50 protein-coding genes, 2 pseudogenes and 1 other annotated feature (1 of these 53 cut by a window edge) are annotated in these 57671 nt (G+C 49.3%); of the genes and pseudogenes, 10 read left to right on the top strand and 42 right to left on the bottom strand.

Translation table 11 applies throughout. From position 1 onward, the window contains the following. From J2Z18_RS14160 to J2Z18_RS14090, 15 genes are all read right to left on the bottom strand, one after another. Positions 1-195, bottom strand: the 5' end (the start) of a protein-coding gene (locus J2Z18_RS14160; RefSeq protein ID WP_007128100.1) for a DUF5682 family protein. 2223 nt of this gene lie to the left of the window's left edge; the window shows 195 of its 2418 coding nt (coding positions 1-195); it begins with the start codon at positions 193-195; its stop codon lies off the left edge, out of view. Then, entirely contained in the window at positions 192-1295 is a 1104-nt protein-coding gene (locus tag J2Z18_RS14155) for an AAA family ATPase (RefSeq protein WP_007128101.1), read from the bottom strand. The genes J2Z18_RS14160 and J2Z18_RS14155 overlap by 4 nt, the downstream gene beginning before the upstream one ends. 127 nt (positions 1296-1422) lie before the next feature. Then, complete coding sequence (locus J2Z18_RS14150) at positions 1423-3258, bottom strand: HEAT repeat domain-containing protein (RefSeq protein ID WP_007128102.1); 1836 nt, start codon at positions 3256-3258, stop codon at positions 1423-1425. Positions 3259-3317: 59 nt separating this feature from the next. After that, on the bottom strand, positions 3318-4754 hold the full coding sequence (locus J2Z18_RS14145) for an SWIM zinc finger family protein (protein ID WP_007128103.1): 1437 nt from the start codon (positions 4752-4754) through the stop codon (positions 3318-3320). A gap of 973 nt (positions 4755-5727) precedes the next feature. Then, entirely contained in the window at positions 5728-6921 is a 1194-nt protein-coding gene (locus J2Z18_RS14140; protein ID WP_007128104.1) for a phosphopentomutase, read from the bottom strand. 1 nt (position 6922) lies between these two features. Further along, entirely contained in the window at positions 6923-8086 is a 1164-nt protein-coding gene (locus J2Z18_RS14135) for an alanine racemase (RefSeq protein WP_007128105.1), read from the bottom strand. Positions 8087-8090: 4 nt separating this feature from the next. Further along, entirely contained in the window at positions 8091-9197 is a 1107-nt protein-coding gene (locus J2Z18_RS14130; protein WP_007128106.1) for an aminotransferase class V-fold PLP-dependent enzyme, read from the bottom strand. Then, entirely contained in the window at positions 9194-10126 is a 933-nt protein-coding gene (locus tag J2Z18_RS14125) for a phosphotriesterase family protein (RefSeq protein ID WP_007128107.1), read from the bottom strand. Before J2Z18_RS14125 ends, J2Z18_RS14130 begins: the two co-directional genes overlap by 4 nt. Positions 10127-10138: 12 nt before the next feature. Then, the gene (locus J2Z18_RS14120; protein WP_210094847.1) at positions 10139-11434 is read right to left on the bottom strand and encodes a YhfT family protein; all 1296 of its coding nucleotides are present in this window, start codon (positions 11432-11434) and stop codon (positions 10139-10141) included. A gap of 31 nt (positions 11435-11465) precedes the next feature. Further along, positions 11466-11822: a DUF2620 domain-containing protein gene (locus J2Z18_RS14115; protein ID WP_007128109.1), complete on the bottom strand. Its 357-nt coding sequence runs from the start codon at positions 11820-11822 to the stop codon at positions 11466-11468. Between the two features lie 26 nt (positions 11823-11848). Then, the gene (locus J2Z18_RS14110) at positions 11849-12193 is read right to left on the bottom strand and encodes a PRD domain-containing protein (RefSeq protein ID WP_210094846.1); all 345 of its coding nucleotides are present in this window, start codon (positions 12191-12193) and stop codon (positions 11849-11851) included. An 18-nt stretch (positions 12194-12211) separates the two neighbouring features. Beyond that, entirely contained in the window at positions 12212-13129 is a 918-nt protein-coding gene (yhfZ, locus tag J2Z18_RS14105) for a GntR family transcriptional regulator YhfZ (protein ID WP_007128111.1), read from the bottom strand. A 416-nt stretch (positions 13130-13545) separates the two neighbouring features. Next, on the bottom strand, positions 13546-14448 hold the full coding sequence (locus J2Z18_RS14100; RefSeq protein WP_210094845.1) for an RCC1 domain-containing protein: 903 nt from the start codon (positions 14446-14448) through the stop codon (positions 13546-13548). Between the two features lie 88 nt (positions 14449-14536). Further along, positions 14537-15451 (bottom strand): class I SAM-dependent methyltransferase, encoded by a 915-nt coding sequence (locus J2Z18_RS14095; protein ID WP_210094844.1) that lies wholly within the window; start codon positions 15449-15451, stop codon positions 14537-14539. Positions 15452-15613: 162 nt separating this feature from the next. Then, positions 15614-16513, bottom strand: a complete 900-nt coding sequence (locus J2Z18_RS14090; protein WP_210094866.1) for a LysR family transcriptional regulator — start codon at positions 16511-16513, stop codon at positions 15614-15616. 144 nt (positions 16514-16657) lie between these two features. On the opposite strand from J2Z18_RS14090, the gene J2Z18_RS14085 reads away from it, so the two are divergent. Then, a complete protein-coding gene (locus tag J2Z18_RS14085; RefSeq protein ID WP_210094843.1) occupies positions 16658-17689 on the top strand; it encodes an alpha/beta fold hydrolase in 1032 nt (343 codons plus the stop codon). A gap of 179 nt (positions 17690-17868) precedes the next feature. Here J2Z18_RS14085 and J2Z18_RS14080 read toward each other — a convergent pair whose 3' ends face one another. From J2Z18_RS14080 to J2Z18_RS14070, 3 genes are all read right to left on the bottom strand, one after another. Continuing rightward, complete coding sequence (locus J2Z18_RS14080; protein ID WP_245255992.1) at positions 17869-18249, bottom strand: DUF6463 family protein; 381 nt, start codon at positions 18247-18249, stop codon at positions 17869-17871. A 74-nt stretch (positions 18250-18323) separates the two neighbouring features. After that, a complete protein-coding gene (locus tag J2Z18_RS14075; protein WP_210094842.1) occupies positions 18324-19112 on the bottom strand; it encodes a CPBP family intramembrane glutamic endopeptidase in 789 nt (262 codons plus the stop codon). A gap of 329 nt (positions 19113-19441) precedes the next feature. Then, on the bottom strand, positions 19442-19942 hold the full coding sequence (locus J2Z18_RS14070; RefSeq protein ID WP_210094841.1) for a DinB family protein: 501 nt from the start codon (positions 19940-19942) through the stop codon (positions 19442-19444). Between the two features lie 253 nt (positions 19943-20195). Here J2Z18_RS14070 and J2Z18_RS14065 point away from each other — a divergent pair, with 253 nt between their 5' ends. Continuing rightward, a complete protein-coding gene (locus J2Z18_RS14065; protein ID WP_210094840.1) occupies positions 20196-20702 on the top strand; it encodes a DUF3995 domain-containing protein in 507 nt (168 codons plus the stop codon). A gap of 77 nt (positions 20703-20779) precedes the next feature. On the opposite strand, the pseudogene J2Z18_RS14060 reads toward J2Z18_RS14065, so the two are convergent. After that, positions 20780-20901, bottom strand: a pseudogene (locus tag J2Z18_RS14060) (ABC transporter permease); the annotation flags it as partial. A 95-nt stretch (positions 20902-20996) separates the two neighbouring features. Here J2Z18_RS14060 and J2Z18_RS14055 point away from each other — a divergent pair. The 3 genes and pseudogenes from J2Z18_RS14055 to J2Z18_RS14045 form a co-directional block, all read left to right on the top strand. Beyond that, positions 20997-22730 carry a DUF7948 domain-containing protein gene (locus J2Z18_RS14055; RefSeq protein ID WP_210094839.1) on the top strand — a complete coding sequence of 578 codons (1734 nt, stop codon included), beginning with the start codon at positions 20997-20999 and terminating at the stop codon, positions 22728-22730. 16 nt (positions 22731-22746) lie between these two features. Further along, positions 22747-25551, top strand: a complete 2805-nt coding sequence (locus J2Z18_RS14050) for a CLIPPER-2 domain-containing protein (protein ID WP_210094838.1) — start codon at positions 22747-22749, stop codon at positions 25549-25551. 19 nt (positions 25552-25570) lie between these two features. After that, positions 25571-25726 (top strand): annotated as a pseudogene (locus tag J2Z18_RS14045) (alcohol dehydrogenase); the annotation flags it as partial. 192 nt (positions 25727-25918) lie between these two features. On the opposite strand, the gene J2Z18_RS14040 reads toward J2Z18_RS14045, so the two are convergent. After that, complete coding sequence (locus J2Z18_RS14040) at positions 25919-27193, bottom strand: histidine--tRNA ligase (protein ID WP_210094837.1); 1275 nt, start codon at positions 27191-27193, stop codon at positions 25919-25921. Between the two features lie 522 nt (positions 27194-27715). On the opposite strand from J2Z18_RS14040, the gene J2Z18_RS14035 reads away from it, so the two are divergent. Then, positions 27716-28597, top strand: coding sequence for an AraC family transcriptional regulator (locus J2Z18_RS14035; protein WP_028406865.1), 882 nt, complete (start codon positions 27716-27718; stop codon positions 28595-28597). Positions 28598-28705: 108 nt separating this feature from the next. Next, positions 28706-29992, top strand: coding sequence for a glycoside hydrolase family 27 protein (locus tag J2Z18_RS14030; RefSeq protein ID WP_210094836.1), 1287 nt, complete (start codon positions 28706-28708; stop codon positions 29990-29992). A gap of 159 nt (positions 29993-30151) precedes the next feature. On the opposite strand, the gene J2Z18_RS14025 is transcribed toward J2Z18_RS14030, so the two are convergent. After that, on the bottom strand, positions 30152-31099 hold the full coding sequence (locus J2Z18_RS14025) for an ArsR/SmtB family transcription factor (protein ID WP_144872945.1): 948 nt from the start codon (positions 31097-31099) through the stop codon (positions 30152-30154). 170 nt (positions 31100-31269) lie between these two features. Between J2Z18_RS14025 and J2Z18_RS14020 the strand changes: the two genes are divergently transcribed. Beyond that, on the top strand, positions 31270-32760 hold the full coding sequence (locus tag J2Z18_RS14020; RefSeq protein WP_210094835.1) for a glycoside hydrolase family 43 protein: 1491 nt from the start codon (positions 31270-31272) through the stop codon (positions 32758-32760). A gap of 198 nt (positions 32761-32958) precedes the next feature. On the opposite strand, the gene J2Z18_RS14015 is transcribed toward J2Z18_RS14020, so the two are convergent. Continuing rightward, on the bottom strand, positions 32959-33453 hold the full coding sequence (locus tag J2Z18_RS14015; RefSeq protein WP_210094834.1) for a hypothetical protein: 495 nt from the start codon (positions 33451-33453) through the stop codon (positions 32959-32961). Between the two features lie 156 nt (positions 33454-33609). Here J2Z18_RS14015 and J2Z18_RS14010 point away from each other — a divergent pair, with 156 nt between their 5' ends. Further along, complete coding sequence (locus tag J2Z18_RS14010; protein ID WP_210094833.1) at positions 33610-34203, top strand: TetR/AcrR family transcriptional regulator; 594 nt, start codon at positions 33610-33612, stop codon at positions 34201-34203. A 69-nt stretch (positions 34204-34272) separates the two neighbouring features. On the opposite strand, the gene gltX is transcribed toward J2Z18_RS14010, so the two are convergent. Both gltX and J2Z18_RS14000 read right to left on the bottom strand, forming a co-directional pair. Continuing rightward, positions 34273-35946: a glutamate--tRNA ligase gene (gltX, locus tag J2Z18_RS14005; protein WP_210094832.1), complete on the bottom strand. Its 1674-nt coding sequence runs from the start codon at positions 35944-35946 to the stop codon at positions 34273-34275. Positions 35947-35992: 46 nt separating this feature from the next. Further along, positions 35993-36234 (bottom strand) — a binding site (T-box leader). 80 nt (positions 36235-36314) lie between these two features. Beyond that, positions 36315-36767, bottom strand: a complete 453-nt coding sequence (locus tag J2Z18_RS14000; RefSeq protein WP_007128130.1) for a hypothetical protein — start codon at positions 36765-36767, stop codon at positions 36315-36317. A gap of 232 nt (positions 36768-36999) precedes the next feature. Between J2Z18_RS14000 and J2Z18_RS13995 the strand changes: the two genes are divergently transcribed. Beyond that, entirely contained in the window at positions 37000-37968 is a 969-nt protein-coding gene (locus J2Z18_RS13995; protein WP_040738107.1) for a bile acid:sodium symporter family protein, read from the top strand. Positions 37969-38001: 33 nt separating this feature from the next. Here J2Z18_RS13995 and J2Z18_RS13990 read toward each other — a convergent pair whose 3' ends face one another. The 18 genes from J2Z18_RS13990 to thrS form a co-directional block, all read right to left on the bottom strand. Continuing rightward, the gene (locus J2Z18_RS13990) at positions 38002-39117 is read right to left on the bottom strand and encodes a kanamycin nucleotidyltransferase C-terminal domain-containing protein (protein WP_007128132.1); all 1116 of its coding nucleotides are present in this window, start codon (positions 39115-39117) and stop codon (positions 38002-38004) included. A 47-nt stretch (positions 39118-39164) separates the two neighbouring features. Further along, the gene (gene vat(I), locus J2Z18_RS13985; RefSeq protein ID WP_007128133.1) at positions 39165-39794 is read right to left on the bottom strand and encodes a streptogramin A O-acetyltransferase Vat(I); all 630 of its coding nucleotides are present in this window, start codon (positions 39792-39794) and stop codon (positions 39165-39167) included. 405 nt (positions 39795-40199) lie between these two features. Further along, entirely contained in the window at positions 40200-41051 is an 852-nt protein-coding gene (locus J2Z18_RS13980; RefSeq protein ID WP_245255991.1) for a stalk domain-containing protein, read from the bottom strand. A gap of 217 nt (positions 41052-41268) precedes the next feature. Then, complete coding sequence (locus J2Z18_RS13975; protein WP_007128135.1) at positions 41269-41679, bottom strand: DoxX family protein; 411 nt, start codon at positions 41677-41679, stop codon at positions 41269-41271. A 436-nt stretch (positions 41680-42115) separates the two neighbouring features. Further along, positions 42116-42967: a sulfurtransferase gene (locus J2Z18_RS13970; RefSeq protein WP_007128136.1), complete on the bottom strand. Its 852-nt coding sequence runs from the start codon at positions 42965-42967 to the stop codon at positions 42116-42118. Positions 42968-43007: 40 nt separating this feature from the next. Further along, on the bottom strand, positions 43008-43781 hold the full coding sequence (locus tag J2Z18_RS13965; protein WP_007128137.1) for an ABC transporter ATP-binding protein: 774 nt from the start codon (positions 43779-43781) through the stop codon (positions 43008-43010). A 22-nt stretch (positions 43782-43803) separates the two neighbouring features. Beyond that, positions 43804-44820, bottom strand: coding sequence for an ABC transporter substrate-binding protein (locus J2Z18_RS13960; RefSeq protein WP_210094830.1), 1017 nt, complete (start codon positions 44818-44820; stop codon positions 43804-43806). A 40-nt stretch (positions 44821-44860) separates the two neighbouring features. Further along, complete coding sequence (locus J2Z18_RS13955) at positions 44861-45637, bottom strand: ABC transporter permease (protein ID WP_007128139.1); 777 nt, start codon at positions 45635-45637, stop codon at positions 44861-44863. A 5-nt stretch (positions 45638-45642) separates the two neighbouring features. After that, complete coding sequence (locus J2Z18_RS13950; protein ID WP_210094829.1) at positions 45643-46983, bottom strand: LLM class flavin-dependent oxidoreductase; 1341 nt, start codon at positions 46981-46983, stop codon at positions 45643-45645. 56 nt (positions 46984-47039) lie between these two features. Continuing rightward, a complete protein-coding gene (locus tag J2Z18_RS13945; RefSeq protein WP_007128141.1) occupies positions 47040-48020 on the bottom strand; it encodes an aldo/keto reductase in 981 nt (326 codons plus the stop codon). A 483-nt stretch (positions 48021-48503) separates the two neighbouring features. Next, complete coding sequence (locus tag J2Z18_RS13940; protein WP_007128142.1) at positions 48504-49139, bottom strand: hypothetical protein; 636 nt, start codon at positions 49137-49139, stop codon at positions 48504-48506. A 16-nt stretch (positions 49140-49155) separates the two neighbouring features. Next, on the bottom strand, positions 49156-49518 hold the full coding sequence (locus tag J2Z18_RS13935; RefSeq protein ID WP_007128143.1) for a hypothetical protein: 363 nt from the start codon (positions 49516-49518) through the stop codon (positions 49156-49158). 1012 nt (positions 49519-50530) lie between these two features. After that, a complete protein-coding gene (locus J2Z18_RS13930) occupies positions 50531-51508 on the bottom strand; it encodes a hypothetical protein (protein WP_210094828.1) in 978 nt (325 codons plus the stop codon). After that, positions 51498-52076, bottom strand: a complete 579-nt coding sequence (locus tag J2Z18_RS13925) for a sigma-70 family RNA polymerase sigma factor (protein ID WP_007128146.1) — start codon at positions 52074-52076, stop codon at positions 51498-51500. The genes J2Z18_RS13930 and J2Z18_RS13925 overlap by 11 nt, the downstream gene beginning before the upstream one ends. A 234-nt stretch (positions 52077-52310) precedes the next feature. Next, on the bottom strand, positions 52311-53654 hold the full coding sequence (locus J2Z18_RS13920; RefSeq protein WP_007128147.1) for an FAD-dependent oxidoreductase: 1344 nt from the start codon (positions 53652-53654) through the stop codon (positions 52311-52313). A gap of 192 nt (positions 53655-53846) precedes the next feature. After that, positions 53847-54650: an undecaprenyl-diphosphate phosphatase gene (locus J2Z18_RS13915; protein ID WP_007128148.1), complete on the bottom strand. Its 804-nt coding sequence runs from the start codon at positions 54648-54650 to the stop codon at positions 53847-53849. Between the two features lie 118 nt (positions 54651-54768). Beyond that, on the bottom strand, positions 54769-55545 hold the full coding sequence (locus tag J2Z18_RS13910) for an NAD-dependent epimerase/dehydratase family protein (RefSeq protein WP_007128149.1): 777 nt from the start codon (positions 55543-55545) through the stop codon (positions 54769-54771). A 181-nt stretch (positions 55546-55726) separates the two neighbouring features. Beyond that, positions 55727-57634, bottom strand: coding sequence for a threonine--tRNA ligase (gene thrS, locus J2Z18_RS13905; protein ID WP_007128150.1), 1908 nt, complete (start codon positions 57632-57634; stop codon positions 55727-55729). Between the last annotated feature and the right edge of the window lie 37 nt (positions 57635-57671).

The raw sequence follows: 57671 nt of genomic DNA, 5'->3' as shown, positions 1-57671 counted from the left end.
CAGCACCGCCACAGGCGGCACGGTCAACGGATGAATCAGGTCGCCAATCCGATCCGTCGCGTCCGATGGTCCTTCGATCAACACCGCCGTTGGGCGGACGCGATCGAGGTACTCCAGGAGATGGCGGGCACCTCCGGGGGAGAGGTGCCGGACGCCGAAGACGGAGACCCGGACGTCTTCCGCAGCGGTCTTCACTCGTTCAACTCCCTGCACGCCTGATACAGTCCGCGCCACTCCGATCCCCGTTTCTTCATGACGTTGTCAAGGTACTCCTTCCAGACCAATTTGTCCTTGTCGTCGTCTTTGACGATCGCGCCCTGCAGACCGGCAGCCAAATCTTCGTCCGTCAGTTCACCGCTACCGAAGCTTGCAGCCAGCGCCATGCTGTTGGTGAGCAGCGAAATGGCTTCGGCGGTAGAGATCACGCCCCCCGGAGATTTCAGTTTCTCCTTGCGGTCAAGCGTCATGCCGCTGCGCAGCTCGCGAAAGATGGTGACGACCTTCAGCAGTGCTTCGTCTGCCGGAGGAGCCGCCTGCAGCTGATACGAAGCGGCGATCTCGCCGACGCGCTTTTTGACGATTGAAAGTTCGGTCTCAAGATCGGAAGGCGACGGGAGCACAATGATGTTAAATCGGCGCTTGAGGGCGGCGGACATTTCGTTGACGCCGCGGTCGCGCGTATTCGCCGTGGCGATGATCGAGAAGCCTTTGCGGGCACTTGTCTCGCTGCCGAGCTCGGGAACCGAGACGGTCTTCTCGGACAAAATGGAGATCAGCGCGTCTTGAACCTCCGAGGCGCAGCGCGAAATTTCTTCAAAACGGGCGATGCTGCCATTTTCCATCGCGCGCATGATCGGGCTGCGCACCAGCGCCTCAGGCGTTGGGCCGTTCGCAAGCAGCATCGCATAGTTCCACGAATAACGGACCTGTTCTTCGGTCGTCCCGGCTGTTCCTTGCACAACAAGCCCTGAATTGCCGCACACCGCGGCCGACAGGTTCTCGGACAGCCAGGATTTGGCCGTGCCCGGCTCGCCGATCAGCAGCAGAGCCCGGTCGGTGACGAGCGTCGCGATTGCCATTTCAACCAGCCGCCGATTGCCAATGTACTTGGGTGTGATGTCCAATTTGCCGGCTTTGCCACCGGTAATATACTTCAACACGGCGCGGGGCGACATCTGCCACCCCGGAGGAACCGCTCCCTTATCTTCTTTAATAAGCGCTTCGATTTCATCTCGGTACAGCTGTTCCGCCGGAAGGCGCATGGCATCCTGCGCTTGCTTATTCGCTAACGTCATATCACGTTCTCCTCTCGCTAATGAATCTATTGGTTAAAGGACTTGCACTCCAATGCTGCCGTTTTCAATTCGGCAACGATCTTACGGGCCAGTCCGTAGCAGATCGGTCATGTCTCACATACGCCGGTTATACCGAAGCAGCCCTGCGGCGGAGCGCATGAATAATCTCTTCAAGCTTTTCCTTCAAGCTGTCGTACCGGACGTCCTTAATCAGAGCCTCTAAACGGTCCGCACTCTCCGAAGCGAGATGATCGGGGACGCGAAGCAGCCGCTCGCTCTCCTCCTCATACATGCTGTACGTGCGTTTCCAGTCTTTACGCTCCATCCATTTCATAAGGAGCTCATATTTCGTGTCCTCGTCCGCGTCGCATGCATCAAGCGAAGTGAAAATATAATGAGCGTCATGATGGTTTGCTTTCTCCATTGTACGCTCAATATACGGCAGCAGCCTCGAATTACCGGGAGCGGCCAGCGCGGATACCAGCTGCAGATCGTCGCGCTCGATGAGCCAATCGAGCCAGCGCGGATCCCATTCTGCCTCGATCTGATCCTGCGGCAGCCGGATGCGGACATACCCTTGGTAAGCATATAATTCATCTCTAAGCGTATCCAGCAGCGCTTTTTGGGCCCGCTGGGATTTTTTCGATACCACGGTCTTAAGTCGTCCCCAACCGGAACCAACGTACTGATCATACAGTTCAGCTGGCGTTAGCCTCCGCTTTGACGCATGGAAGGCGTAGGGCAAATAAATCGGGTCCTGTTCCTCCAGACGCTTAAGCACGTCAAGCGCCTCATCTGTATCCGTACTTTCAAGGTAGGCTGCAGCGTGCCTCAGGATGCGAATGCAGTCCCCACCATGGAGCCTTCCCAGCGCAGGGTAAGCCGACTGGTTTCCCGCCAGATCCAGGTACAGACGCTCAAGCTCGGGATGGCGCGCATATTCGAACGCGGTCAGGAACGGCTCCAGCGCGCTCCACTGCTTTTCTTTCGCCTTCTTATCCACCTCACCTGCGTCTCCCTTCCGAAGCAGCTCCTCGAACAGCGGCAACAGCATATCGATCATTTCGGCGGAGGGTGCATAGCCGATCGCTTCGGCTGCAAGCAAAGCATCCTTCCCTTTGAACGCATCGTACAGCCGCTCCCTAGCTGCTTCCGAGTTACGGACCGCCAGCGCCCTGTATGCGCCTTCCCGGACTGCCTTTTTCTTGTCTTGTGACCACTCCAGCAGCCGAGCTTCATAAGCCGGATGCGGGCCCAGGCAGGCGATGGCCGCAGAACGAACTTTATCAGCCCCTTCTTCGGCCGCATGGACAAGTCGTTCCAGTGACCGGGCGTCTTCCGGATCAACGCCAAGCTCCCTTACAACCTGCAAGCGCCGTTCTTCCTCACGCCCGCCCTGAATATCCATCTCAGACAGCAAGTATGGCACGATGGAGCGGCCGTAGCTCGGCAGAATGTTGCGTGCGGCGAAGTCCGCGATTTCCGAATACGAGTCGCTGAGTGCCTTCATGGCAAAAGGGAACAGCCGTAAATCTCGAAACAGCCCCTGCTCGTACGCCGACGTCACAATTTCATAGCGGCCTCCCCCTGATTCAGACAATGCGTTTTGTACCTCCGCTAACTGACGGTACGAATGCATTGTCGTCAGCTCAGGCAGCTCGTTATCCTTCTCCCGTTCTGTTACAACCTGTGCTTCTGCTGCCGTGGCTCCCTGCGTCGATAGCACTGAATTCAGCAACAGCGATACGTCTTGAAGGCGGACCGCTCTCGCTTCCGGGTCTGAAGGGCCCGTCAGTGCTGCCACGCCTTCGGCCAGCTTTTTGAATACAGGAGCCCGTTCTCCTAGCTGGGCCAGCTTCGGCTCCAGCCGTTTAAGGCGGAAATCCTCAGCCGCCAGGTCACTGCCTGCTATATATAGGCGGCGCAGCTCGCCTTGAAGTTCCTGCAATAAAGTCGTGCTCATTGGTTTCTCCTCCCGCTTTCCCCGATTTCCTATTGTTTCGAGATTCTGATCGCAGACGATTAGTACAGCAGCCGGGCAACCCGGTCCCCTTGCAGTATCGTCAGCGGCTGGGCGATAAGCCGGCCTGTGTCCATCCGGTGCTCAAACATCGCAAGCACACAGCAATCGACCAGCAGCGACGAATCGACCAGCGACAGAAGCTGCGTCGAGGCCTGAGGCAGCCGGTACACGTCGCCGAGCTGGAGCGTATTACCCGCGGAGTCCACCAGCGTGAATCCGCCGTCTTCCGTAGACGCTATCTGAGATACCTTCATCAGTACGACCGGCGATCGGTCGGCCAGCGGATCCTTGAGTTGGTTTTTAACGGCCTTGACCGCTTCGGGAATCGATGTCCAGGCCGCGGCGCATGCAGCTTCCAGGTCGGCGTTTTCCATCGTGCGAGGCAGAATCCCCTCAAAACGCACCCTTGCGTTCATGCCGCCGGGATAACGATAAAGCTCGGCGATTTTCGCAACGTCGAAGAAGCTGTCTTCCTCCTTCATGAACTTTACCGCTTTGAACGGCCGATACTGCACCGTACGGTGAATGCGATCGCTGCCGAGCTCCAGCCAGAAACCGGTGTCCACGAATTCTCGCCGCGCTTCATCCTTGTAGCTGTAGAAAGCGAGCTGAAGCAGCTCGACGTTTTCGCTCACCCTTCCGGCTTCCTTCAATTCGGCCAACTGCCAGGCGTGTCCCAGCCATTCCTCGATGGTTGACTCCGTATCCGGCTTCAGGTCCGGGTCCTCTTGTTTGGCCAGCAGGTATGCCCTGCCCTTCTTGATAAAAGCGTGCAGCAGCGTTAACTGCTCCGCCGCATATGTATAACTGATTTCGCGGTCGTTCTCTTCCAGCAGCAGGGCGAGCCGGCGCAGCTCATTCTCCGCTCCGGTCAAGTAGCTGCTGCCAAGCCGTTTGGCGTGCTCATTCAGGCTCTTGACCGTCCGGGCGTCCGTAGTTCCTAGACCTCCGCGCACCAGCGAGAGCACAAGCTTCTCCAATTCGCCCAACGCCTCAAGCTGCTTGGCGATCTTCTTCTTTAGCGCACTTTTGTTGACTTTCTTCGGCTTGTCGGTCAGTTCCCCGCTTTCTCGTTTAGCCTTGTTTTCCTCCCGCTTCTCCGCTTTTTCCCGCTTGGACGCAATGTCCTCCGGTACTGCTCCCTTCTCAAAGCTTATACCGTCTGCATAAGCGTACATTAAGCCAAGGGCATGCTTGCACGGAAATTGCCGGCTCGGGCAGCTGCATCGCGCGACTGGATTGTCCGGCGTGATAAAATCAACGGAGCATACGTAATTGGATTTCCCGCTGCCCAAGCACTCCCCGAATAGCAGGTCTTCATCCTCGGATACGTTGAGCTTTATAAACTTGCTCTTTTGTACAAGTCCCCGTCCGTTTTTGGCTGCGGCCGCATTCGGAGCGAGTGAATCGATATAAGATGTTGTCAATTGAAGCAAATGAAACGTCTCCTTCCCTCTGATTCCTCTTCAAAGAATATTGAGCTTTGCATAATTGTATGAACGCAAGAAATTCTCGTTAGCAATTAAAAAAGCTATCCGATTCTCCAATTTCATAGACAACGAAATAATGCAAATTCTGCTCCTGAACACGATTGCGTTATATAAACCAGCACTATGAAAAGAAGCTGTTTTCGCGAATATATGTAGTGCGCCCGTGCATCTTATGTACTTCCGTAGATATTCCTCTATTGAAGCAGTTGCGAGAATATAATCGTCCGCAAATAGCGGAATGGATTGATTAGCTTAAGAAAAATCTTGATCTCATTCATGCAGAACTAGCGCCGAGTTCCCAACCATACTAACGGTCAAATCTACAAAAAAACATGAGTTCGCGCTGGCTCTATCTATGCACATCTGTTTGTTCCGCATTCGATGGCTTGGTTTCTTATTTCAGTAACCCAAAATCCAAACGCTCAAATAAATCAATCATTCATTAATTTGCGGGATAGCCGCATCACGCAGCCAACCTGCTGCAATCACATCCCTTCTGCTTCATTGCCAGTATTAATCCATATTCATCCATTATATCAAATATTGATCTACTGCAGGTAACCGATCATTGAGGATGCCGAGCACTCCCAGATACTCTCTGCCGAACCCGGAATTAACCTCTTCCCTTCCCATCTAAAAGGCAGCTTCTCACGCACATATTTAAGGGAGCATCATAGCTTTTAACCTGACTAGGTGGTGCCCACAAAACACAAAAATGCTTCCGAGAGGAAGCATTTTGTGTAATAACTGAGCTTGGTGTTGTTATTGAAAAATTCCCACTGCTAATTTCGAGCTTTCAGATCGCTTCGCAGAAGGGTGGATCGGCGACGATGGCCTTCCTTACCGGGTGCCTCTACCGGCGCGCCGTGTTATGATTACTGCTGCACGATGCTCAGCGTCGACGCTCGCAGGACCAAGCTTACCGTTTAAGGATCAATGGCAAAAAGCTGGTCCCGTATTCGGGAGCTCCGATCCCGACATATTCCGCCATCGTGGCTGCAATATCCGCCATCGTACTCCGTTCACCGATGAATACCGGCTTAATTTGCTGGCCGACGATCAGAATCGGCGTCTGCTCCCGCGTATGGTTGGAGTGACCGATCGTCGGATCATTGCCGTGATCGGCCGTAATGATGAGCATATCATCCTCTCCCATCTCAGGTATGAAGGTATCCAGGAACCGGTCCGATGCTTCCAGCACTTCCTTATACCATTGGCAATCCTCTTTGTGACCGGCAAGATCGGTCTCCTGAACATTAACGAGGAAGATGGCATTTTCCTCGGCCTCCACATACTTCCGGCGATAGGTTGCCAGGACGTCTTTCGTCTCCACAACCGGATCGTTGAAACCGTTGGCCGAAATGACGTCCGCCGTTTTTCCGATGCGATAAACAGGCAGCCCGCTTCTCTCGGCCATATAAGCGAATTGTTTTTCAAACTCTACCCCATAGCCGAGATGCACCACTTGGTAACCTTCGCCGTAAACATTGGCCTTGGGCGCGTCCACCCCCCATTGGCCCGGGTGTTTTTCCCTCACGGCCGATAAAATCGTGTCGATATCTGTCTTTATATTACCAAATACGATCACCCGGCTTGTGTCCACATGGGCACGAACGACTTTTCCGATCTTCACGACCTCATCAAACGGCAGCTTATTCAAATCTCCAACAACATTGATAATGTTGCCGAGCTGGGATTCCAGGTTATCGCCCACAACGACCGCGCCTTCCACGAGCAGAACCGTTGCACCCGCAACGGGGAGCTCCACTCGATACCCGGCTGCCTCAAGAGCAGACCTGATTCTTGGTCCGATCTCTGACATTAGACGTTTGGCCGGCATTCCGGGCTTGCTGCCCATCAGCTCCTGATGCCCCATGAAGGTATCGGCCCCATAATGAGCCAGATTGCTCCGTCCATAGGCCCCGAGCGGCTCGCCGGTATCGTCAACCAGCTTGCCAAGCCCTAAACGGTACAGAACCGGAATCGCAAGCGGCACCGTTTCCCGAATATGGTTGTACGTATGGGCATCCACATCCTCCGGCTTAAGCGTCCGGCAATCCTTCATTGCGCCAATACCGAATCCATCGAGTACGAGTAAGGATATTTTTCCCATGTTACATCCCTCTTTTCTGGAAATGAACCAATTCCGGCTTAAGGCTGTTCACTCCTCTTACAAAAGCGACATGAGCTCTGGTTACGAAAATTTGCGTACGGAACGCATAGATCACGGTATCGCCGACCATCATCGGCTGCTCTCGCTCCAAGCATCCGTAGTAATCGATATTTTCCGCAGAGTACTGACTGACCTTCGCCTTCTGGGAAGTCACGTCGCGCGAGGTCGAACCGTAAAGAGCCTGATGCATATGCGACCGCGGATAAAATCCGCCGGCAATCGTATAGGCGTACTCATCGTCCATATGAGAAATCTCCGATACATATACAATGCTCGGTATTTCGACAAGCCGATCGTTGTATGCATGCAGCGGGGTCGTGCCTGTCAGTGCATGGCCGGGCTCGCCATGCGTGACGCCATGGCGTTTCAACAGCGGGATGGTGTGACAGCTGGTCGCACTTGGAGCATTCACTTGCTGAATCTCTATGCCGTGCATCCGAAGGGTCTCCACAGCGGTCAGCAGCGTCTCCAGATTCGGCGTAATGTCAAAATCCGTGTTCTCGGCGTTGATCTGAAGCACGGGAAAGCTGGTCGCCCCCACGATTCGGATTCCCCGCAGCTTCCTCAGCTCCGGCAGGAGCCGCTCAAGCTCATGGAGCAAAAATCCGCCGAACTGACCGGGGAATATTGCATCGCCGGGACGGATGACTCTCAGAATAACATCTTGTACATGTCCAAGTGCCACAGCGGCTTCCGACAATTGGACCGCCCGTTCCAGAGAAAACAAGGTTACCACTTCGGGCTTGATCTCACGCAGCACATCCGCCCATTGGCTTTTGCTCGGCTGTACGATATGCCCGATATTGCCAATGCAGCACCCGGCTTCGGCCAGGGCATAAGCCTCATCGATGTCCACCGCCACCGCTTGCCTGATTCCGCATTGCTCGATCAGCTTACCGGCATAACCGCTGCGGCCAATTTGTTTGGTCATGTAATAGAGCTTCATGTCATACTGTTCCGCCATTTCAGACAGAGCGCGGGCGTTATGCATGAGTCCATCCGCATCGATCACATACGTATTGGCCGGTATCTCCCCCCTCTGGTGAAGGATCGCCGCCGCACGGATCAACCCCTCATTCCGTTGTAAAGTCATATCTACAAACATGCAGTTACCCCCTAAATTCCTGCAGAACATTTTCTAAGATGCGGATAACCGTATCTGCCGATGCTTTCATCGGGTTGATGCGAAGACCGTATTCTTTGAGCTTGGGCTCACTCTCCAGAAAGCTTCCCGATACCCGGTATATCATCGGCACCAGCTCAAAGCGCGATTCCGCCCCTACCGGATAAGTGGCCGCTCCATAATAGGATGCGCGTTCGATAACCGCCGACGCAATCGGCTGCTCCAGTTCAACAATGACATTCTTGGACTGCGAATTCGTGATATACGCTTCCTTGATGCCTGACACTTCTCCTGAAGCCAAACGTCGGCACAGTTTCTCCACCTGCTCGTTTTGAATTGCCAGCATGACGGGGGCAAACACCATGCTGCGCAGCAGCTCATGCGCTTCGTAACCTTGTACTTGGCCTCCGCCGGAGTAGTTGCGCTCGTGCAGCTTCTCGATCCCTTCCCGCTTGCCGATGATCACGCCGATCCCTTGGGGACCCATCAGCTTAAATCCGGAGAATGTAGAATAGTCAGCCCCATATTCCGAACCGATTCCAAGCATTTTCATCGCGCAGTAGTTATCATCGACCACGATCGGCAAATCGGGACGCTTCCGTTTAACTAGCGCGATCAGGTCTTGGAGAAGATACGTATCCGTAGGCTGCTGCCGCGCATGCTGTACATAAAACACCTTGGAAGTCCGATCGTTCTCGAGCAGCTTCGCCACGGCATCCATGTCATTAAAGTCGGCTTGGGACTGCCGCAGTCCCATTAAACGAAAGGTTTCCTTGGTCGTGGTATACATCGGTGCGGTGTGTACGATAACCGAATCTCCTGGTTCGACCAGCACGCTTAAAATTCCCCGGATCGCTCCGGTACCGCTGCCCCGCACCAGCGCGCAATGCTCGCCTCCAAACGTACGGGCAAGCACCCTCTCGACGCGGGACGTAACAAGCGGCCTGTGGAACTCCGGATGCAGCCCCACATCGCCGACTTGGAAAAATTCGTTGTTCGCAAACTCTCTCGTAATTTCATCGATCAATGTAAACTGCAGCTGCTGAGCTTGCTCCATCGTGCGGTTTTTCAATACCGATTGTTCATATTTCATGCTGACATGTCACCCGCCTTTCGAATACTGAAAGCCCGCTGCGGATTGCCCACCAGCAATTTGTTGATCACTTCATCCGTGATTCCCCGCCCGCGCAAGGCAGGCACGAAAGACCTTAACACCACGTCATAGCCCTGTCCGCCGAACGCGCGCAGATGCGATTTACGCGTCAGATCCGTGGACAATAGGAGCTGGTCCTCATATCCGTGCTCGATAAACTTCAATAAGGATTCCAAGCGGGCGTTGTCACTCCGGTAGTTTTCCTTGCCGATCGTATCCATTGCAACGTAAACGCCTGCCTTCAGCACCTCGAGCACCACTTCATCCTGCTCGTTCAGATCCTGATGGCCAATAATTACTTGATCCAGCGGCATTTCTTCCGCAGAAAACAGCTCGATCTGCTCCAAAGCACAGGTCCCCAGCGTTGTATGCGTAGATAACGGAAGCCCTGTTTCCTTTGCCGCAGCGACCGCTCCGTGGAACAGCTCCGTCTCGATCGGTTTGAATTCGTTTAGGCTGCTGCCGATCTCGCCGATCACCCCTGGCTTAATTCCCGTATCCGCGATGCCGGATCGAATCTCTCGAATCATCCACTCGGCGAATTGATCCCGGTTCCAGCGCAGCTTATCATCAGGAATGAAAGGGTCTTTATAACAGCCCGTGCTCGCAACAATATGAATATTGGAGGCTTTACTGATCTCGGCAAGCTTTCGCGGATTTCGTCCCATTCCGTCATTGGTAACCTCGATGATGGCCCGGCCGCCATAGGCATAAAAGCTCTTCAGATCATCCAAGACAAGCCCCGTATCTTGCAGGCAGGTATCTTCATTCTTCTTAATACGGCTCAGATCCACGTATAGATGCTCGTGACAGGCGCATACGCCAAGCTTCTCCGGTTGTATGGGCCCAAGTACGGTCTGGATGTACATTTCTCTCTCTCCTTACTGTGGTGGTGTATACAATCCAAGCAGAACCAGTATGTTCCCTAGGATACCGACAGCGATAGCTCCCACAGGACCTACGGCCATCCGAACGATCGGACGTCCCGCCGCCTCATTCAACAGATAGAAGCCGGCAATCCCAAAGTAACCGAGCCCCGGCACGATGGCATTGGCTGCATTCGCTCCCCCGATCAGAAGCGCGACCTCAAGAACGCGGGTCATCGAAGTCCGGATGCTTTCACCCGAGGCGCGGATGCCCGGGTACCGATCCAGAAATTTGGCCATTTTGGACAATAACTGAATTTCCAGGAAGATGACAAGGGCGCCGAGCAGCGCTGCAACGAGCGGATTCGGAGAAAATATCCCCACTCCGAATACGAACGTAAACCCGACTGGGCCGAATACGCCGGTAGCGATCGCCGTACTGGCGATCAGCGGGACAAATCCAATGGCTTTGGCCAGGGAGGCAATGCCGCCTTCCGAGATTTTTCCGTCAGCCAGCAGGCTCAGCGAGATCGGATCGCCGGCAATTAACAGAAGATTGGTGGCTGCCGCGGCTAAACCGCCGCTGATCATGACGATCCACGAAAACTTTTTAATGCGCGTCACGCGATCCGTAAACATGGAGGCAAGTGTTGAAAGGCTCTGATCCTCGGATTTTTCCTTCATCGCAAACGTGATAAGAAACGCCATGCCCACGATCAACGCGATGCCTTCCGGACTCAAAACAACCGGCGTGCCGTCAATTTGAATAAGTCCTTTTGTGTTGCTGAAAACAACGAGCTGTCTGGCCAATGCCGCCACCAGAAAAGCAATGACGCCTTTTTTGATCGAAAATTGAAGCGCGATGGCCAGGGCGGGAAATACCATAAAGGATACAACGACGGGCTCGCCAATTTTGTTGAATCCGTCAATAAAATTAAGCGGAAGCATTTCAAACGCTTTCACAACTGCCTGAAGCCCGAAGTAGATACCCGCGCCATATACGCCGCCTAGCGCTCCGGCAGCAGCTGTGCTCAATTTGCCTCGTTTAAAAGACAACCCGATGATATCCGTTCCGAGTAGAATGCTATGGATAAGCAAAATGCTTCCTGATATCGAAATGGGGATCCCGTAACCGATCACAAGCCCGAAGCTCATGGCAAAAGCGGTGACGCCCAGCTCCTTCCGGCTCATCCGCCCTTCCAGATTCTCAGGGACGATCGGTCTAAGACCGTCATTAAATACGGCGATCCCCAAGTTGGCCATAGTTGCAGTCACGATCCCTAGCCCGATTAACAACAAAGCTTCCAGCATAAGATGTCCCCCTAATCATTTGACGTAACGCTTACTTGGTAAGTGCTTTCATAAGAAATTCTACTGCCTTCTCTTTGTGGTCTCCGGTAAAGCCGAATGCCTTAGCGCCTTGCGCGACGGCCTGATCGACTTTCTCTTGTGTCGGCGGCTGTCCCGGCATGGAAATCGTAGCACAATTCGACTTGCCTACCATCGCGATGGCCATGGCCAATGCTCCGCCCCCTCCGGTATAGCAAGCGCCCACGTAGTAATCGGCTTGTCCCATCTTCAGAGCCATTGCAGCTTCCAGATCCGATTTAACGGTTACTTCCACATCGGCTCCGCCATGCTGTTTGACCAAAGCTTCAATTTCTTTCTTTTCCACTTGCCCGCCAATCACGATTTTCATGACAATTCTCCTCTTTTCGTTTGTTTTTAGATTTCTGAAGCGTTAACGAAATGCATGATCAGGTACTGTCTTTCCTCATCCGGAAGCTTGCCGTCCATTTGGGACTCGATCCACTTTACGTTTTCTGCAGCTTGGGCAAAATGAGGAGAGCGTCTGATTTCCTGCATGATCTCCTCAGGCGGAGCGTTTAGCTCCTCGCTGCGCTCGATCCGGGTAACGGCCATCCCCAGATGAGTCACCAGCTTTTTGTATTTCTTCTCATTGTCCGGCTGTACGAATCTTTCAATCGTTGCCTCGCACAGCTTCATGGCGCCAGGTGTAATCGTGTTGGTAGAAAATAAAATATCCAGTCGTTCTCTCAAAGCACTCACGCTTCTCCACACTCCCTGTCAGTATTTAGGAATGAGCACGCCACGCTCCACCTGCTTCTGGATTTGCATGACATGATCGGTTGATATCTGATCGAACATAAACTCCATTTTCTTATTGTTTTTGTTTACGACGCATACAGCCTGACTCATTTCCTTGTCCATTTCCAACGCTTCCTTGGAGGACAGCTCGGACAAATAGAATGAACCGTTGTCGATTTCATCCACATTCCATACCATTGCGTCGATCGACTTGGCTTTTAAATGCTCCAGCAAATGCATATAGTTCAGGTTGATCAGCTCGACATCCTTGCCCTTAACTTCAAGATTCGTTAATACTTGTTGGTCAATAGAGTAACTGTCGATTCCGATTTTCATCCCGTCTTGGATCCCGCTTGTTTCCTCCGCAAAAACTACCGCATGACGCGAAACGTATGAACCGCTTCCGAATTCCTTTACAATCACGAGTTCTTCGGATTTGCGGATCGCCGTCATTGCGGCATATTTGGAAACAAGTGCGAAATCATATCGACCATCAATGACATTGTCCAGACGAACGGTCGCACCGCGCATAAAGGCACAGTGCAGAGGGATGCCGATTTTTTCGAAGCTTGCGTGCATTGCCGTTGCCAATCCCTCGTATTTACGGGAGTAAGGAAGCGGCATAACGCCGATGATACTGCTCACCCCGCAGCATTGAAGCAGCAGGTCCATGTTCTTATTTCGGAGAAAGGTGCCTAGATGCCCTCTGGACTCGAGCGAAATACATTGGCTTTCCTCCATTTTTTTCAAAACATTTTGAATCGTGCCGCGGCCAACGCCGTATTTACCCGACAGCTCCTCAATTCGGGGAATACGGGAATCCAGTTCAATAAAGAGAAGCTCTTCCGCTAGGTTTTTTAAAACCACGCTGCTTTTGGAGTTCAATCCTTGAATCACGTTACCCGGTTCACCTCCTCAATATACAATATTCTGTATTTTGTATTTGATGACATCATATCATCGTGCTACAGGGACTTCAATACTTTTTTCTGAATTTAAGTCAACTTATTTCACATCGTTATCGGTAAGTGTTGGATCAACATCGAATGTAATGCGTTTTCATGCGGGTTTTTGAACGTTCATCCGGGGAACAGGGGCTGTATCGACTCTTTTTTTTGTAATTATTTATGTTTTATTTTCAGAAAGTTTCACTTGTTGTCATTATATATAACATCATCAGATGTAGCTGACATCGCTGACAGTAGACAAACTGGATTCAACAAAAACCGGACAATGTAGATAAAAAAAAGCCGCATATTATGCGACTTTCAAATAAAAACCCCGACCCCTTTCTTCACCACGTAATGGATACCTCAGAACGATCTGCCAGGCAGTTGGATGCCCTGCCATTCGCCTACATCGCATTGGCCATTACTATTTCCACCCGCAGCAACCACCGAGCCGTCCGATTTAAGACCGAGCGTATGAGTGCAGCCCGCCGCAACGGCCACAATATCCCGCCAGCCGCTTACATTGCATTGGCCGTGCTCATTCATACCCACAGCCGTTACCGAGCCGTCCGATTTAAGGCCGAGCGTATGATAGCTTCCCGCCGCGATCGCCACAATACCGCGCCAATCGCTTACATTGCATTGGCCATGCCTATTCAAGCCCACGGCTACAACCGTGCCGTCCGATTTTAGGCCGACGGTATGAAGGTAACCCGCTGTTACCGCGACAATGTCGTGCCATTCATTTACATTACATTGGCCATAACGACTATTACCTACAGCCGTCACCGTGCCGTCCGATTGAAGACCGATGGTATGCCAGTCCCCCGCCGCTACTGCCACAATATCACGCCAGCTGCCAACATCGCATTGCCCCTCATCATTCCGACCCGCTGCCACCACCTTGCCATCCGATTGAAGCCCGACGGTACGACGCCAACCTGCTGCAACCGTCACAATATCACGCCAGCCGCTTACATTACATTGGTCATGCTTATTCCAACCCACTGCTACCACGGTGCCGTCCGATTTAAGCCCCACGGTATGAGCTCTGCCCGTGTTCGTCGCCATATGAACATTACCAACCGCAACCGCCACAATATCGCGCCAGCCGCTTACTTCACATTGACCATCATTATTGTCCCCCACAGCCGTCACCGTGCCGTCCGATTGAAGACCAACGGTATGACGACGCCCAGCGGCTATGGGATGTTTAGGCCACCATTTCACCTTTAGCACCGCTTCTTTCGGTGAAGTGTACTCCATGTTTTGCCTCCTTGAACACAAGAATTATTCTACTGTAATACGTCTCTTTACAGGCAAATGTCGCAATCGGGCTTCAGAGCTGCACATCTTATTTCTTTACGGCATGGATAAAATGAATGGTCTCGAAAGCAGATAAATAATCCGTCCGATCACGGAAGAAAAGCTCTTGGATCTTTGTTGGCGATAGATGTTCATAAATCAATAAACCGGATCTTTCCAGTAATTTTTCAATTTTTTGATAAGAAAAGCTTGATTTCATCGGCTCTCCACTTGCATAAGCCATTTTCACCATATTTTCAACTCTATTAAACTTTCCTTTTTCTATAAAGAAATTCTCATCCGCATAATCAAAAACAATAGAACTTCCAGATGGGACATTGGCAAATAATTGAAGAATCAAGGATGCATTTTCCTCTTCCGTTAGATAATAAGAGACACCCAAAAGGCTAAAGAACGTTTTTTGGTTTTTAAATCCATTGTCTAATAAGGATTCATAGGGAAACTTAGTAGTAAAGTCTATTGAAACAAAATGAAGATTACTCGGAATATGGAGTTCTGCGGCCTCCAGCTTCTTCCTTTTCATTTCCTGTGTAGCTGGGTGATCGATTTCAAATACACTTAAGCTGTGCTCCAGCTCCGGATATCGCAAACAAAATGTGTCTAGGCCAGCTCCAAGTATGACATACTGCTTTACACCAAGCATAATTTCGTTAAGTAATACTTTTTCACAATAGGCGGAGCGTGCTAAGGAAACTGGGGAAAGCTGGATCTGTGTGATCCATTTCAATATTTCCGCTGGACTATCTTTAAATTGTTGCCCAATCTCACTATTGAAAAACTGGATTCCATTAATCATGTTGTTACTGATTGCCGAGAATTCTTCTTCGGATATCAAACGGTTCGCGATAAAATCATCAAAAATTATCGGTGTGTCATATTTGCTATGATATGACCGGCCAAAAGCCGATATCAAGGACGTTATACTGGATTCATTTTGTTTCATGCTTTGTTCTCCCATAAAAAAATAAGATTCCCCTGGCCAGGAGAATCTTATTGTAAATCATATTATTAAGAATGTAAATTATAGCATAAATAAATTATTTTGTCAAGTATTTTACTCACGCCCCCGCTCCACGCCGGGTCTCAACACCCTAAGCTAAATGTATTAGTTCTCCTCCTCTACCGCAATAACCTCCCTTGCTGCCTCGATGAAGGATAATATGATCGGTGAAAGCCACTTGTCTTTATGCCATAGCATCTGTGTATACACGTGCAAGTCCGGAATTTGCCATGGAAGAGCAACAAGCTCGCCCCGCTCAACCTCGGCTTCTACGACGATTTCAGGAAGAAAGGCAATGCCGATTCCCGTAATTGCGCATTGTTTAATAGCTTCAGCACTTTGAAACTCTAAATACGTAATACTATCAATGCCCTCTTTCTCAAATGATCGGTCAAACATGGTTCGATAGGGACAGCCCTTTTCATTCGTCAGGAACACTTCTCCGTGAAAATCCTCCAGCTGCAGCACCGTACGTTGTGCGAGCGGATGGTCCGGAGCGGCGAATAAGCGGAACGTTTCTTCCAGCAACGGCTCCACCGCAAGTCCGCTTGAGCGGATGGGTTCGTCCAACATAAAGACGACATCCGCGGTTCCCTCAAAGAGCGATTGCTTGAGTTCCTGATTGGGAACGGAGCGGAAGATGAGGCGCACGCCCGGATGGCGCGAACGAAAAAGCTGAAAGACAACCGGTAGCCGATAGGCGCAAAGAACCTCGTTGGCACTAATCGTTAGGGTACCGCTTAAGTTTTCATTGTCATGAACGACACTGCGAGCCTCGTCCAATTGGTTTAGCACGCCTTCGACATGAGTCAAAAAGCGTTTACCCGCAGTTGTAAGAACGAGCTGCTTACCCAAGCGGTCAAAAAGACGAACCCCCAGCTCCTCCTCCAATGCTTTCATTTGCATCGTTACGTTGGAGGGGACGTAGTTCAACACTTCCGCAGCCCGGCTGAAATTTAAGGTGGATGCCACCGTGCGGAACGTGTTCAGTTGGCGCAATTCCATCATACGATCCCCCTTTTGCCTTCAATATGATTGAATATAGCTTTGAAATTCATTCACTTTTATTGAGAGTATCACGGAACTATACTAACAACAAGAATTACATTCTTAATATATGGTTTCATTTTGAAGGGAGCAAACAATACGATGGATTATGAAATTTTTGATTTGGGTGACGTTACCTTGCAGTCCGGCGTTACGTTACCGAACGCTTTTCTTGCTTATAAGACTTATGGACGATTGAATGAACAAAAAGATAATGTCATCGTCTATCCAACGGCATTTGGCGACCATCATGTTCAGAATGAATGGTTGATTGGAAACGGCATGGCACTAGATCCGCGAGAATATTTCATTATCGTACCCAATCTGCTCGGCAACGGGTTATCCTCGTCTCCCAGCAACACGCCTCCCCCATTCGACCGGGCTAATTTTCCGCAAGTAACCATCTATGATAACGTTCAATTTCAGCATCGGCTGGTGACCGAAAAATTCGGCATTCAAAAAATTGCGCTCGTCGTTGGATGGTCGATGGGAGGCATTCAAGCTTTCCAATGGGGAGCAAGTTATCCCGACATGGTGGAGCGAATTGCTCCCTTCGCCGGTGTTGCAAAGACTTGGCCTCAAACGTATGTCGTCTTGGAAGGAATGAAAGCCGCACTTATGGCCGCAGTTCGCTTCGATTTAAGTAAACTTAACCAGTTGACTGCTGCAGACATGCGTGCCGTTGGCCGTGTATATGCGGGATGGGGTTTATCGCAGGCGTTTTACAGAGAGGAACTTTATCGTGAGTTGGGATTTGATACATTAGCGGATTTTGTGGCTGACTTTTGGGAAGAGAGCTTTATGCAGATGGATCCGCACAATGTTCTGGCCATGTTATGGACAGGTCAGAATGCAGATATTAGTGCAAATCCATCCTATAACGGAGATTTCGATCAGGCGCTCAGAAGCATTCAAGCACTCGCCTGCGTCATGCCAGGGAGCACGGATCTCTTCTGCACGTCCGACGATAACGAATACGAGGCTAAGCGTATGCCTAATGCTGTTTTTAATCCGATCGTGTCGATCTGGGGACACTTTGCCGGTCGCGGCATCAACCGTGCCGATAATGAATGGATTGATGACAATCTTAAGCGCTTGTTGGCGCTTCGGACGAACGGGTCGTTCGGCAATTGATACTACTCTTCAGTCGTTTCCTTTAAGAGATAATGATCTTGCCCGAAGATCATAGGATGAGGTCACCAGATTTTCTGGTCGACCTCTTTTTTGTGTTTCGTACTAGTTGGACAGTTTTGCCGGTTAGCTGAATATGTCATCAATTTCCATCCGGACATAAACTTGATTCGCCCTTCACATCACTTTCGTAATAATAGCCATGCCTGAGGCAAGCCAAGCCAAAAACCCGAAGCCGGCATTACGATGGCGCCGAACAAACAGATAACCAGCAGGATCCAACCGAAAATTGCGGGAGGAGCGATTCCCTTCTTTTTAATCAGCCAATCTACCATATAGCCAAGCAACATTAGCAGGAAGCCGAACATCATGTACCAGAACGCGGTTCCACGATCCCACTGATCATCAGCCACCGTACTCCACAAGCCTTCGGTAACGATGGGCTGTAATTGACCTGTGTAAGCAAATAGTCCATAAATAACATGGAGCAACCCCGTCAACATAAGCATTATTCCGACATGGCGCTTTATCCCACTTATCATAGTGCCCCCTCCTTTCTTCATAACCCACTCGCCCTCCCTATTTCGCTCCAAGCAATCCTCAAACATGATTTTATCCTCAAACAGATTTCAAAGCATCAATGGGTGCGATAAGGATTTAAGGTCTTAGGATCCCAAAAAAACAATAGGCTTACAATCGTGATTACCAAAAAAACTGACGTTATGACCGGGTCATAATGTGAACCATTATCGGGGAATACCGTTATACTGACGTTTACGAAAGCATGGAACAAGATTATCGCAAAAATGCTTTTTCCGGTGTTGTTATAGAGCCATACCATGAGGATTCGAAGCAGGATTGCCGTGAAGCACTGCCATACGATCCACGTTACATTATGGTTTGTTTGAATATATGGAACCAAGTGCCATATCCCCCACAACGTCCCCATGATCATGCTGGTGGCAATTGCGTTCCAACGGTTTAGCAGGGGCTCTGCGGCATATCCCATCCAGCCCATTTCCTCGCAGGCAGCTGCAATGAAATACATTACCACAAGGATCGGTATCGATAGAAAAGGTATGTTCGGTTCGGGGAGCGATCGCCCGATCAAGCTCATGAACCAATATGACAGTAACATGATCATTGGCATCAAAAATAGTATGGGTAAATACCAGCTCTTCTGCTTGATTCGCTTATAATCGAATATTCGTTTCAATAACCTCCGTACGCCACTTACTCCCTCTTCTCGGTAAGTGAGTATCAATGCGGCTGCCATTGGACAGAAGAACATAAGTGCACTGACAGGAAGATTCATTGGAAGCCATTTAACCGGCATAGAACCAAATAGCCAAAATGGTATCGAAAGGGCGAAAACCAATACATAAAATGTTCGTGGCGACCTATTCAATGAACGTTCTACATTCATGACATGCAACCTCTTTTGATACGAATTCGTAGTATTTACAAATAATGATTAGCCCGCTGGGGGCAGTTACTCCTTAACTCTGATCTTCACCGGATGATTTGACGCGTTGCCGGTCATTGAACGATTTGGCGACTCTATCCTGATTGGCGGCCTTTTTATTACGATTTCGTAGTAAGCCTTGCACACAATTTAATACGTTTTCGTAGCATTGTCAAGATGCAATTAGCGTTGCTATGTTGTATGCAGAAGTTATTTTGTAAATATGCCCTCTTCGCCCGCTTCATTCGTTACCTTGAATAACCCGCTTCAACTCCCCCTTCACATTAATATCAAAGCTCCAGTTTTTGTTCCAGTTCGGCCTTCTGGCGTAAGTGATGGCGGAAATGCATACCGACCAAATCGAACCACTCCCGTGCGTTAAGCCACCCAAACCCTTCATGCCTCACTTTATAATTGGGGTTTATTGCATTTACCTTCTCCTCCCATTCATACATTCCCTTAAGCACCGTATCGAGTCCTTGAATGAGTTCATCCACGGTTTCGGAATTACTTGGGGTATTTTCAGGTCCATCCGGTAATCTGATTTTTATCGGAGGAAATGAACCGGCGCAGAACAATTGTGCGCCAGCCTCTGTCTTTCCTTGGGGTTGCACTTCACTCGAGGATGCGCATTTTTGGACTTGGACAAGGTAATCGAGAGCTGTGAGGATCATATGATCATACATTTGACCGAGAGACCATACTCCTGGTTCAGATATATGTCTTAATTGGTCGATGGAATACTGCTGCAGATTGATCTTGTAAAAATCGATTAGTTCCGAATAATTCAATGGCATCACCTTTCCAAAACGTCAAAACGTCAAGCTCAATTCATTTTAATGCTATTCCAGAAGTGGATTTGATATTTCTTTTCATTTGCTATGTTGATCAGTTCGTTTTTCGAAACCCTTATTGATTAACCTTTCATCATTGGATAGTATTTGTGTAAGTATGGACTTCGGAATTTTTAACATAGCTTTTTTTATATTCGCAGCACGACGAATCATGAATCACGAACGAACATCCTTGAAAGGCGGTGTCGATATGTCCATTCAACAAAAGCGATGGCCGATCACTTGGGGAATCGTCTGGTCTTTACTGTTCGCCTTGATGAGCTTTTATTGGGCGAGTGGCGGCAAACTTGGGGTCCATACGCTCGGGCCGGAAATTTCGCGTCAAGCCGATTTGCGCGATGGCGGCTTCATTCTCATTGTATGGTTAACGGGGGTGGTCAAGGTTGCAGGGGCTGTTCTATTACTCGCATTAAAAATCAAATGGAACAGCGTTCTTCTCCAAGCAGCCTTCCGAATCGCAGCCATGGTAGGCGGAGTACTTCTTGTCCTCTATGGGCTATTTAACTTCGTAGCAGTGCTGCTCGTGCTGGCCCAAGTTCTGGATTTGCCAGCAATTGACTCTTATTCGGCGTGGTGGCGACTCTTCTTCTGGGAGCCGTTCTGGATGCTGGGCGGGCTGTTATATTTTTTTGCCGGCCGGACGGCGGGAGCTGGTAACACTGCCAGCCGGAATGGGGCAAGTACGTTTCGCAAATGAATTAACGAATACTCCCTTTTTCAAGAATATAGTCTTCATTGGAATTCCTTATCTCCATCACTGAATTTTTCTCAACAGGCGCTTGAGCCATCCACCGATTTTCCGGATAGCCCGGCGATCGCCGCGACCCAAGTCAGGGCCAGCGCAAACCACAAGAGTATACCGGCTTCGTACGCCAAGTCAGAATCCCCGCAGACGAACAATAATCCCATACATATGGAAAGTCTTCAATTGAACCTTTCAGACAGGATGTTCATACCCTAATGATAAATGTCTTGAGAGGAGTTTATTTCGTTGAGCGTATTAGAATCCGGTTCAAGAAAAAGCATTCTTCCCTACGGAAAGCTGCCGCTCTTGTTCACGCAAAATGTCGGTCAATTCGACCCAAACACGCTTTATTTCGCGCAAGATTCGGGATTGCGCGGTTCATTCGAGGCGGATCGAATCTTGCTGACGCTCTACAAGTCCGATTCCACGGAAGCGGAGCGAACGATGAGCGGCGTCGTATTGGCGTGGCGTTTCGAATCCCCAGGGAAGACATCCAGGCTTGAAGGGATGTCAAAGGATGAGGGCAAGTTTCATTATTTTCGCGGCAATGATCCAAAGCGTCATATTACGCATGTCGATACGTATCGGGGAGTGGCATACCGGGAGCTATGGCCAGGTATCGACGCCGTGATCCAAGGAAGTGGCGGAAAGCTCAAATTTGACTGGCTGCTAAGTCCGGGTGCGCGGGTGGAGGATATTCAGCTGGTATGCAGCGGCTCAGACGAGGTTCAACTCGACGAGGAAGGCAATCTGCTCTTGATCACGCCTTATGGTACGCTTATTGATCAGAAACCCATCGCCTACCAGGAAGTAGACGGCGTACGTAAGGAATTGGGGTGCCGATATGTCGTGGAATCCGGACAGGAAGGCAGGAGTCGGATCGGGTTCGAAATGATCGAAGCGTATGACCGTGAACTTCCCTTGGTCATTGATCCGGTCATCTTGTATTCGACTTATCTTGGCGGATCGGACATTGACGATGGCATGGACATTGTGGTCGATGAATTCGAGCAGGCTTATGTGACTGGGACTACAGCCTCGGCCGATTTCCCCGTGACACCAGGGGCTTTCCAGGTGTCGTTTCAAGGAACGGATGACGTCTTTGTCAGCAAGATCGATGCTTCGGGAACATTTTTAATCTATTCTACCTTCATCGGAGGAAGTGCTTCGGATACGGGCAGAAGCATTGCCATTGACTTCGCCGGGAATGCTTACATTACCGGCACCACTTTTTCCAGCGATTATCCGACAACCCCCGGTGCTTTTCAAACCACGGCCGTATTCACTAGCAGTAATGCGTTTGTAACCAAATTAAGCCCTGATGGCGGATCGCTCGTATATTCCACCTATTTGGGAGGCTCCGCAGAAGATACAGGATTCGACATTGCCATCGATACTTCTGACAACGCGTATGTGACCGGTCACACGATGTCAAGCGATTTCCCGGTGACCCCGGGTGCTCTTAGAACTATCAAACCCATTTCACCAACTTCGTTCGTAACAAAATTGAATGCCGATGGAACGGGGTTGATATACTCGACCTACTTGGGGGGAGACTTGGGAACAACTGACACCTTCGGTATTGCCGTGGACGACTTCGGCAATGCTTACCTCGCCGGTCAGACGGTAGCCTCGGATTTCCCGACAACGCCTGGGGCGTTTCAAACAAGCACTCAAGGCGATGTCGACGGATTTGTCGTGAAGCTCAACCCAACGGGAACCGCGCTCGTATATGGAACTTTCCTGGGCGGCAGTTTGAGCGATGTTGTGCGTGATATTACGATCGATACGGCGGGTAATGCTTATGTTACCGGATTATCGGCCTCTCCCGATTTTCCGACGACGTCCGGATCGTTTGTCACGCCTCTAGGGACTGCCTGGGCTTTCGTTACAAAACTGAACCCCACGGGAACCGGTCTCATCTATTCCGCGCTGATCGGGGGGGAACGGCTCCAATACGGGCCTTGCCATCACCATTAATTCGGCGCGCAGTGCTATGATTACGGGACAAACAACGTCTACGGATTATCCATTGACCGGTGACGCGATTCAATTCTCCCTCTTCGGCACCACCGACGCTTTCGTCACGGTTCTCGATCCTACCGGCTCGTTTCTTGAATTTTCCACCTATTTGGGTGGCAGCTCGACCGACATCGGCAACGGAATAGCCGTGGACTTGAATAATCAGATTTATATTACCGGCCAAACGTTCTCCTTCGACTATCCGGTGTCTTCCTTCACCTTACAACCTTTCCTCAACGGGGTGAGTGATGCGTTTATTACAAAGCTCGGGGAGCAAGCTACTATATTTGTTAATAAATTCGCCACCCGATTCGAAGTTCGCCCGGGAGAAGTAGTCGAATTTATTATAGAGGTCATAAATGAAAGCAGCATTCCGCTTACCAATGTATTCATTGAAGATCCGTTCCTTGGTTTTTTTCATATACTTCCTGTTCTCAATCCGTTTGAAGCGTTCGTCATTCCTCTCCCCTTCTTTGTTCCAGATCAGTTTCCTCCGGGCTTTATCATTAACGAAGTGTTCGTTAGAGCAGATCAAGTACGGGACCCGGTCATTGCAAAAGCTGAAATCTTCGTTACGGAAAATCCCATACTCGAAGCAACGAAAACAGTGAATCCATCTTCGGCCGCTCCCGGTGAAACCGTCGTGTTTACCATTACGCTTACCAATTTTGGGAATGTGGATTTGTTTAACGTCCGGATCGTCGATCCGCTGCTAGGACTGGATCAATTGATTGGCACGCTCCCTGTAGGCTCCAGTTTCACGATTGATTGGCCTTTCGTAATTCCTCCCGGACAGCCGGCTGGTTTGTCGATTGCAAATCGGACCGAGATTACGGCCGATAATCTGCCAACACCGCAAACGGTGGGAACCGTGGTTGAGGTGCTTCCTGCGCCGCGGCTCAGTCTGGTGAAATCCGCGGACCGTATATCGGTATTACCTGGTGAAACCATTCAATTCTCGTTTGAAGTTACCAATACGGGAAATACCGACTTGACGAATATCATCATTACCGATGATACGATCGTTAGCGAGATCCAGGTGCCAAGTCTCGCCATTGGTGAGACCCAAGTGCTTACGGTACCGTTTCTCGTACCGCTGGAGACACCTTCACAGACCTACACCAATACGGCGATGGCCACCAGTGATCAGGCACCAAGCGTCACATCGAGCTTTGACGTACTGGTCGTTGAAGCGCCGCAGCTCGGCGTACGAAAGATCCCTTCCGTGACTTCCGTCATGCCGGGCCAGACGTTCCAATACTCGATTGTCATCGATAATATCGGCAATGTCCCTCTAACCAGTATTGTCCTTGAGGACCCATCGCTCGGCTTTGCCGAGACGATCGAAAGTTTCGCCATCGGCGAACGACGCGAGTTTATTATTCCTTTTACGGTCCCGCTGGATGCTGAGCCGGGATCAAATATCATGAACGAGCTCACCGTTCAATCCACGCAAACCGGATCGCAGCAAGTCTTGGCAACCGTTACGGTAACGGCAATTGGGCTTGCGCTCACCAAGACGGCAGATCTTGCCGTTGCGGCACCGGGCGATACGGTTGTGTTTACCCTTACGGTGACAAATACCCTTACCGAGCCACAGACCAATGTCGTCCTGAGCGATCCGCTGCTTGGCCTAAGCGAGACGATACCCCTCATTCCTGCTGGCGGAACGATTACCCGGACGGGTTCCTTTACGATACCCGCTGATGCTGCGAACGGAAGCGTAATTACGAACAGCTTTACGGCCGTTTCAGACCAGACACCGCTGCAAACCGCTGAAGCCGAGGTTGTCGTTGTATCCATACCCGGCGCCACGACGACACTGACGGTAACCAAGCTGCCGGACCGCAGTGTAGCCGCAACGGGTGAAACGGTAACCTATACGGTTGAAGTAACGAACACCGGCAGCAATCCTGCAACCAGCGTTACCGTCGTCGATTCCTTGACCGGAACCGTGGTCGTGATCCCAGTCATTTCGCCGGGAGCAACAGAAGTCGTGATGTTTACTTTCCAAATACCGACAAACGCACTCCAGGGGACCGTATTTGCGAACCGCGTCACCGTGAGCTGGCCGGAAAATCCGGTGTCCTCTCCGATATTTAGCGAAACGCGCGTTGTAGTAGCTCTGCCTTCCACGCTAGTTGACATTAACGTCGTAGCCGATCCGCCTACAGCCAGTCCGGGATCAGTAGTTAATAAAACGATCAGAGTTACAAACGTATCGAATGTAACGTTGACGGATGTTCCAAACCGAACGTTGACGGATGTGCGCGTTATTGATTTTCTCCTGGGTTTCAATGTCGTTATCCCATCCTTGGGACCGGGTGAAACGCGGGTCTTTACGCTTCCGTTTACGATTCCTGCGACCTCTGTGGGAGGCGAGATCTTCCAGAACAACGTTGTTCTTTTCTCGAACCAATCTCCGCTGCAGACGGCATCGGTCGATATCGTAACCGAGCTGCTGCCGAATGTCATATTAACCGAAACGGTGGACCGTCCGATAGGAAGACCGGGTGAACTCGTCCATTTCTTCATCTTCTTTCAAAATACGGGAAATGTGGTCCTTCGAAATGTCGTAGTGACCGCACCGCTCTTCAACCTTCAGGTACGACTCGAGCAACTGGACATCGGTGCAGATGAAAATATTCGTATTCCGTTTATTTTGCCGGATGTTGAAGAAGATACTATTATAACAAGCCCGGTAACTTTGACTTCGGACAATGGACCGACAAGGAATGCATCGGCGCTCGTCCGGGTTATTGCTGAGGAAGAGGAATAAGCTCGCCCAAAGCGTCCAAATTCAAGAGACTCAGGAAATGTTAGAGTTCTGTGCCAAGCATAACATTTCTCCTAAGATCGAAGTGATCTCAGCGGACCAAATTGATGAAGCCTACGAACGTGTATTAGCTTCAGACGTAAAGTATCGATTCGTCATTGACATTAGCACGATGTGAGAAATGGATGTGTTAACTTAACTCTCTCATATCCTTATTATTAAAAATGCCCCCAAGCTTCTTGGGGGCATTTTGTTTGAAGACAGGAGGTATTTAGAGACTTCAATGTTGCAACGTTCTTGGTACGCAGCATTTTTCGTACCTTCCATGTTTAAAAACGGCCGGCCCCATTTGGTGACCAGCCATTCATATTCAATATTTCAATAAGCCTATTGCTTCTGAGACATTTACAACAGTTTCAGTCATTTCATTCATATCTTTTAATCGCAGATTACCAGCCAAAGCTTCATTCTCGCCAATTAAAATCACATAAGGAATACCTTTGGATGAGGCACTTGCAAGTGATTTTTTCAATTTTCGTTTGCTTGTGTCTATCCGTGCCCGTATGCCACTTTTTCTTAGTTCAGCTGATACTTTTAGAGTCTCAGCGATGGTATCCCCAATGGGTATGACAACGACAGAAGGAGGCTGTATTTGACTGGTTCGGGTACTCATCATCTCAATGATCGACTCCATCCCGAATGAAAGTCCTACAGTGGGATATTGAATGTCCTGTTTGCCAACTAACTGACCGATGATGGAATCATATCTGCCGCCCCCACCTAAGCTTGAAGTAAATGAATCAGATGCATCAAAAATCTCATAAACCGTGCCTGTATAAAATGATAATCCACGTGAAAGAAATGGATCAAATTTGCATATTTGCTCTAAATCGAGTTTCACAATAAGCTCCTGGAGAGCCATCACCTCTAAGGCGCCTGGATATTTCTGTATACCATATTTGCATGATATTTGTTCAAACGTCGGGTTTTCTGTATCAATTAACCCCAATATTTCATCGATTATTCGGATATCCAAGCCTTTGCTTTCGAGCTCCGTGACAATATCCTCCTTCCCGACTTTCTTTATTTTATCGAGAGTCAACATAACGGTAAGTTTTTTTTCTGAAGGAATGCCAATGGATTCAAGAACTTCGCCCAAATACCTTCTGTTGTTCCATCGGAGAACTATGGGGATTTCCAATCTATTAAACGCCTCAGCGGCTAATTGCATTAATTCTGCTTCTGCCTCGGGGCCCTCTACACCCACAACATCGACATCACACTGTATAAATTCGCGTAAGCGTCCACGTTTGACGGGTCCATCCCTAAAAACTTTTCCGATTTCGTATCTTTTGTACGGAAGCTCAATGCCTGGGTTAAGCGCAATCACTTTAGCAAAGGGAATCGTGAGGTCATAACGGAGCCCGAGGCTGCGCTTTCCTTGGTCAGTTAATTGGTACATTTCTTTTAATATTTCATCTCCACCCGCATATTTCGATCTCAAAAGATCGAGCTCATTCAATACCGAAGTGTCCATTCCTTCAAAATCATACAACTCGAATATTTCCTGGAGCGAAGCTTGAACTTTCTTTCGGATCGCTTGCTCCACTCCAAAGTAATCATAGGTACCTTTTACATTTTGCATAACTTCATTCCCCTTTCTTTTTTTGGAAAACAAAAAACGCGCCGGACCTCATGGTCCTGCGCGCTTGATATGCCGCAGGGAGGCCAACGCGAGAAGCGTTAGCCCACCCTGTTATTTTACAGGTGTGCTAACGCTGTTTGTGATGATGAAGTTGATTCATCATGATGGGATACATGGTCGATCTCCTTCCGATATCCTTGATAATGGAAACTATAACAGACTCTTACGCCTCATGCAAGGACATTCAACGCGCCGATTAACCTTTCCAATCATCTTATCGGCTAACGAATCAAACTCCTCCTGCTTATACCCCAATTACCGCCAAAAAGAAGCACTGTCCATCGCCCTGCTTTCTCAGCATTTATCATTTATAATAAAATCGCATTTGAGGTACAGTTTAATCCAAATCCGATAGGATTTTATACTGAATCAAGATCGTTATACAATTCAATCGGGACGCGGATCAAATTCTTTACACACGGCTCTAACTATTATTGCATCATTCCTGCGAGGAGGACGATTATGGACATTCCCAAGGGTACTTACGGCTTTCGGTTCGCCGAAGATAAGGAGCTCCAGTTGTGCGTATTATTTGCTGCCGGCTATGATTCGATCACAACTTCTTCTTATCGCTGGGACGGACTGGAGCGGGCCGATGGCCCTCTCCTGCTGTTCCAATATACCCTCTCTGGCGAAGGCGTATATGAATCCGGGAACCGGACGCACCGCGTCACCGCCGGACAGGCTTTTCTCGCCGAAATTCCGGGCCCCCATCGATACTACTACCCCGCGGAGTCGAACGAGCCTTGGGAATTCATCTTCTTGCTGTTCCGGCCCAATCTCATTCTCCCCCATTGGCGCAGATTCCTGCGCGAGGCCGGGGAAGTACCTTATCTGCCTGTAGATAGTGCGCCAGTCCGCTTATCTCGCATCATTGTGGCCGATGCGGGAGCAGGCCGAATCTCCGATCCCCTGATCGCGTCGTCTTGCGTCTATCAGTTTATGACAGAACTGACCAGAATGCACGTCACAACGCTGCGGAACCGGGAGAACTGGCCGGAGAACGTAAGGCGCGCAGCTGAATTCATCGAGCTCAACTATTCACGGATGATCAGCATCGACCAGCTTTCTGAGCATGTATCCCTATCCAAATACCATTTGATCCGCCGGTTTTCCGCAAGCACGGGCATGACGCCCGGCGCTTATTTAACTCGTATCCGCACCGAAAAAGCCATGGAGCTGCTTCGGGGAACCGGCCTTAGCCTGGAGACCATCGCCGAGCGGATTGGTTATTCCAGCGGTAGTTATTTCATTAAAGCGTTTCGCAACTTGACGGGGCTCACGCCGGGAGAATTTCGAAGCGGAGTCGACAGCCTTGCTTATCGTAAGCTGTTCTTCGATTAACCGCAATATTCTGCTATCGAGTCTTCAAAATTACTATAGATGTGGCTAGGCTCCTTTATTATGATGAACATGGAAAGAGCAATAATGAATCAGTAAAGGAGCTTGGACATGGATCATAAGCTTGCAGCACCTACACCGCCGCTTGGCTGGAACAGTTGGGACTGCTACGGCGCGGCCGTAACGGAAGACGAGATTCGAGGCAATGCGGAATACATGGCGAAGCATCTAAAGGCATTCGGCTGGAGCTACATCACCGTTGATATCCAGTGGTACGAGCCCTATGCGAATTCTTCGCAGTACCGTCCGTTTGTTCCGCTCGTAATGGATGGATATTCCCGGCTCATGCCTGCCGAGAATCGGTTCCCCTCCGCTGCTGGCGGTCAAGGCTTCAAACCGTTAGCCGATTATGTACACAGTCTTGGACTGCAATTCGGCATTCACATCATGCGCGGCATTCCCCGGCAGGCTGTTCACGCGGCCGCTCCGATTCTGGGGACGACGGCAACGGCACGTGATATTGCGCATACGAATTCGATCTGCCCATGGAATACGGATATGTACGGCGTGGATGCCTCCAAGGAAGGAGCACAGGCCTACTACGATTCGCTCTTTGAATTGTATGCAGAATGGGGCGTAGACCTGGTGAAGGTTGACGATATCGCAGCTTCCAAACTGTACGATACCCATCAGCCGGAGATCGCCATGATCTCTAAAGCGATCGAGCGATGCGGCCGGCCTATGGTGCTTAGTCTATCCCCTGGCCCTGCTCCAGTGGAATATTCGCCGTTCTTCGCAGAGCATGCCAACATGTGGCGAATCACGGACGACTTCTGGGACCGGTGGCCGCTCTTGCTTGATATGTTTGACCGCTGCCGGGCATGGCAAGGCGTTCCTCAAGGTGGCTGCTGGCCGGACTGCGACATGCTACCGCTCGGTCACATCGGCATTCGCTCGGTGGATGGCGGGGGATCAGACCGCTGGACCCGCTTCACGCGCGACGAACAGTTGACCATGATGTCGCTATGGAGCATTTTCCGCTCGCCACTTATATTCGGCGGCGAGTTGCGGGATTGCGACGACTGGACGTTGTCGCTGCTTACTAACCGAGAGGTTCTGCGCATGCACCGGGAGAGCCGCGGCGCGAAGGAAGCATTACGTGAGGGCGATCTCATAGTCTGGACATCCGAAGAGCCGGAGGGCTCCCGCTATGCGGCCGTATTCAACATTGGAGAGAATCCGCTGCCATTGAATCTGATCCTTGAACGGATCGGCCTGACGGGCGCCGCCTCAGGCACCGAGCTGTGGAGCGGAGCGCCAGCCGAGCTTGCGTCAGATGTGCTGCAGGCCACGGTGCCGCCACATGGGGTACGCCTTTATCGGTTCTTTTATTCATAGCATCACGACGTATTCTTCAATGAGCCAGACCGCGTTCACCGATAGCTTCATTGCGGTATCAGGCTGCTGATGTTCCGAAGTTATCCTTTCAATTTTTTAACCAAGAGATCCGTCCGCGATGAGACGGATCTCTTTTTATCCTCTAAGTCTCAACGATATTCAAAGCATAACTCCCGTCCTGTTGCTGATTTTATGGTCATCGTTAAGGTATGCACGAATCACGATGTCTTGATCGTGATTGCCGAATCCGGCTCCGTAGAGCGTCAATCCCCCTACATTAACCGCATGCTCATCCACCGCGAAGCGAAGTGTCCAGAACGGTTCCCACAGCTTGAGATCCCCCAGGGTCACCTCCGACATCCGTTCTTGATCCATGTACGTACCCGATGCATCAATCCGGATCGTCTTCAATAACCCGTATTGATTCACGTTTCGATGCCACCATTCAGGTGTAAATCTCCCCCGGGCCGCTCTTCCGAAATCAGCCGGACTCGTCCATGTGCCAAGGGAGATCCCGTTGAAGGTGAATTCAATATCCGATGGCCAATAATCTCTTAAGCCTGGAGCTTCCGAAGCAATCTCCATGGAGATTTCAATCGCTTCCGCGGTTTGATCAGCCAGCAAAAAGTTAGGCATTTTGTATTCTACAAAGCCCCAGCCAAACCACAGAATGGCGGCGTGTACCCGTTCGGGATCTAGAAAGTAGCGCGGATCGTCCCAAACTCCGATTTCTTTCTCGCGTGTACCTAGCCCGCAAGTCGGATGGACCTCAAAAGCGGTGTAATGACCGACTGAGATCCGCTGCTCTCTGATTCTCGCGGGCTCGCTGGCAAAAGGCAGCTCAATCTCGATGGTTTTTTGTTTGAGAAAACACATTTTGTGCGTCCCCCCGCCCTGCCGGACCCTCCGACTTCCGATGAGTCCGGCTTGTTCGAGTTTTCGGATATGCATGGTGACGATAGATGGACTGAGTTCCAATCGATTGGCAATATCCTTCACATTCATCTCGTGATCGGCAATGAGGCTCATGATGCTCCATCTGACCTCGCTGGCTAAAGCTTCATACAACGGCATAAATTTCGGTTCCCCGTTTGCTTTGATGATCATCATAATCTCCTCACCGCTTCTATTGGATTCACATATATATTAATTTAATGGATTTAACATGCATCTTCAAACCGAATCCATTGCAAGACTTTAATCCATGGTGTTTAATTTCATTAGCTGCTCATCCTGTTAGATTTATATACATGTGAATTTATGAAAGAGGTGCACCAATGAAATACAATAACCCGCTCATCAAAGGCTTCTATCCTGACCCCAGTGTATGCAAAGTTGAAGATACATATTATCTAGTATGCAGTTCCTTTCAATACTTCCCCGGTGTTCCGATTTTCGAGAGCAAGGACCTGATCAACTGGAAGCAAATCGGTCATTGCCTAACCAGAGAGAGTCAAGTTCAGCTCGGCAAGGTAAGCAGTTCCGGCGGCGTCTTCGCCCCTACGATCCGGCATCACAACGGAAGATTCTATATGACCACTACCAACGACACTACACGTCAAAACTTCTATGTATGGACGGACGATATTTACGGTGAATGGTCCGAACCGATTCATGTAGATCAAGGGGGGATCGATCCCGATTTGTATTTTGAAGACGGAAAAGTGTTCTTTATGAGCAACGGGAAGGACGATAACGGGATTGGCGGAATCGTACAGTGTGAAATTGACATTGAAACAGGCGACAAGCTGTCGCAGAGTCGTTCCATATGGCAAGGGACAGGCGGACGCTATTTGGAAAGCCCTCATATGTATAAAATAAACGGCCGGTATTACCTCATGGCGGCTGAAGGCGGCACAGAATACGGACATATGGTGACTTATGCACGGGCGGATTCGATCTCTGGCCCGTTCGAAGCCTATCCGAACAATCCCGTATTGACCAATCGCAATCTGGGTGGTTATGAGCTGCAGGGAGTTGGCCATGGCGATCTGATTCAAGATAACGACGGAAATTGGTGGATGCTCCACCTGGGTTTCCGTCAAATCGGCCAATGGCTTACCTATCATCATCTAGGCCGCGAAGTTTTCCTTACGCCGGTAACGTTTGGCGAGGATGGCTGGTTTACGGCAGGACATAACGGCACCGTCCTTACGAGTTTTGAAACCGATCGGATCCCCAGTCATGTCATCCAGCGGGAGAAAAAAACCTTTACGTTCGAGAACACGGATTGGAATCTGGACTGGTGCTTCCTGCGCCATCCCGCTCTTGAGAACTATCGGTTAGAAATCGATAAAGCACAGCTAAAAGGGACCGCAGTGAGTTTGGATGTGCCGGAGTCCCCGACGTTTATCGGCATTCGTCAAAGAGACTTCAACGCCGAAATCTCATGCGATGTGCAGCTTACAAGCGGAGAAGCCGGCATCACGCTCTATATGGATGAACATCATCATTACGATTTAGCCTTAAGTAAAGAGGATAACGGTTATAAAGTGATCGAGCGGCTGAATATCGGTGATATTAAATCCATTGAAGCTCAAGTAGAGCTGGGTAATGTCAACCATGCAACTTTGAAAATACGGGCAAGTCATGAGCGCTACAGCTTCTTCATTCACGCTAACGGCAAGGAGATACAATTAGGAACGGCGCAAACCAGATACCTTTCCTCTGAGGTTGCGGGAGGATTTACAGGCGTACTCATCGGTTTATATGCCTTTGGAGAAGGCTCCATGGCCGAGTTTTCACGGTTTACTTGCGATTATTTTTAAAAGTTCCACTTGATCGGTTTGTCTAGACAAATAGAGAGCCGGTTACTCAGGATTAACCTGGGTACCGGCTTTCATTGTGACTATGTTCTGTACCGTTTATGAAAGTCGCTATCTGAGAGGATGATGTAAAAGCCGGAGATACCTCTCAGTGCTTTTCATCATCATGCATCAGTACCCTAGTCGCTTTCTTGACAAGGGTCAAGAGGCAAAACCTTTGTTCTTCACCCGTCGCACCAAAAGCCATCCGATCCCGTTGACCAATATGAGCCCGAAAATCGTATTTCCCAAAGGCGCCCAACCGTCCTTCCCGGTCAACGTAACGCTCAGGACGACTTTTCCGATTAACGCTAGATTCAGAATGACCAAACCCATTTTCAAAGAATGCTTCCAAAATGCAGTACCAATCGCAACGACGAATGCCATCATTAACGTTAAAGTGATCACGGCCGTAACTGGATCGCTTAACAGCATCTTTTCATATTCCAAGACGGTTTGCATTTGCGGATTGATCGTATCCGGAGCCGGGAACCAAACCATGCTGCTCATCATCAGAATAAAAGTAATCAGGATCCCTTTCCAACTGCGTTTGTAAGCGTAAAAAGCCAGAATTACAAGGAAAATAGGGCGGATATACCAGCTTAGAGGGTTTAAGTGGCGCTGAAACGCCCAATCTAGCCATTCCTGGATCATCATGTTCTTATTCACCTTTCCACTTTTGTGTGTTTTGAATTAAAACCATTCAATACATTCAATTTATCCACAAAATTACATGACGTCAATATATTTTGAATGATTTTACTTGTTTTCATTCAAAACATTGCGTATGCTAAGCATGGAGGTGCACTAAGAATGAACGGATATCAAGCCCGTACAGAGATGAAAAAGGAACGTATTCGTAAAGCGGCGCTGGAGTTATTTAATAAATGGGGGGTCGAGAAGGTAAGTCTTGCCCAAATTGCCAAGCATGCGGAAGTGTCCCCTGTAACTATTTATAATTATTTCGGAACCAAGCCTCAGCTTGTGCGGCATGTAATCATAACGATGCTTGAAGAAGCGTGGCAGCAGCGCATCGTCTTGTTGCAAAGCAACCTGCCGTTTCATGAAAAAATTGAAAAGATGTTCTTCTCCACCACGGAGATGGCGGAAAACGTGGCACCTGAATTGCTGGAACCGTTACTTTCGAACGATCCAGAAATTGTAACTGCAGTGGAAAACATCTACCGGAAATATGAACCGGAGCTCATTAGCTTCATCGAATCCGGCCGGGATGAAGGTTACGTAAACCCGGGGGTCTCATCGGAAACGATCCTGTTGTACTTCACGATCCTGAAGGAGGTCAGCGCCAAAATCAAACGTTTCGACGGAAGCGAAGAAGCTGCACGACAGACGCGTGAATTGATGGAGATCGTATTTTATGGTTTCCTGGTCAAGCCCTCCTGCTGATATCCCGCCTGGAAATGGCCGGTCTTTTCATCTCGTCCTAAACGAAAAAATGACCGGCGGCTCGACCGGTCATTTCCCTTTAAACTCCGATGACAACATAAATCTCTGCATTCGTGCAAGAACCCGATTCTCGCCCATGACTTTCATCATTTCAAACAAATCAGGTGTATGGGTTCTATTGGTTAAAACGACCCTAATGACCATCGCGACATCACCAACATGCCCCTTGTACCGGTTAGGATCGCCTCTATATTGCTTCATGTCCTTTGCATATCCGAGTTCAGCAGCAAGCTCTTTCAAGGTTTCGAACCCATCCTTGTCATGATTAAACCTATGCGATTTGCTGAAACCTCGTACAATTTCTTTCGCAGCATCTATACTTATACTGGCAGGTAACTTATAGCCGCTCAAGACATCCTTTTCAAACCATTCGTCATAAAAGAAAGCAATTTTTATCTTTACATCTGACCACTTGGCATAATCTTTTCTTGGCTTCTCGATGGTTCGACCCATGTTTAGAATTTGAACGGTGTATTCCTGGTTCTTCTCGATTAATGTGTATAGCTCGGGATCAAATTCCTTAGACCAAGTGGACAAATGGTCAAACATTTGTTTACCCGTAAGCTTTGAGATCACATCCTTGCTGATATCGCTAAGTTTATTCATGTCTAACAAGGCACCGCTGGCATTCATTTTGTCCGTATCGATTGAAAAGTCTCTAAATGAGGGATGCGGGTTCCCCTTCCTCCATTCTTCAAAGTCAGAATTAATGAGAGTCATAAAGTATTCGCTTATTGCAAATCCGGGGTATCCTTGTTCTTGGTAATACGCAGCGGTACCATCAAGATCCTTACGTTTACTGAACTTCCGTTTAGAAGCTCCGACTTGCTTCATGATTGGAGCAATATGTCCATATTCCGGTGCTCTAAATCCCAGGGTTTCAAACAGCTGAATGTGGACAGGGACTGAGGAAAGCCATTCATCGCCCCGAATGACATGGGTTGTACCCATCAGATAATCATCGATGGCATGAGCAAAGTGATAGGTTGGTAAACCATCCGTTTTCATGATCACAATATCTTGCTCATTTTCGGGTAACTCTATCGGGCCTTTCACCAAATCATTGTACATGATCCTCCTGTCTAGTGAACCTGAAGATCGAAGCCGGAGCACAAACGATTTGCCCTTTACAATCTCCTCTTTGGCTTGCTCACAGGTGAGATCCCGATGTTTAGCCCAGCTGCCATAATATCCTGTTGTTACTTTTAACTTTTGCTGGGTTATTCTTATCTTTTGTAAATCACCCGGATCACAGAAGCAAGGATAAGCCAATCCATGCCGCACCAAGTGCTTCATAAAAACCTTATAAATTTGGATACGCTCGCTCTGTTTATAAGGTCCGTATGCCCCTTGATCGACACCTGAAAGATCAGGTCCCTCATCAAAATGAATCCCGAAGGATAACAATGAATGGATCATGTCTTCCACGCTGCCCTGTACTTCTCGTTTCTTATCGGTGTCTTCGATCCGCAGGATAAAAACTCCATTGCTTTGGTGAGCTAATCGTTCCGATATGAGAGCTGCGTAAAGCCCGCCAATATTCAATGAACCCGTTGGGCTCGGTGCAAAACGCGTCACCATAGCCGATGCAGGCAGATTTCTCGGCGGATATAGGGAGTCCATATCTGTTGGTAACTGCTTGACATCCGGAAACAACAGTTCTGCCATATTCTCATTTGACATCTTTTATCCCCCTCATGGTTCAATAAAAAAAAAGCCCCTCATCCTGTTAAAGGACGAAAGGCTTTGCTTCCGCGTTACCACCTAAATTGGTTATACACCCGCTCATTATGCAGCAATCCATGATGTTGCCGCATATTTCGTTAACGGGAAATCCCCGATAGACCTACTCCCGTTATTTTCGGTCTACTGCTCCAAGGCTTCCTTCATTAAGCTCGAATACCCATTCTCACCGGCATGGGCTCTCTAAGATTCGAGGGATTAACTACTCTTCCTCTTCCCTGCATTTTACAATATGTGGATGTCATTGCTAATACAATAATTTATGATGACCACGTTGTCAAGAATCGATTCGAATCTGTGACCGTTAACTATGCACCTGCGAAAGAACTGAAGTATTTATTCGCTGACGGCCGATACATAAAGATTAATGCAGCAATTACAGAGGCCAAATGAACGATTCGACTTATTCCAAACAAAGTGGAGGATACCGTCATCCCCGTTAAGGCCGTATCCAGCGAATTTCCTTCCATTAACCATTGGATTGGGTCCATTAATAAGCTAACCGTTCCAATCCCCCCTAGAAGAATGGTTAAGACGATCCGGGCCCACTGTTTTCCTCGTTGCATTTTAACAATAACATATACGAGTGCGGCAAAAATAAGGCTTCTGATTCCCACTTGAATCATAATGCCCATCCCGGCTTCTGATCCGCTTGATAGCATTTGAGTGACAGCTATAGCCATCTCGAATACCCCCGCTCCAACTGCAACAAGCCACAACAAATAAGACTTTTTAATATCAGATGGAATCCTCTTATTCATCAATACACATTCCTTCCATTTGGTTGTTATCGTTATGTTACTTGAATGAGGGTTTACTGCAAAACCGCCTCAAGACGGATTGAGAGCTCAATCTACAGCATCATATTACGATCATGAATGAAATTAGCGGAGGAAAGGAAGTCGAATGTGTATCGTTTCCCATAAAAACGAACGCCTGACTCTATTAAAGATGTATAATAGAACATCATATGGTAAAAGGATGTCTACTTCTATGCTACAGGTTCTGAATCAACACTTGAATCGGATTATGCCCCTGATTACACCCTCGAGCATTCTGCTTGGCGTGCTCTGCGGTAGCTGGCTCTCTCCTTATACCTTTCTGTCCCCGTGGCTGTTTGCTTTTATGACGTTTTCAGGCAGTATCAGCCTCAGCTTCCGGGATTTAGTCGGAGTTCTTCGCAAGCCGCTTCCTCTCTTTGTATGTCTGTTCATCTTGCATCTTGCCATGCCTCTTGTTGCTCTGGGACTCGGCCATATCGTTTATCCGACAGATGCATATACCATTACAGGAATGGTGCTGGCTGCCGCGATCCCCACGGGGATATCGAGCTTCGTCTGGGTGTCGATCTATCGCGGCAACATCGCGCTTACGCTGAGCATCATTCTGATTGATACACTGCTTGCGCCCTTTATCGTTCCGGGAATCATGTCACTTCTGCTCGGTACGAGCATTCATCTGGATTCGGCAGCCATGATGGGCAGCTTGTTCTGGATGATCGTGGTTCCCTCCCTCCTCGGCATGCTATTGAATGAATGGACCAAAGGTGCCATCGCACCGGTTTGGGGACCCAGGCTGAATCCCTTCTCAAAGCTGTTCATGGCTATTGTGGTAGCCATAAACGGCTCCGTTGTTGCCCCTTATTTAAAGAATATTGACTGGCCGCTTGTCTTAATGGCCCTAGTCATTATTCTGCTAGCCGCCACAGGGTATCTGTTATGTTATCTGAGCTCCCGCTTGCTGAGATGGAATAAAGCTGATCAGGTAGCTCTCATGTTCAACGGAGGGATGCGAAATATAAGCGCAGGAGCCGTACTGGCTGTTACCTATTTCCCTCCCCCAGTTGCAGTTCCGGTCATCCTTGGGATGATTTTTCAGCAAATGATGGCTTCGATGATTGGCTATCTGATTGGTCGCCGCTTGGAGCCGCGGCAAGGTTCCAATAAAGCGAATGCAGCTTAGGCGAACGGGTCGGACTCAGACCTAAGACATGAATCAAACCCTGTTCACATAAAATGACTCGAATTCAGCAACCGAGTCGAACTGATTCAAAGCCACACCTTCTATTCTAAGGTGATTCTCTAATTGTTCGATCATCTGCAGGACAGCTATTCGCAATGGTTCGAAATCTTTGGGATCCAGAAGCGCTGTGAGATCCGGATAGCCGAAGCGATGGTAAATTTCCCGATATTCGCCCAAATCGAACATACCCGGCCAGCGTCCCGTTTCGGCTGCGTACAACATGCGTGCCAAGCTATCCTGTATACCTGCAGCAACGAAAAATGCGGTTTCATAGTGGCCTTTTTCGCAAGCGGTGAGGAGTTTGTTAAGCATTCCTTTCTCCTCTTCGTAGTATCCCTTCATCCAAGCTTGGTATGAACGCAATCCTGCCAGCTTATTTTTTCGTTCTGAAATGAGATAAAGCGTGTCTAAAGTCAGTTTCTCGCAAGCAGACTTGATTTCCTCTATAGATTGGCTGAACATCATTGTATCAAGGCAGAGATCCAGTTCGTCTGGCTTAATTAGGAGGTCTCTGAATTGCTCGCGATAATGGCCCCACATGCGTGTATAGTAAGTTTGGTTTAACAATGCAAGAGCTCTAAAAATGTTAGCGGCAATTTCATGTGCCAATATCCGACTAAAGGATAAATCCATGGCTTCTCCGGCAAACTGGAACTTCACAAGGCCAGTAAAACAATCACGCACGACTCCCTCAGCTCTGTTGATCATTGTTAACGTGTTGGACGGCTCCCGTATAGAGGATATCGTCTCTCGGAGTTTCATGAACCTCGCCAGGTCTTCTTCTGAACGCACATACAATAGTTCACAATCCGCGATAATGGTCGTGCTCCAGTCTTCAGAGGTTGACATTCTTTCAGCACGATCCCATCCGATCGGCCAGAAATCAAAACTAATCCCGTCGATAATAAACTGTAATTCCACTTGTTTTCCTCTAGGCGTGGCCGGAATGAAGAAAAAGTCTAAATCCGACCGCTCTGTCGCCCTTCCCTGCAAATAGGATCCGTAATATCCGACAATCGCCACATCCTGCGTGTAATGGGTCTTAATATGCTTGACGATGATATCGGCTACGGCAAAAACATCAACCATCCTGTAACCTCCTTGTGGATCGTGTTCCTCCATTCCAATCATGAAGCCTACTGTCTCATTTTTCTGAGCACTTCCATATCACCGCTTACAATCGCGCCTATATATTCATTGATGACTTCGATGTCGCAATCCCACCATTTGATTTCCAATAATTCTTGAATGACTTCGTTGGAATAGCGCTTGCGGATTTCCCGTGCAGGATTTCCTCCAACAATCGTATAGGGCTCCACATCCTTTACAACGACAGCTTCTGCAGCAATGATTGCCCCGTCGCCGATCCGTACACCCGGCATGATTGTTGCCCGCCTTCCGATCCATACGTCATTTCCAATGACCGTATCTCCCTTGATCGGCAATTGATCTAAGGATGGAGTGAATATCTCCCAACCGTTTCCAAAGATATTAAATGGAAAGGTCGAACCGTCCATCCGATGGTTCCCACCATCCATCATAAAACGAGCTTCAGAAGCGATTGAGCAAAACTTGCCGATCAATAATTTCGTTCCAATGAACTCATAATGGTACAAAACTTGATCCTCGAAGGATTCTCCGTTTAACGCATAGTAATAGGAATAATCCCCTGCGATAATATTAGGTTTGGTAATCGTGTTCTTAATAAACTGGAGATTCTTATCCCCGGGTATTGGATATCTCTCATTTGGATTCGGTCCTGTCATGGTTACATCATCCTTTCTCTTCGCAAATTGATCCGGCTGGAACGCTAATATCTTTCACACCATAATCGGCCGCACAACAAAAAGCCCCCTTTCCGGTCATCGGATAGGAGGCACATATACAAACAAAAGACGTACTGCAAGCCAAAACAAGCAGTCGCTCTTTATGATTATATAAAAAAAGCCCGCACGAATCCTATCCCGAAAACCTGAAAACATAGATTTCCTTTGGTGGATAGGATTAGTAAATCATCGGCTTGTGGTCACCCTTTCTTTACTGAATAAGATAAATTTACCATACCCCTAAAGGTGGAATCAACTCCTTTTTACCAATTGCGTTCCCCAGTCGTTAAACAATCGAGAAACTCTGGTACCTTCGACTTACCTTACACAAGTTCGCTGTACCGTTTATCGGGCAAACACGTTCAGCACATTGCCGCTCTCATCTTCGATCATACGGATATTGTGATCATCAATGAGTTGAATGGTACCGTCCGGCTTTAAGGTTTCATGCCTCTCCATTAATCCATGGGCAATGGATTTACGAATCAATCCTTGATTTTTAAATATTAGCGTATACAGATCATATTCTTTGGTCTCTCGATTCGTGTATTCAATCGTTACAATAAGCAGACCCTTAGGAGTCCAATTGAAGTTTTGGGTAAGATTATGCGTATTCGCATTAATGTCTTTCATGCCTAGCGGAATTGTAGTTTTTTGATTCGTGTACGCATTCGTAATTTCCAGATCTCCTTTTGCTGCCCGAATCGTATAGCTGTATCCCATCTTGCCGCCGCCATAGAAGATATCCGTGTAATTATTGAGGCCCGTCACGGTTACTTTTCCCGTCTTGGCGTCCCGATTGGTCACTTCCCCATCCAAAGCTGCCGCGAGGAACCGAATCGGTACATAAAGGTGACTCATATACCGTACAGGTTCTCTGCCCATATCCACTTTACGACCATCGACTTCAGCAATGCTGCTTCCCATACGTATAGCAATGCGTTTCTGATCCGACTTGAGCACCACCGTATTGTCTTGTTCCATCCCCGAATGCAGACGTGCCATGTTACCCAACGAGTAAAAGCTTCCGTAAGTCACTCCGTCCTTCTTAAGCGTCTTTATACGCGAGGTACGACCATCTTCCCATTGCAGCTCCAGCACAACGTACTTGGAGGCTGCATGAGATTCTTGAGCTCCCATAGGCAAAAGCACGGAGATAAGAAATATAGCGGCAGCTGCAAGTTTCCAGTGCTTCATCTTCACAGTGATCTCTCCCACTAATTGTATTTTTTATGGCTATAATAGAAACGCTTTTAGGTTCATAAAAGTTACTTGCATATCAAAAGCCATCATACAGAAGAATGACTTTTGGACGAAAATATAACGGGACAAAAAACACCATCGAAGCCATTGGGTTGTTGTTCGGGTTATGCGCTTGCGTTTTCGCTTATGTAAGTCCGGGAACCTCAGATGCCTATTTGGCCTTTCGATCCTCAGGTCTGAAATACCAGGAGACACCGGTTAGGATGAAAAGCAATAACGACTGATAGATCTCGCCAAATGAATCGCCTAATCCAATATGTGAAATGATGGCTCCTGACATTGTAAAGAAAAAACCGGCGTAAGCCCATTCTTTAAGCAGAGGAAATTTAGGGATTAAAATTGCAATCACGCCCAAAATTTTAGAAACGCCAAGGATAATGAGAAAATAGGAAGGGTAGCCTAAATGCTTCATCATCTCCACTTCGGCATCCATTTTCATGAGTTGAACAATCCCCGCTGAAAGCATTCCTAGTGCAAGCCAAGCGGTAGCAATCCAATAGATCATTTTATTTCTTTTGGTCATGCTCCTTGCGTTTGTTTTCTTACCAATCACCGTGTTCATCTGTTTCCTCCTCCATATCATGTGGTTCAACTTAACATACTCAAGAATCCAGTCAGCTCAAATGGATTGCTCTTATTAAGACACCATTTGGTGTCTGTTTGATTATAGGTCACCTTTTGGTGTCGTGTCAACGCCCTTTTTAAGCACCGAATGGGACGGGAAGGTCGGTCCGGGAGATAAGGCTAGTCAAGTCCTTGTAGGTAACCCAAAAAAGAATGAGCGCAGGATTTTATCCTGCGCTCAACGTGGTACTAGGGCTATATGTACTAGTCAAATGAAGCTACGGTTGCAGTTGCTAAACTGGCCATCGGCTCCTCAATGCATTGCCATCCTAATGCTCATTCTAATGCGCTTAAAACTTCAATTAAAATGTATCATCGATAACTTTACCTCTAGGAATAGGAAAGCTGCGAGACATATCTTATATCAGGCATATTCAGCCCTCTGCAGCTGCTCCTACGGCAATCTCATTCTCCTCATAACTAATCCAGTCGCTCCAACTGCCTGCATACAATTTTACCTTACGGTATCCGGCTTCCTGCAAAGCCAGGACATTGGGACAAGCCGAAAGTCCCGAGCCGCAATACACGATCACTTCATGCTCGGGAGGTATCGCGGCAAAACGCTCCTTTTGCAGCTCAGCCCCCTTCATGGTCCCATCCTCGTCGACCCCGTCCTTCCAGAAAGCGTGCACCGCCCCCGGGATATGGCCGGCCACCGGGTCCAGCGGCGCCGTTTCTCCCGTGTACTGTTTCCAGTCCCTTGAATCGAGCAGGGTTATACCGCCTGCACCAATCTTTGCTCTCACCTCGTCCACGTCAGCCAGCCAATCCTTCCGTACATTTGCGCGGAAAACACGCGGGGCTGAATGGCTAATCGCCGGTGTAAGCGGATATCCGGCCGACTTCCAGCCTGCGAACCCTCCATCCAAAATATATGCCGATTCGTGGCCCAGGTATTTCAAAACCCACCATAGCCTCGCAGCTTCAGGTCGAAGGTCATCGTCATAGACAACGACAGGCGTATCCGCATCGATCCCAAGCTTCCCGAGTCGCCGGGCCAGCTCCTCCGGTGGCGGAAGCGGACTCCGGCCGCCGTGCTCCCTTGGAGGATCCATTAAATCCTTTTTCAAATCAACGAATACGGCACCGGGCAGATGCTCGCGCTGATAGGCTTCGAAACCGTAACCCGTATCATCCGGACGAAAGCGTACATCCGCAACGATCACTCCACGCGGATCGGATCGCAGCTGCTCGAGCACCCATTCTTTACTCACGACATTTGACACAAGCTCCTCATCCCTTCTAAATTCAAGCTAATGTTGCCGTTTAAATCGTAAATTCCAAATCTGCTTCCGTCTTCACGTCATAAATCGCGGAATAGATGTCGTTCTGAATCTTTAGAAGGCGGGCATCCTCCCGCTTCCGCGGACGCTCTTGGGAAACGTCAAAAATATGATGAATGCGACCTGGACGCGGGGACAACAAGACAACCCTGTCCGCAAGAAAGACGGCTTCGGATACGTCATGCGTAACAAATACAACCGTCTTCCTCTCCTCTTGCCATATGCGGAGCAGGTCATTCTGAAGCTGTAGGCGGGTAAGATGATCCACTGCCCCGAAAGGCTCGTCCATCAAGAGGATGTTCGGACTGCTCACGAGCGCCCTTGCGATCCCTGCACGCTGCCGCATGCCTCCGGATAGATGATGAGGGTATTTCGAACCGAATCCCTGCAGGCCGACCATGCTCAGGTATTTGTCTACAAGCGCCTGCCGCTCCGCCTTTCTCATGCCGCCCAGCTCCAGGCCGAGACCCACGTTCTGCGATATCGTCCGCCATGGGTACAGGGATGCATCCTGGAATACAACGCCTGAGCTCCGCGAGGGGCCCTGTACCTTCGCGCCATCCAGTCGAATTTCGCCTTCCGTCGGAAGCTGCAAACCCGCCAGCAGCTCCAGCAGCGTGCTCTTCCCGCAGCCGCTCGGACCAAGGATGCACAGGAATTCGCCGTCCCTAACCTCCAGGTTGATATGTTGTAGCGATACCGTAGGAAGATCGCCGTCATACACCTTCGAGACATTCTCCACCGTAAAGCCGGCCATATGCAAGCCTCCTGCCATAACTTTATTTTTTCGGAATAAACCTCAAATCTAGAATGTCCTCCAGCTCGTAAATCTCGTCCTGGAAGCCCAAATCCTTCTGAATTTGCTGGGTGTCGTTCAGCGCGTTGATGTCAACGTCCGGATTGTTCTCCCACAGCACCTCTTCACGCTTTAGCGCCAGATCCAGCACCTCGGGATCGATCTCGATATTTTTCAGATAGTAAGCCTTATACTCGTCCGGATGGCTTTTAGCATATTCCTGCGATTTGAAGTAGGCCCGCAGCAGTTTCTCAACCAACTCCGGCTTTTCTTCCAAAATGCCGTCGCGTGCTGCCAGCACCCCGGTGTGGAAGGTCGGCAGATAGTCCCAGCCTGTTGCGATGATATGACCTTTTCCCTGCTTCTCCGCCAGGGACGCGAACGGCTCATGGATGATGGTTGCGTCGACCTGTCCGGTCTCCAAACTCGCGTAAGCGGCCTGATGCGTGCTGTTGGCAATGAAGGTCACATCGTTTGGCGTCAATCCGTGTTCCTTCAGGATAAACTGCGTATACACCTCCAGCCCGCTGCCAAACACGGCAATCCCCACCTTCTTGCCCTTCAGGTCTTCCACGTTCTGGTTCTCCGGCGAGGCGATCAGGTAGAACGGTCCTTTGGTCCGAAACATGGAGGAGACGATTTTGACAGGTGCGCCTTTGCCTGCAGCTACAATCGCCGTCGTTGTAGCAACGTCCACCACGTCAATGTCCTTGCTGGTCAAGCCTGCAATCGGATCCTTGGTAGAGATAAACTCGACATCGAGTCCTTCCTCTTCAAAGAAACCCTTTTCGGCCCCGAAGGACACCGCTAATCCGCTGACGCCGCTAAGCGGTGCGTAGCGGATCTTCTCGAGCTTGCTGCCTGCCGCGCTTTCTCCATCCCCACCGGACGCAGCCGCTCCATTTCCGCTGTTTGGACCGCTTGCGCAGCCTGCCGTCATGGCGATCAGCCATATCACTGCAAACGCAATTATGTATGAACGTAATCCTCTTCTGAACATGTGGACCTCTCCCCCTGTAAGTAAGCACATTTTTGATGATCTATGACGATTTCCATTTCAAAAACACGCTGCGTTCCAACCAATCGATCAATGCAATGATGAGTACGGACACGACGGTAACGAGCGCTACGATAGCAAAAGCCTGGGCCGTATTGTACAGCGACGTGGCCTTCACAAGTATGTTGCCAAGGCCATCCTTCGAGGCGAGCATCTCCCCAAACAGGGCTCCGACTAATCCGGTTGCCGCCGATAATCGAAGACCGGCAAAAATCGTGGGTGCGGCAGATGGCAAAATCACCTTCATGATCGTTTGGTAACGCGTAGCCTCAAATACTTTGGCGACCTTCAGATGATTATCCGCCGTCTGCTTGATCCCGGTCATCGTATTGACCGTAATCGTAAAGAAACAGAACAGGAACACAATGGAAATTTTATGCGTGATCCCGATCCCGAGCCAAAGCGCAAGCAAAGGCACGATCGTGACCTTCGGAATTGCCATCAATGCCGAGAGATACGGTCGGAAGAATTGCTCTGCCCAAGGGATCAGCACCAGAGCCATGCCGACGGCCAAACCGCCAAAGGCGGCTAAGCCGTAGCCTACAGCGAACTCGGCCAATGTAACGTACAGATGCCTCCAGATTTCCCCGTCGCCGAACAGCTTGAACAGCTCTCGAAATACCTGGGAAGGTGCAGGCAAATACAAGCTGCTGATGGTCTCCGTACGAACCAGAAGCTCGCAGATCCCCAATATGACCAGCAGCAAGCCGGTTTGTCCCGCCCAGATCATCTTCTTATTCTTGGCTTTCCTTGCTTTCATCAGGCTCACCCCTTGACAATCCGTTCAAAACGGTTCCGCGGGCGGCTTAATCCCAGATGCTCTCGGAAGGTGCTGCCTTCATACTCGGTACGGAACAAGCCCCGGCGCTGAAGCTCGGGTACAACCAGTTCCAGGAACAGGTCCAGACCGCCCGGCATATAAGGAGGACATACATTGAACCCGTCGGCGGCTTCATCCCTGAACCATTCCTCGATAATATCCGCAACCTGCTGCGCGCTTCCGACCACGAGCAGATGCCCGCGTACCGTTACGGTGAAGAAATAGAACAGATCCCGGACCGTAATATCCTCTCGCCCGTTAGCCGCTCTGGCCAAGTCAGCCCACTGCAGCGCGGTTTCCGAAGCGGATACATCCGGCAGCGGATCGTCCAGCGAGTATCCCCTGAGGTCGATTCCGATCTTATCGGACAACGGCCCCAAATCGTAATCCGTAACGACCAGTTCATTCAATTCCGCATATTTAGCACGGGCCTCTTCTTCCGTTCGGCCGACGATCGGAACTAAGCCGGGAAGGACCTTCAAATCCGAATCCTTCCTCCCATACTCCCGCAAACGCCCCTTCACTTCCTTGTAAAATGTTACGGCGACTTCCTTCACATTCGTTCCTGTAAAGACCATGTCGGAATATTTGGCGGCCAGCATTTGACTGCGTAATGAGGTTCCAGCCGTGATCAGCGGCAGCTGTCCCTGTATCGGACGCTGAATGTTCAGCGGCCCCGCAACGGAAAAGTGTTCTCCGACATGGTTCAGCTCGTGCACCTTGCTGCCGTCGGCGAATACGCCGCTAGCCTTGTCCCGCGGGAGTGCATCGTCCTCCCAGGTGTCCCATAGCCCGCTGACGGTTTCGATAAACTCCTCCGCATAATCGTAGCGCTTGGCGTTATCCCAATGCTTCTCCCGGCTGAAATTCAGCGCAGCCCGGGTATCGGAGCCTGTCACGACATTCCATGAAGCTCTGCCCCGGCTTAAATGATCCAGCGAGGCGGTAAACCGCGCGATGTTATAAGGCTCGGCATAGGTGGTGTTCACGGTGCCGATCAAACCGATTTTATCCGTTGCCGCCGCCAGATAGGACAGCATGGTGAATGGCTCGAGCCGGGTCATTTGCGAAGGAAACAAGTACTGCATATCAGCGCTCGTGGCCAGTCTGTCCCCCAGGAAAAAGAAATCGAACTTGGCCTTCTCGAGCTTTTGGGCAACCTCCTTCAGGAATTGGGGATCGTAAGCGCCGTCGGTTTTCCCTTCGGGCAGCCTCCAGCCCGCGGGATGATAGCCTGTCCCGAATAGAAACAATCCAAGATGCAATTGACGTTGATTAGAACTCATAATGATGTCACCTTCCTGATCTGTAATGGTTGATATCCTTTTGGACGTATTCCTTTTTAGCCCCGAAGCTCCTCTGTCAACCGGTCGACCTCCTTTAACTCTTCCTCTGTCAGCCGTTCATCGGAATGCTTCAACGCCTCTGAAATATGCTCGGGTTTCGATGCACCGACAATGGCCGACGTGATGCCCGGGCGGCTGAGCACCCAGTTCAGAGCGAACTGGGGAAGCGACCATCCCCGCTGTTCGGCTAACGGCCGGATCCCTTCCACGATGGCGAGCGAGTGCCGCTGGTTCAGCAGCAATTTCAATCTCTGCTCACCCGCCGCAAGGCGCGAGTCCGTCGGAGGAGCTTGGCCCGTCCGATACTTCCCGGACAATATGCCGCGTCCGAGCGGGCTGTATACGATAACCCCGACTTGCTCGGATTGGGCGTAAGGAATCAGCTCGCGTTCAATCTCCCTCGTAATAAGGCTGTATTCCGGCTGCACGCTCTCGAATCTGCGAAGTCCATGGAGCGCACTGATGCCATGGGCCTTGGCAAGCTGCCAAGCCGCATAATTCGAGCAGCCGATGTAGCGGATTTTGCCTTCTCGAACAAGATCCGTAAGCGCCTCAAGCGTCTCGTCCAGCGGGGTGATCTCATCAAATCGATGGACCTGATACAAGTCGATATAATCTGTTTGAAGCCGGGTAAGGCTGTTCTCCAAGGCGCGAAAAATATGGTAGCGGCTTTGGCCTTGGTCATTGATGCCGGGTCCGACCGGGTTATGCAGCTTGGTAGCAAGGAGAATATCCCGTCTTCGCTCCTTCAGCAGCCTGCCCAAAATTTCTTCCGATTCTCCAAGCTGGTTGACATTCCCGGTATCCATCCCCGTGCCGTACACATCAGCCGTATCAATCAGATTGATGCCAGACTCAAGCGCCTGGTCCAAGACGGCGGCTGAAGCCCGCTCATCGATCCAGCGGCCGAACGCCATGGTCCCGAGGCTCACCTCGGAGACCCGAATCCCCGTTCTGCCGAGTGTTCTGTACTGCATACTTGCTGCCCCCTCATATTGAATCGAATAAAAAAACAACCGGAAGACACACCTCAGATCACACGCATGATCCAAGGATGCATCTCCGGTTGTCCGGTAGAATACGCATCCATCCTATTGATATAAAAATCATCCACCCTTACAGGCTAACCTTTCACTTCCAATGGTTTGGTAGGTGAAACAAGTCTATAATTATAGATATATCCGATAAGTTAAGTAGGATTATAGCACCGTCTAATTTCTTCGTCAATTGATTTCTTATTGGAGCACTTTCTTGAAAACCTAGTCCAACGGAAGTCCGATTTATGCAGGGACCATTTGCCGTGTAACTGGCATACCAAAACTCGCCTACCTCGCTTATCGGTTAGCTTGCCACCGGTTGCACGTTGTCTTGACTAACCAACTCGAGAATCTAATAAAAGCAGTTATGAAACCGGCCTTCCAAAACCGTTCTCCCATAAGAGCAGTCCTCATGGCTGATTATCATGCACCCTCATTATCGGAACAGCAGATACAAACGAACTCTCTAACCTCCACAAAACCATTGCAAACTGCCCCGACTGGTGGTGGTTGGACCGACGATTCACATCTAATCGATACACTAGCGTAATTATCTAACTCCAAGAAGATCACTTCTTGAAAAAAACTAGGAGGGCGCCTTGGAGGCAATTCCCTTTCGATAATCGTCCCATCCTGCAAAGTTACAGCCAGTATAGCTTGACAAGGAGCGGTAACCAATTGGCTCGAACTTGCAATGATGAATACTCTCTCTGGTGGAGTAGAAGCACGCTGCTGAATGATCGTACTGCTTGTTCCGCAAGGTATTGAGAAGCCTTGAGATTGATTAAATTGTTGAACTGTGCAATTCGATTGGCTTCGATTGTTCATATTACTAATCACAGTGTTCGTCGAAGTTGTAACTCGATTGCTTAGGCTCGCGTTTAATGAGCTGATTGCATTCACCACATTAGCGTTCAAGTTGCTGTTGTCGTTGCTGATTACACTGCTGAGGTTATTCAGATCATTGTTCATCGTCGTATTAATGCCGATCAGTTGACCATTAATCGTGTTGAGCAAACGAACAACTTGATTGATGTCGTTCTTTCGACGTGCTTTCAAGTTAACCTTCCTGCATTTAGTTAGTGTTCTCACCGCGAATCATCGCTCCCTTCGCTGGTGACTCAGTGCTTCCGCAACCGCAATCCCAGTCTTCTCCTACCACTTTTAACATGAAATAAACCATTCGAAACTGGTGATCTTTGTGGATCCCCTCTTGAATAAATCTGTCCTTCATGATGCTTAATATTTGCTGTGAAAGGAACTGTGTCGTATTTTGCTGCAAGAACCGTTGGTACTCCTCGCTTCTCTCGAGAATGAATGATTCGAATGCATCCAGAATCACGATTGGTTCCGCACCGTTTCTCAGCAGCTCCTCGACATACGGCATCTTCAGTCTCGATAGACGGTCCAACAGAAATTCTCGTTGTATATCGTTCAACGAATATCCTCCTCTCAATTATCGATACTGAATACCACTTTCTTGATCCTTAGCAACAGACACAGAAAAACTCATTTATACCAACAAAACCGTTACAAGCTGCACCGGCGGGAGGAGGTACGCTGGATTCGCAGCGAACCGATATGCTAGAGAAGTTATCAACTCGTATGCTACTAAACGTTTGCGATATGGGTTCTTCAAGCACGCTGCCCTCACTTGTTACGACTACTAACACAGGCTGGCAGGGATTGGTGTTTGGCTGGAAGCTTTGGAAAAAGATAATGACGGTTTCCGGTGCGGACGCCGATAGATTTTCAAAATAGGTTGTACTTGTGCCGCAAGGAACGTCAAAGTTTGTTGAGTTGTTGAATTGTTGAACCGTACATGTAACGTTATCCCCGTTATTCATATTGCTAATTATAGTGTTTGTGTTCGTCTCGATGGTATTGTTCAAACTGGCGTTTAATGTGTTCAAAGAATTAATCAGGCTAGCATTCAAGTTGTTGTCCGTGTTGCTGATTACCGATGTTAGGCTGTTAATATTATTGTTCAAGTTCGAGTTGATGCCGGTGAGCTGCGTATTAATGGTGTTAAGGACGTCGACGACCCTGGTAAGCTGCGCTTTACTTCGTTTCCTTTTTATGCGAATACCTGATCGTTCGCAGCTCTTACTGTCCTCCTTCTTTGTTGTACCCAACCCTGATCACACCTTTCGTTCACTTTTAAGCATGTGGACGTTTGAGATGACCCTCCATCTGTCTAGAACCAGCATACACAGGTGCCACTGCCCTGGTCTGTGCGAATGCAGGATGGCAGTCCGCGGATATTTCGGTACAAGCGCCGCAGAAGTGAGAATCCCTCTTAATTGAAGAATAATGCTGCTTAAACTGTCTAAGGCGCAGGGAAGTAACCCTGCGCCCAAATAATACATGGATGTATTCATTGTATCTTGCATGGCTCCGGGCTGAATCTCCCGGAAACAGTAGATTCAATTAACCTCGCCTGCATCAGCCTACAGATTTTTCGCAGCCTCCATCAACTGCTCTTTCGTCATAGCAGGCGAGTCGCTGCCTAAGCGATAGATGATCGACTCGCCGTCTTGTTCAATCATCCAGCTGATTTCTTGGTAGAAATGACTATCGGTATATACATAGGCATCGTTTTTAAAATAATGAGCCCCGTGTCCATTTAGGTCCAGCTCTTCATATTCAGCTGAAGGCGGGGCTAACGACTGTATTTTCACTTTGGAATCGGGTGCATTTTCCATGATCAAATATAGCGTCTCTTGATCTGCATTGCGATACACGGTGGTGTACGTTAACAACGGAAATGAGGCTGGTACGGAAGTTTTTCTCCATATAAGGTCCTTTCCTGTCTCCTCACTTTCGGCCTTTAACTCTTCCAGTAAAGCTGCACTATCCGTTTCGGAGCCCACATAAGCGCCGAAGGGAGAAAGCTCCATTCCTCCCGCGAACCTGTACGTTCCAAGCAAGGATTCCGGAGGCATCCTATCAAAATGACGGTCCATTAATGCCTTCCGCCAGACATCCAGGTCCTCGTTCACATCCGGTTGCGAGACCGGAATGAACGGCAAGCTCCTGACGTTGCCCAAATCGGTTAAATAGATAACGGCCGATTCTCCCGGGTTCAACTGGGTCTTCACCTCATTTCGGGCCTTGCTGATCCGCTCGAGTTGAGCCTTGCTTAACTTTAACTCCTCCAGCGTTTCGGCAGACATCGTCATATTGCCTTTCGTCTCCTCAAAGAGCAGCGTTCGACCCGCATAAGCAAAGCCGCTGACGACCGCAATCAGTAACATGACCATTACTGCCTTTGGCCATCTCCGTCTTCTTCCCATCGATTGCACTCCAATCTCCTCCCGCATTCGCTCCCCGTATGCGTTCATTACTCGGATATCTATGGAAGGAGGACACACGACGTTTTTATCATTTTGTTGAAAATCATCTTTCAATTGCTGCTCAATAGACATAGCCGTCCCGCTCCTTTCTGTGGTCGCGCTGACCATACATATGGCGCAGGCGCTTCAGGGCATGATGGTGCCTTGATTTTACCGTCCCTATCGGAACCTTCACCAAGTCGGCGATTTCTTCAAGCGTCAAATCCTGATAATACCTGAGGACGACAACCTCTTTAAGCTTCAAAGGCAGCGCTTCGAGCATTGGAATCAGCTCCAACCGATCACTCAGGTGGGATACTCGATCTTCCAACGCCAAAGGAGGCGGTTCGGAAAATACTCCCTTCACCCTTTCCAGCATACGACTCCTTCGCCAACTTTTTCGCTTCCAGTTACGAACTTGCCTGATAATCAAGCCGTTGAACCAAGAACTGAATTTCTGCCCCTGCTCATAATTGTCCAGACTCTTGATCAGCTCGATATATACCTCGCTCATAATGTCCGGAACCTCTTGTTTGTTGGGAGCCAAGTAGTAGATTAATCCGTATGCCTGATCGCGCGTTAAATCATAAACTGCCCGGAACGCTTCTTCATCTCCCTGGCTCATCCGGATGAGCCAAGGTTTAATATCCATTTCATTCATAGGGCCGGCCTCCATTGTAAGACTTACACTTGATATTGGCTCCATCGCCCAATAAGGTTCAAATTTGATGTTACAAAAATTTTTGATAGAGGGCATGCCACCCCTTTTGTTCGAAATTGCAGCATCGGGTAAGCCTGCTCTTACCCTACGAAAAAACGCAGCACTCCTGCTGCGTTTCATCGAAAATATGAAGTTAGGGTCATCATTGGTTTATCGCTATATATCTGACTAGCGTCAAAGCCCCAGTTCCGCTTCGCCCGCAAGAAGTGCCGCCTGCAAGCGATCAATGGGCACATCCGCAGTGCGGCAATCGATACGAGCCGCCAGAGCCGCCGCCGCGCCCGCCGCTTCGCCTATGGCCATGCAGCTAGGGGTCAGACGCGTCGTTGCTTGCGCTTCATGCGTAGTCGAAATACAACGCCCGGCAAGCAGCAGATTATCCACATCTCGTGGAACGATGCTGCGGTAAGGAATGTCATACGCACCGCCTTCACGGATGAAGTTAGCCGTAACGCCCGTCCCTTCCGGGTTGTGGATATCGATCGGATATCCGCTTCTCGCAATGACATCAGGGAACCGCCGCCCATCCAACACATCCATGCCGTTCAGCACATATTCGCCAAGGATTCGTCTTGTCTCCCTGATGCCGATCTGAGTGCCGACTGCGCTGATAACGGCGTTCTCAAACCCCGCGATATGTTCCCGGAAAAACCGTTCGAGCAGGAGCACCTGTTTCCTGCCTTCAATCTCTGCAGAAGTAAGATGTTCCGCATCCGTCGGATCCAATCCCGAGACGCGCGATACGTTAATCAACACTTCATCCGGACCCGGTCCGGTAAAGAATAGCACGCCATCCCTAGGAATCGGCAATCCCGCCTCTTCCCATTCTTTGTAGAATCCCATCACACCTGTCAGCGGGAGCTGATCAAGTTCGGCGATTAATGACTTTTCATAAAATTGTTCCGGATTGCGCTGCATGTATGCCTTCACGGCATCGAGATTAACGCCGCGCATGCGAAATTTCATTGTCATCGGCTGCACTTTCCGGTTCTGATTCCCCTGCTCCCAAGCCGCACCGGCGGCAAAGGCAACATCTCCATCGCCCGTCGCGTCAACGAATACTTTGGCTGCGATTCGCCTGCGACCGCTTTTATTCTGAACGGTTACCTCCGTAATGCGCTGGTCTTGTACTTCAACATCCGTAACAAATGAATGCAGCAGCAAGTGCGCTCCGGCTTCTTGCAGCATGTCAAAGGCCAGTACTTTATACACTTCCGGATGATATGGGGTTAACGAATATACAAAACCGACCGTATCCCGCAAATGTCCCGGAGATGCGCCGAGCAGCATCAATCGGTCCACTATTTCTTGTGCGACGCCCTTAATGACCTGTTCTCCGACAGCCGTGTGAAACGTCATCCAAGGGTAAACCAATGCCACGGTAGACATTCCCCCAAGAAAGCCGTAACGTTCGATAAGAATCGTTCGCGCTCCGTTCCGGGCCGCGCTGATTGCTGCAGCGATGCCGGCCGGTCCTCCTCCGAGAACTGCGACGTCAAAGCGTTCACTCTGTTGCAACCTGATCCCAACCTCTCTTGTACAACTTGTGACGAGCCTGATGGGCTAACGATTCTTTTCTCTTCCTACTGTTAGTCCATCGATGAATTGATCCCTTGATGTTGCTTATTCTTCTTATTCGATACATTGGTCTTCAATCCTATCTGTAACCGGATATTTTAAATAAAAAAAGAAAGAGCGGAACAATCCCGCTCAAAGTATGATGATAAAATAGAAGAGCGCTGCCAAGACGAAACGGTATAGAGCAAACCATTCCAAACGAAGCCGTTTAATCAATTTGATAAATGTCACGACTGCAATCATTGCCACAAGAAAGGATGTCACAAAGCCAATCAACATCAGGACCAAATCGTCTGAGCTTAGCAAATCCCGACTATCGTATAAATCCAGTAAGGTTGCGCCAAACATAACCGGCACGGAAATGAGGAACGTAAAATCTGCGGCGGCTTTCTGGCTGGTGCCAAGCAAAAGACCGCCTGAAATCGTCGAGCCCGATCTCGAGAATCCCGGCCACAATGCCAAACACTGAAACAGGCCGATCCCGAAGGCTTGTTTATAATTTATCCGATCCATCGTATCGGCGGTTTCGGTTCTCCTGCTCCGTGCAGCAATGATCATCAACACGGCTCCGGCCACTAAACCGATCAAGACAGGGGTTGGGCCGAACAAATGGCTTTTTATCGTGTCCTTGAGCAGGAGATATACGATTAGTGCAGGTAACATTGCCAAAATCATATGTATGACATTTAGTCCTCGACTACGAGAAAAATCCATTCGAATCAGATTAGTCCCAATCGCCAAATATCTCTTCCAATATAGGATGAGAACGGCCATGACCGCACCCAGCTGTATAACGATTTTAAAAGTTGTGGCAGCGTCTCCCTCAAAGTTTAGCAAGCTGCCAGCTAAAATCAGATGTCCAGTAGACGATACCGGTAAAAATTCGGTTAAGCCCTCTATAATGCCGAGTATGATTGCTTTAACTACATCACTCATTAATGGATATCCCCCTTCGGAAATCTAACATTTCCAGTATAAGGGGGACATCCAACGTTTCCCATCGATTCATATAACAAAATTCCATTTCGAGTGACAACATTGTCACATAGCTCATTTACGCTTGCTGTCCACCCTGATAGATCGTTTCATCCTGACGCACGTTCCGTCCTGTTGCCTTGGCCAGCTCAAGCAGCTTTGTCGCATCATCCTCAGGTTTGTATCCGATCAGTTCCTCCAGATAATCGATGTTGTAGTAGTTATCACTGTTGGCTGAGGTACCGTACAGATTCAAATATTTCAGCCCGTCATCTGCTTCAATACAACAAACGATCAATTGAAGCATATCACGCTCGGATATCCAGATATGACCCGCACGCTCAGAATGAGGACGATCATCCCCAGGAAAGTTGCCAATACGAATATTGAACGAGGAGATCTTGCCTTGATCCGAGTAAAGCCTGCCCAGCAATTCAATATAACATTTGCTGAGACCATAAAAGCTATCCGGACGGTATGGATCATGGGGACCAACCTTCTCGTCAGTCCTGTAATATCCGGTTGCGTGATTGGAGCTGGCAAATATCATACGACGCACGCCGTTTTGTACCGCCGCCTCGAATAATTTGTAGGCACCGCTCACATTCCCCGCCAGGACCTTGCCGAGAAAATCCCCGTCGTCCTTGATCCAGGCAAAATGAATCACCGTGTCAATCCCCTGCGTTAGCTCTGCCAGCCGGGCTTCGTCACCGATGTCCATTTGTACAATGCCCAGCTTCTCGTCCGCATGTATATCAGCTCCGACAACGTCATACCGATTGTCTTGCTGCAGTCCCTTGAATACGACGCTTCCGATAGTACCTGCCGCACCCGTGATTAACAGTTTGCGTTTCATCTCCTCTAACCCCTCTCTCGCTTCATCCTCACCTGATTGCTGTCCTGTTAGTTATTACCCGCTTGGAAAAGGATGTATACGGAAATTTCGGGAGCTGTTGATTCCGTACCATTTCGCTAGACGAAAAGCCGTCCGGGATGATGAGAGTGGACTAAGCAGAACCATTACCGAACCATCGCTATCACTTTTTCTCGCGGATCTCGTTCAAAATTTGATCCATGAAATCCTCCACTTGCTTAACGCCAAGGTCTCCTTCGCCGCGTTTCCTCACAGCGACGGCTCCGGAGGCAACTTCGTTTTCTCCAAGTACGAGCGTGAAAGGAACCTTCTGCAGCTGTGCTTCCCTGATTTTATAGCCTAATTTTTCGTTGCGCCCATCCACTTCTGCCCGAATCCCCGCATCCCTCAGCGCTTCCTTTACTTGAAGGGCATAATTGAGTTGGTGATCCGATACCGGCAAGAGTTTGACCTGAACCGGGGCGAGCCAGAGCGGAAACGCGCCGCTATAATGCTCTGTCAAAATGCCGACAAACCGGTCGACCGAGCCGTAGATCGCGCGATGAATCACTACCGGCCGATATTTCCGGTTATCTTCCCCGATGTACGAAAGATCAAATTTCTCCGGCATTTGAAAATCAAGCTGGATCGTTCCGCACTGCCAGCTTCGTTTTAAGGCATCAAGAATGTGAAAATCAATTTTGGGCCCGTAAAATGCGCCATCCCCTTCATTCAATCGGTAAACGATCCCCATGCGATCCAAGACGTTTCGAAGCGCCGATTCTGCCTGGTTCCACAATTCCTCGGAGCCCATTGATTGTTCAGGCCGGGTCGACAGCTCGATTGTGTATTCAAAACCAAACACCTGATAAATCCGGTCGATCAACCCGATAACTCGGCCGATTTCATCCTCGATCTGATCGGGTCTGACGAAGATGTGCGCATCATCCTGACAGAATGTGCGAACTCGCATCATCCCGTTCAAGGCACCCGAAAACTCGTGACGGTGTACTTGGCCGAATTCGGATATTCGAATCGGAAGCTCTCGATAGGAATGCAGGCTGTTTTTAAAAATCAGCATATGTCCAGGACAATTCATGGGCTTCAGCGCAAATTTTGTTTCGTCGACCTCGGTAAAGTACATGTTTTCATGGTAATGATCCCAGTGGCCGGATTGCTCCCACAGCTTCTGGTTCATCATGAACGGAGTGCGGACTTCTTCGTAATCCTGCTTCCTCTGTTCTTCACGCGAGAAATGTTCAAGTTCATTACGGATAATCATTCCCTTAGGCAAATAAAAAGGCATGCCGGGCGCTTCTTCGGAAAACATAAACAATCCGAGCTCTTTGCCCAGCTTCCGGTGATCGCGCTTCCTGGCTTCTTCGAGCATTTGCAAATGTTCATCCAGCTGAGCCTTTTTGGGAAACGCCGTTCCGTAAATCCGCTGAAGCATTGGATTGTTTGAATCCCCACGCCAATATGCTCCGGCAACGCTCATTAATTTAAATGCTTTGATTCGTCCTGTAGACGGCAAATGCGGTCCGCGGCAAAGGTCGAAAAACTCGCCCTGATCATAAATCGAAATAACCGCATCCTTGGGCAGACCATGAATCAGCTCCAGCTTTAACGGATCCTCGCTGAAAATCTGTACCGCTTCTTCACGACTGACAACTCGACGAACAATGGGAAGATTCTCTTGCACGATCCGCTCCATTTCCTTCTCGATGGAAGAAAGGTCGTCGGTTGTTAATGCTTTTCCGAGGTCGATGTCGTAGTAAAAGCCATCGTCGATGACAGGTCCTATTCCCAGGTTGACTGCTTGATTTCCGTATATGCGTTTGATGGCCTGCGCCATTACGTGTGCCGTGCTGTGTCTGAGGATTTCGAGTCCATCCTTACTGTCAAGCGTAATGATTTCGACCTGACAGTCCTCCTCCAACGTCCGGTTTAAATCGACCGGTGCGCCATTGATTTTTCCCGCTACCGCATGTTTCATCAAGCTTGCACCAATGGACTTTGCGACTTGTTCAATTGTCGTGCCCCGATCATATTCCCGTATATCCCCATCGGGCAGCATTACTTTCAATTTCATGAGAAATCCTCCACTCCATATCGATATTTTTGAACGC

The sequence above is a fragment of the Paenibacillus lactis genome, from assembly GCF_017873605.1.
Classification (GTDB): Bacteria; Bacillota; Bacilli; order Paenibacillales; family Paenibacillaceae; genus Paenibacillus_AQ; species Paenibacillus_AQ lactis.
This window is presented reverse-complemented; position numbering and strand designations above follow the sequence as displayed.

Coding starts and splice junctions, on each gene's coding strand:
- J2Z18_RS14000 (WP_007128130.1), bottom strand. CDS start 36,767: ATGAATAAGAGGATTCCATCTGATATTAAAAAGTCTTATTTGTTGTGG.
- J2Z18_RS14015 (WP_210094834.1), bottom strand. CDS start 33,453: ATGATGATCCAGGAATGGCTAGATTGGGCGTTTCAGCGCCACTTAAAC.
- J2Z18_RS14115 (WP_007128109.1), bottom strand. CDS start 11,822: ATGAAAATCGTGATTGGCGGGCAAGTGGAAAAGAAAGAAATTGAAGCT.
- J2Z18_RS14050 (WP_210094838.1), top strand. CDS start 22,747: ATGATTACGGGACAAACAACGTCTACGGATTATCCATTGACCGGTGAC.
- J2Z18_RS14030 (WP_210094836.1), top strand. CDS start 28,706: ATGGATCATAAGCTTGCAGCACCTACACCGCCGCTTGGCTGGAACAGT.
- J2Z18_RS13955 (WP_007128139.1), bottom strand. CDS start 45,637: ATGAAAGCAAGGAAAGCCAAGAATAAGAAGATGATCTGGGCGGGACAA.
- J2Z18_RS14100 (WP_210094845.1), bottom strand. CDS start 14,448: ATGGAGTACACTTCACCGAAAGAAGCGGTGCTAAAGGTGAAATGGTGG.
- J2Z18_RS14140 (WP_007128104.1), bottom strand. CDS start 6,921: ATGGGAAAAATATCCTTACTCGTACTCGATGGATTCGGTATTGGCGCA.
- J2Z18_RS13975 (WP_007128135.1), bottom strand. CDS start 41,679: ATGAACACGGTGATTGGTAAGAAAACAAACGCAAGGAGCATGACCAAA.
- J2Z18_RS14065 (WP_210094840.1), top strand. CDS start 20,196: ATGTCCATTCAACAAAAGCGATGGCCGATCACTTGGGGAATCGTCTGG.
- J2Z18_RS14025 (WP_144872945.1), bottom strand. CDS start 31,099: ATGATCATCAAAGCAAACGGGGAACCGAAATTTATGCCGTTGTATGAA.
- J2Z18_RS14150 (WP_007128102.1), bottom strand. CDS start 3,258: ATGAGCACGACTTTATTGCAGGAACTTCAAGGCGAGCTGCGCCGCCTA.
- J2Z18_RS13980 (WP_245255991.1), bottom strand. CDS start 41,051: ATGAAGCACTGGAAACTTGCAGCTGCCGCTATATTTCTTATCTCCGTG.
- J2Z18_RS13965 (WP_007128137.1), bottom strand. CDS start 43,781: ATGGCCGGCTTTACGGTGGAGAATGTCTCGAAGGTGTATGACGGCGAT.
- J2Z18_RS14040 (WP_210094837.1), bottom strand. CDS start 27,193: ATGCAAAATGTAAAAGGTACCTATGATTACTTTGGAGTGGAGCAAGCG.
- J2Z18_RS13930 (WP_210094828.1), bottom strand. CDS start 51,508: ATGTCTATTGAGCAGCAATTGAAAGATGATTTTCAACAAAATGATAAA.
- J2Z18_RS14035 (WP_028406865.1), top strand. CDS start 27,716: ATGGACATTCCCAAGGGTACTTACGGCTTTCGGTTCGCCGAAGATAAG.
- J2Z18_RS13950 (WP_210094829.1), bottom strand. CDS start 46,983: ATGAGTTCTAATCAACGTCAATTGCATCTTGGATTGTTTCTATTCGGG.
- J2Z18_RS14090 (WP_210094866.1), bottom strand. CDS start 16,513: ATGGAATTGCGCCAACTGAACACGTTCCGCACGGTGGCATCCACCTTA.
- J2Z18_RS13925 (WP_007128146.1), bottom strand. CDS start 52,076: ATGAATGAAATGGATATTAAACCTTGGCTCATCCGGATGAGCCAGGGA.
- J2Z18_RS13995 (WP_040738107.1), top strand. CDS start 37,000: ATGCTACAGGTTCTGAATCAACACTTGAATCGGATTATGCCCCTGATT.
- J2Z18_RS13990 (WP_007128132.1), bottom strand. CDS start 39,117: ATGGTTGATGTTTTTGCCGTAGCCGATATCATCGTCAAGCATATTAAG.
- J2Z18_RS14155 (WP_007128101.1), bottom strand. CDS start 1,295: ATGACGTTAGCGAATAAGCAAGCGCAGGATGCCATGCGCCTTCCGGCG.
- J2Z18_RS14010 (WP_210094833.1), top strand. CDS start 33,610: ATGAACGGATATCAAGCCCGTACAGAGATGAAAAAGGAACGTATTCGT.
- J2Z18_RS13945 (WP_007128141.1), bottom strand. CDS start 48,020: ATGCAGTACAGAACACTCGGCAGAACGGGGATTCGGGTCTCCGAGGTG.
- thrS (WP_007128150.1), bottom strand. CDS start 57,634: ATGAAATTGAAAGTAATGCTGCCCGATGGGGATATACGGGAATATGAT.
- J2Z18_RS14130 (WP_007128106.1), bottom strand. CDS start 9,197: ATGAAATATGAACAATCGGTATTGAAAAACCGCACGATGGAGCAAGCT.
- J2Z18_RS14135 (WP_007128105.1), bottom strand. CDS start 8,086: ATGTTTGTAGATATGACTTTACAACGGAATGAGGGGTTGATCCGTGCG.
- J2Z18_RS14085 (WP_210094843.1), top strand. CDS start 16,658: ATGGATTATGAAATTTTTGATTTGGGTGACGTTACCTTGCAGTCCGGC.
- gltX (WP_210094832.1), bottom strand. CDS start 35,946: ATGTCAAATGAGAATATGGCAGAACTGTTGTTTCCGGATGTCAAGCAG.
- J2Z18_RS14125 (WP_007128107.1), bottom strand. CDS start 10,126: ATGTACATCCAGACCGTACTTGGGCCCATACAACCGGAGAAGCTTGGC.
- J2Z18_RS14075 (WP_210094842.1), bottom strand. CDS start 19,112: ATGAATGTAGAACGTTCATTGAATAGGTCGCCACGAACATTTTATGTA.
- J2Z18_RS14080 (WP_245255992.1), bottom strand. CDS start 18,249: ATGAAGAAAGGAGGGGGCACTATGATAAGTGGGATAAAGCGCCATGTC.
- J2Z18_RS14020 (WP_210094835.1), top strand. CDS start 31,270: ATGAAATACAATAACCCGCTCATCAAAGGCTTCTATCCTGACCCCAGT.
- J2Z18_RS13910 (WP_007128149.1), bottom strand. CDS start 55,545: ATGAAACGCAAACTGTTAATCACGGGTGCGGCAGGTACTATCGGAAGC.
- J2Z18_RS14095 (WP_210094844.1), bottom strand. CDS start 15,451: ATGAAACAAAATGAATCCAGTATAACGTCCTTGATATCGGCTTTTGGC.
- J2Z18_RS13960 (WP_210094830.1), bottom strand. CDS start 44,820: ATGTTCAGAAGAGGATTACGTTCATACATAATTGCGTTTGCAGTGATA.
- J2Z18_RS13915 (WP_007128148.1), bottom strand. CDS start 54,650: ATGAGTGATGTAGTTAAAGCAATCATACTCGGCATTATAGAGGGCTTA.
- J2Z18_RS14120 (WP_210094847.1), bottom strand. CDS start 11,434: ATGCTGGAAGCTTTGTTGTTAATCGGGCTAGGGATCGTGACTGCAACT.